Genomic DNA, 47,818 nt, shown 5'->3' with positions numbered 1-47,818 from the left:
CCAGGAAGGGGCGGCCGCCGTGTGTCCACCTCTGGGCGGGGCGCCAACCCGCCGCGTCGGCGACGCACAGCAGGGCGGGTGCGCCCAGGCGGGCCCAGCGGAACGGGTGACCGTGGCGGCCGTCGGCGTCCTCGATGCGGACGGTGAGGCGCTCGTCGACGTCGTACGGGGCGGCCTCGGCCAGCAGCCGTCCGCCGGGGGCCAGCAGGGCGTGCAGGCGGGTGAGCAGGGCGACCGGGTCGCCGCCGATGCCGATGTTGCCGTCCATGAGGAGGACGGTGCGCCAGTGGCCTTCCGCCGGCAGGCGGTCGAAGACGGAGCGCCGTACGGCCCGGCCGCCGAGGCGTCGGGTGCGGGCCACGGCGGCCGGGCTGACGTCCACGCCCAGCGCCGGCAGTCCCTGGGCGGCCAGTGCGGCCACCATCCGTCCGGGGCCGCAGCCGGCGTCGAGGACGGGGCCGGTGCAGCGGCGGAGCACGCTGGTGTCGGCGGCGTCGGGGGCCGCGCACCAGCGCTCGACGTCGAGGGGCAGCAGGTCGTCCTGCCAGTCGGGGGCGGGTGGGGACGGGTGCGGTGCCAGGCGGCGCAGGTGGAGCGGGCCGGTGCCGGTGCGCAGCGCCTGGGCGTAGGGGTGGTCCGTCCAGGGGTCGGCCGGCTCCGCGGCGGGCACGCGTCGGCCGTCGGGCCGGGGCGGTGTGCGGGCGGCCAGTGCCTGGCGGCCGGCGCCCCGCATCGGTCCGAGGTCGGGCAGCCGTTGGTCGAGGCCGGGCAGCACGACGTCGAGCCGTGCGGGGAGGGGAGGTGTCTCGCTCATTCCCCTCACCTTACGAAGACAAAAACGACATAAGGGACTCGGTGACCTTACGGAACACTGACGTCCCGGACCGCCTCGGCCGGCGGATGAAGAGGGGTGCCAGACTCGGTGAGGTGAAACGCGTACTCGTCGTGGACGACGATCCCACCGTCTCCGAGGTCGTGGCCGGCTATCTGCACCGGGCGGGCTTCGCGGTCGAGGTGAGCGCCGACGGCCCGGCCGCCGTGGCCCGCGCCGCGGCACGCCCGCCCGACCTGGTGGTACTGGACCTGATGCTGCCGGGGATGGACGGACTGGAGGTCTGCCGCCGCCTGCGCGAGCAGGGCCCGCTCCCGGTCATCATGCTGACCGCGCGCGGTGACGAGGAGGACCGCATCCTGGGCCTGGAGTTCGGGGCGGACGACTATGTCACCAAGCCCTTCAGCCCGCGGGAGCTGGTCCTGCGGGTGGAGTCCGTACTGCGCCGGGCCGGCGCGCCGACCGCGGCCGGGAGCGCGGCGGCGGAGCCCTGGCTGCGGGCCGGTCCGCTCGCCCTGCACCCGGCTGCCCGGCGCGCCACCCGCCATGGCACCGAACTCGCCCTGACCATCCGGGAGTTCGACCTGTTGGAGTTCTTCCTGCGGAACCCGGGGCGGGCGACGAGCCGGGAGGAACTGATGCGCCGGGTGTGGGGCTGGGAGTTCGGCGACCTGTCCACGGTGACCGTCCATGTGCGGCGGCTGCGCGAGAAGGTCGAGGACGACCCGGCCCGGCCCCGGCTGATCAGCACGGTGTGGGGCGTGGGCTACCGCCTGGACGCTCCCGCACCGCAGGAGAACGACGGAGACGGAGCCGGCGATGCTCGGTGACGCGCTGCTCATCGCGCTGTACGCGGCGGCCGGCGCGGCCGCCGCCGGACTGGTCGGGACGGCCGCCCTGCGGTTGCTGCGGAACCGCTCGGTCACCGTCTCCCTGGCCGTGGTCGCGGCCGTCACGGTGGCGGCGATGCTGGCCGGGACACTGCTGGTGTCCTGGGCGATGCTGCTGTCCGATCACGACCTGTGGGTGGTGACGACGGTGTGCGCCATGGCGGCGCTGGTGTCCCTGGCGGTGGCCCTCGTCCTCGGGCGCGGCGTCGTCCGGGGCAGCCGCGCGCTGACCGAGGCCGCCCGCGCGCTGGGCGACGACGGCCGCTTCACCCCGCCCGCCACCGCGCCGACGGCCGAACTAGCCGAACTGAGCCGGGAGTTGGCCGCCACCAGTGCCAGGCTCACCGCGTCGAGGGAGCGCGAGCGGGCCCTGGAAGCCTCCCGCCGGGAGCTGGTTGCCTGGATCTCCCACGATCTGCGCACTCCCCTGGCCGGGTTGCAGGCGATGGCCGAGGCGCTGGAGGACGGTGTGGTGGCGGAACCGCGCGTCTATCACACCCGGATCCGCACGGAGGTGGCGCGGATGGGCACCATGGTCGGCGACCTGTTCGAACTCTCCCGGATCCAGGCCGGGGTCCTGTGCCTGTCCCCCACCCGTATGTCGGTCTACGACCTCGTGGGCGACGCGATCGCCGGCGCCGACGCGCTGGCCAGGGAACACGGCGTACGGCTCGTCGGGGACGGCGTCGAACGGGTGCCGGTCGAGGTCGACGGCCGTGAGATGTCCCGGGTGCTGGCCAATCTGCTGGTCAACGCCATTCGCCGGACCCCCGCCGACGGCACCGTGGCGGTCTCCGCCCGTCGGCGGGACGCCGGTGTGGTGCTGTCCGTCACCGACGGCTGCGGCGGGATCCCCGCGGAGGACCTGCCCCGGGTCTTCGACACCGGTTGGCGCGGCACCGACGCCCGGACCCCGCCCGCCGGCGCGGGCCTGGGCCTGGCCATCGTCCGCGGCATCGTCGAGGCCCACCAGGGCCGCGCGGCGGTGCGCAACGTGCCTGGCGGGTGCCGCTTCGAGGTCCATCTGCCGGCGGCGGGCTGAACCGCACCGGCCAGGCATCCGCCGGCCGCCCGGATCCGGCTCAATCGGGGTCGGCCAGCTCCTCCCGCAGTCCCGCCAACGCCGTGTGGTCGTCGTCGTTGCCGAGGTGGGGCGCGGCGAACCAGCGGGTGTACGCGGCGATCTCGGACAGCCGCCAGTCGAGGGCGAACAGCTCCAGCAGCGCCGGATCGTGCGGCACCGCGGCGCCGGCGGCGAGGAGATCGCCGTAGTCCCGCTCGCGCGGGGCGAGGGCCAGCGATTCCCAGTCGACCAGCCGCAGCCCGAAGGGGCCGACGAGTTGGTTGGCGTAGTGCGGCTCACCGTGGGTCGGCACCCAACGCTCCCGGTGTGCGAGCGCGCTCCCGGCGAGTCGGTGATAGCGCGCCGTCCAGCGCCGGATGGCGTCGACGCGGGCGGCGACCGCGGTCCGTGCCTCCTCCCCCAGCGGGCCGGTCGTCCATGGCCGGGCGGTGCGGGCCCGCACCTCGTCGGCGAACGCGGGGCCGACCTGCGGGGCCCAGACAGGCAGGCCCGCCGGCGGCTCGGTGCCGTGCAATGCGGCCAGTGCGTCGGTGACTTCACCGAGGTGGGCGGGCTCGCGGGCCTCCGCTTCGGTCGGCGTGCGCCCGTCCAGCCACGGCGTCACACTCAGGGCGCCGCCCGCGACGGCGACGGTGAACCGGCCGGATCGTTGCGGCAACGGTGCGCACACCGCCGCCAGTCCGCCGGCGGCCAGCGCGGCGGCCCCCGCATAGGCCGCTTCCAGCGATGCCGCGGTGTGCCGGGGCGCCAGCTGGTCCAGTGTGACGAACAGCGTCGTGCCGCCGCCGCAGATCCGCCAGTGGTGGGCGCCGAATCCCCAGGGGAGATAGCCGGCCGCGGTGATCCGCGCGTTCTCGGGCAGCCAGTGTTCGGCGACCGTGCCTGCGATGACGTCGTCGCTGAGGGAAGGCGGGCGGGAGCGCATGGGCACCGACCCCATCACAGTGCGGCGTTGCGGGCACCCCATTTTCCGCCGGAGGCTGCCGAGTTCATCCGGATCGTGGACGCGACGCCCCATCGCGCTCCCGCACCCTCTAAGCTGACCGGTGCAGCTGGTTCGCCCCGTCCGCCAGGCGGGAGCGTCGTAAGAGGGAACCCGGTGGGAATCCGGGACTGCCCCGCAGCGGTGAGTGGGAACGACCGCCGTCATACGCACTGGCCCCGAGGTACGGGTCTGGGAAGCGACGGCCAGTAGGTGTCCTTGTAGGTGAGGACGTGCCCGCGAGTCCGAAGACCTGCCATCTGCCCGTGTGCGAACGACTCGTACGCGGACATCCCGGTGACCTCGAGGGCGGGTCGGCGTTCATACCAGGCGGACTCTCGTGCCTTGCCATGCACCCGCACGCCGCCCGGTTCGTCGCCCTTCGCGCACTCGTCCTGTCCCCGGGATCTCAGGGATTCATCTCGCGAAGGAGATCTCCGTGACCACCAAGTCCGCAGTCGCGGCAGCACGGGCCACCGTGTACGGCTACCCCCGGCAGGGCCGCCGCCGGGAACTCAAGAAGGCCATCGAGGGATACTGGAAGGGCCGCGTCACCGCGGACGCCCTGCGCACCACGGCCGCCGAACTGCGCCGCACCAACTGGCAGCAGCTCGCCGAGGCCGGCATCCACGAGGTGCCGACCGGTGACTTCTCGTACTACGACCACGTCCTGGACACCACCGTCATGGTGGGGGCGATCCCCGCGCGGCACCGCGCCGCCGTGGCGGCCGACGCCCTGGACGGCTACTTCGCCATGGCACGGGGCACGCAGGACGTGGCGCCGCTGGAGATGACCAAGTGGTTCGACACGAACTACCACTACCTGGTGCCGGAACTGGGCCCGGACACGGTGTTCACGGCCGACTCGGCCAAGCAGGTCGCGGAGCTGGCCGAGGCGCTCGCGCTCGGCCTCACCGCGCGGCCCGTGCTCGTCGGCCCGGTCACCTACCTCCTGCTCGCCAAGCCCGCGCCGGGCGTACCCGCCGACTTCGACCCGCTGACCCTGCTGGACCGGCTGCTGCCGGTGTACGCCGAGGTCCTCGCCGATCTGCGCGCGGCCGGCGCCGCGTGGGTGCAGCTCGACGAGCCGGCGCTCGTCCAGGACCGCACGCCCGCCGAGCTGAACGCCGCCGAGCGCGCCTACCGCGACCTCGGTGCCCGCACCAACCGCCCGAAGCTGCTGGTCGCCTCGTACTTCGACCGGCTCGGCGCGGCCCTGCCGGTGCTGGCCAAGGCCCCCGTGGACGGGCTCGCGCTGGACTTCACCGGGGCCGCCGCCGCCAACCTGGACGACCTCGCCGCGGTCGGCGGGCTGCCGGGCAAGCGCCTGGTCGCGGGGGTGGTCGACGGCCGCAACATCTGGGTCAACGACCTGGAGAAGTCGCTGTCCACGCTGGGTACCCTGCTCGGGCTGGCCGAGCGGGTCGATGTGTCGGCCTCCTGCTCGCTGCTCCATGTGCCGCTGGACGCGTCGGCCGAGCGGGAGATCGAGCCGCAGATCCTGCGCTGGCTGGCCTTCGCGAAGCAGAAGACCGCGGAGGCGGTCACCCTCGCCAGGGGCCTCGCCCAGGGCACCGACACGATCGCCGCCGAGCTGGCCGCCAACCGGGCCGATCTGGCCTCCCGGGCGGCCTCGCCGATCACCCACGACCCTGCCGTCCGGGCCCGTGCCGCCGCCGTCACGGAGGCCGACGCCCGCCGCTCCCAGCCGTACGGCGAGCGGGCCGCCGCCCAGCGCGCGCACCTGGGTCTGCCGCTGCTGCCGACCACGACCATCGGCTCCTTCCCGCAGACCGACGAACTGCGGGCCGCGCGGGCCGATCTGCGCGCGGGCCGGATCGACACCGCCGGCTACGAGGAACGCATCCGCGCCGAGATCCAGGCGGTGATCTCCTTCCAGGAGAAGGCCGGGCTGGATGTGCTGGTGCACGGCGAGCCCGAGCGCAACGACATGGTCCAGTACTTCGCCGAGCAGCTGACCGGCTACCTCGCCACCCGGCACGGCTGGGTGCAGTCCTACGGCACCCGCTACGTCCGCCCGCCGATCCTGGCCGGTGACATCTCCCGCCCGGAGCCGATGACGGTCCGCTGGACGGCGTACGCCCGGTCCCTGACCGGTCGGCCCGTCAAGGGCATGCTCACCGGCCCGGTGACGATGCTCGCCTGGTCCTTCGTCCGCGACGACCAGCCGCTCGGCGACACCGCCCGCCAGGTGGCCCTCGCCCTGCGCGACGAGGTCAACGACCTGGAGGCGGCGGGCACTTCGGTGATCCAGGTGGACGAGCCGGCGCTGCGGGAGACCCTGCCGCTGCGCGCCGCCGACCACCCGGCCTACCTGGCGTGGGCGACGGAGGCGTTCCGGCTGACCACCGGCGGTGTCCGGCCGGAAACTCAGATCCACACCCATATGTGCTACGCCGAGTTCGGTGACATCGTCCAGGCCATCGGCGACCTCGACGCCGATGTCATCAGCCTGGAGGCCGCCCGCTCCCACATGCAGGTGGCGCGCGAACTGGCCGCGCACGGCTACCCGCGCGAGGCGGGGCCGGGTGTGTACGACATCCACTCGCCGCGCGTCCCCAGCACGCAGGAGGCCGCTTCCCTGCTCCGCAGGGGACTTGAGGCCATCCCCGCCGAGCGGCTGTGGGTCAACCCGGACTGCGGTCTGAAGACCCGTGACTGGCCGGAGACCCGCGCCTCCCTGGAGAGCCTGGTCGCCGCCGCCCGTACGGTCCGCGAGGAGATCGAAGGGGTATCGGCCTCCTGACGCATCGACGACGGGGGCCGGGGAAGGGGCGACCGTGCCCCTCCCCCGGCCCCCGTACTCGCAGGCTCCGGACGCCGAACTTCCCTCGAACGGCGATCAGTTGCTCGTATTCCTCGACAGCGTTCCGTCCGACACAGGGACCGTCCACCGGCCGGGCCTACCCCGACAGCAGCATCGCCACGGCCACCAGCGCGAGCAGGCCGACGTACGCACGGGCGTAGAGGCGGTCCGGAATCCGCGGTGGGCGGCGGCGCAGTACGGCGATGACCGGCAGGGCGCCCACGAGCAGCGCCGCGGCGGCGCCGACGTCGACGAGGCCGACCAGATGCACCTGTGCGGAGCCGGCGGGCGGGAGCGCGGCGGCGCCCAGGGAGACCGCGGTGGCCGGGAGGGCGATGGCCACGGTGAGCGGGTTGGCCAAGGCCGTCGCCACCTGCATGGGGTGTCCGGCCCGCCGCACCGCGGGCACCGTCATGACGCTGCCGCCCACGCCGAGGAAGGCCGCGATCGCCCCGATGGGCACGCCGAGCAGGGACGGTATCGGCCGCGGGGCGGCGACGGTCGTCTCGACGGGTGCGCGCGGGCGCAGGAAGCCGGGCCGCAGCAGCAGATCGACGATGGTGAGCGCCACGTATCCGACGAACGCCCAGCGGACCAGGGCGGCGGGGGCAAGTCGGGTGGCGAGGGCGCCCGTTGCGGCACCGGCCGCCAGCAGGAGGAGCAGTGCGCCGCTGCCACGCAGGGCGACCAGCACCCGGCGTGGGGTGACGGCCGTGGCGAAGCCCGCGTTCACCACCATCACCAGGGCCGAGGTGGCGGTGGCCACCCGCATCGCGTTCGCGCCGAGCACGGCGTCCGCCCACACCACCACCGGGACCGCGACGAACCCGCCGCCGAACCCGAACAACACGGTCGTCACCCCGGTGAGGAGCCCGATCCCGATCAATGCCACAACGTCCATGGACCCACTCCACCAACTCCACCGGCCTGCTCGCATGCGAAGATCGGCATCGTTCCTTCGCGTCTCGGCCAGTACAGTGGCCGGGTGCGGAACATCGCCCTGGACGCCGTCGACCACGTCGACCGGGCGGTGCTGCCGATCGGCACCGACTACCCGTCCGGGCATGTACTGGACTGGCACGAGCACCGGCGTGCCCAGTTCCTCTACGGCGCCACCGGCGTGATGGTCGTCGACACCGCCGAGGGCACCTGGACGGTTCCGCCCGAGCGTGCCGTGCTGATTCCGGCCGCCACCCCCCATCGGGTCCGCATGCTGGGGGTGAGCACCCGGAGCCTGTACCTCGAGCCGGCGGCGGTTCCCTGGTGGCCGGCCACCTGCACCGTCGTGGACGTGCCCGCGCTGCTGCGCGAACTGCTGCTGAGCGCCGTGGAGTTCGAGGCCGACTACAGCCTGTCCGGCCGGGAAGGGTGCATCGCCGCGCTGCTCCTGTACGAGATCGCCGCGCGCACCCCGCTGCCGTTCCATGTCGCGATTCCCTCCTCCGGCGATCTGGCGGCGCTCTGCCGCGCCTACCTGGCCGCCCCGGATGTGGGCGTCACCAATGCCGCGTGGGCCGGCCGGGCGGCCATGAGCGAACGGGCCTTCACCCGCCGGTTCCGGGCGGAGACCGGCGAGAGCCCCGCTGTCTGGCGGTCTCGCGCCCGTCTGCTCGCGGCCGTTCCGCTGCTGCGCACGGCGTCCGTCAGCGAGGTCGCCGGCCGTCTCGGCTACGCCTCCCCCGCCGCGTTCACCGCCGCCTTCACCCGCGCCTTCGGCCTGCCGCCGTCCCGCTTCACCACGTCCCGCTAGAGCGGAGCCCCCGGTGCGGGGCGGCCCGGCCGGGGGGAACCGGTGACCGCGGCGCAGGGCGTTACGGCCCCCCGGTGTCTGCGAGGGTGACCGCGAGAGGTAATAAATACGGAAAATGCTTGGTAATCTTCCTGTTCAGCGACGCGCGTGAAGGATCCGCATGACTACGCCCACCCCACCCGACGGTTCCACGACCGCGGATCGCCAGACACCGGAGCACGACCCGTGGGCCCCGCCGTCGCCCGACGCGGTCGACGTGCCCCGCCCCGCGACACCCCCGGCGGCGTATCCGGCCGCGTACCCGGTGCCGACCGGCCGGCCCAACAACGGCATGGGCATCACCGCCCTGATCCTCGGCCTGGTCGGGGTCGTGCTGAGCGTCTTGATCTTCCTGTTCTGGCTCTCCTGGCTGCCCGCTGTGCTGGCCGTGATCTTCGGCGCGGTGGGGATGAGCCAGGCGCGCAAGGGCCGCGCCACCAACAAGGCCATGGCACTCAGCGGACTCGTCCTGGGCATCGTGGGTCTGCTGATCACCGCCGGCAGCGCGGTGTTCGCCGTGGTGATGGTCAAGCACGTCGTCGACGACGCACGCGCGAAGGTCAAGCAGGAGAAGGCCGCCGAGGCGTCGGCGGCGGCCGAGGAGGAGAAGCGGCACCTCTCCTTCGGTGCGGCGTACACCTTCGGCAACGGACTGAAGGTCACCATCTCCAAGCCGGCCCCGTTCACCCCGGACGCGTACGCCAACGGCCACGCCAAGGGCAACAAGGCCGTTGAGATCACGGTGACCGTGGTGAACACCGGCTCCCGGCCGGCCGACGTCGAGACCGGTATCCCCAACGTCAAGGACGCCGACGGGGACTCGGCGCAGCTGGTGATCGACGGCAGCGGCCGCCAGAAGGTCATCACCGACGCCGTCCCGCCCGGGAAGACGGCCGTCGGCAAGTACGCCTTCTCGCTGCGGCCGGAGGCCGCCGAGCAGGTCGAGGTCGAGTTCAGCCCGGACGCGCTGAAGTGGGACGACGCCTACTGGAGCGGTCCCACCCCCTGAGGCGCGCAAACGCCTGAATCCCGCACCGGCGGAGCGTGGGCCGGACGTCTCCCGGCGTCCGGCCCACCTACAATTTGGCTCCGAACGGTCGCGGACTGTCGGGTGCGCGGCCGGGCCGTACACCGGCGACCGTAGGAGGGCCCGTGCCAGGCCAACGTTCCCTCATCGAGGCCGAGAAGTTGGTGGAGACCAAGCTCGGCGGCGTCCCGATCGGACATGACCAGATGGCGGTGGTGGCCACCATCTACCGGGCGGCCGCGACCGTTCGGCAGCACCTGGAGAACTCCGTGCTGCGCGGGGCGGATCTGACGTGGACGGCGTTCGTCGTGCTGTGGGTGATCTGGATCTGGGGCGAGTCGGAGACCCGTTACGTCGCCGAGGAGGCCGGGATCTCCAAGGGCACCCTGACCGGCGTCGCCCGCACCCTGGAGTCCCGTGGGCTGGTCCGGCGGACCGGCCATCCCGAGGACGGCCGCCTGGTGCTGCTCAGCCTGACCGAGGACGGCGAGGCGCTGATGCACCGTCTGTTCCCGCAGTTCAACGCGGAGGAGGTGTTCGTCACCGAAGCGCTCGACGCGGCGGAGTGCCGGCGGACGGCGGAGCTGCTGCGCCGGATCGTGGTGCAGGTCGAGACGCACGGCGAGGAGCGGCGGACGGAGCTGCTGGACGGCGCGGAGCCGGCGCCCCGCCGCAGCGGACGCCGGCCCAGGACCTGACCCCGGCGCCGCTCCGGGCAACGGCCGGGGTCGGCCTTCATGACCACGGCCAACGGGTCGCGAAGGCCGACCTGCGGGAGGCGGGCTCAGCCCGTCCTTGCCTTGAGGGGTTCGCCGACCGGGGGCGGGCAGTTCTCCTGGATCTTGTACTTGAGCGCCTCGGGGTAGTCGCGCCGCGCGAGGGCCACCCGTACCACGATCGGGCCGCGGTTGATGGGGTCGGTGGGTTCGCCGATCTTCTTGAAGAGGTCGGTGAGTTGCTGGTGCCTGGTGATGCTGACGCCGTGCATCGGGTGCTTGTCGTCGCCGAAGACCTCGGCGAGCTTCTCGTAGCGCCAGGGGTGGAGGTCGTTGTAGAAGTCGGCGCCGTCGGAGGACGGTGTGCCGTCCGCCTTGTAGTAGCAGGGGTGGACCAGCATCTGCTCGATGCCGTAGAAGCCTTCGTTGTCGAGGACGAAGACCACGGGTTTCAGGCCCTGCCGGACGTGGGTGGACAGCTCCTGGCAGGTCTCCTGGAACGAGCCGTCGCCGACGAAGACCATCGGCCGCTTGCCCGCCTGCAGACGCCCCAGGCCGACGCCGGTGGCGAAGCCGACCGAGTAGCCGATGGACAGCCAGCTGTTCTGGGCGACGAACGAGGCACGTTCGGGCATCCGCAGGTTCATCGAGGCGATGAGGGCGAACGCGGCGTCACTGATCACGGTGAACGGCGTGGTGCGCCGCCCGTCCTCCTCACTGACCTGCGACTCCAGGAACGCGTTGACGTGCCGGAAGAGACTGTCGTAGGTGGGACTCTCGGGGTACGAGCCGCCGCTGAGGGTCTCCAGGAAGGCGGTGACGCTGTCGGGGACGTCCAAGCCGGCCTCGTGTGCCTGGGCGTAGTAGTCGGCCGTGAAGTACCCGGGGCCGAACGCCTCGACGAAGGCTTCCCGCAACGCGGGGATGAACTCGCCGAGTTGGACGTCGGGGAAGTACAACGCGCCGACGTGCACGCCCTGGTGGGCGGCGACCGCCCAGTCGGCGCCGATCGAGCGGACGCCGCCGAGGTTCTTCGACGTCGCCCAGGTACCCAGTCCGATGCGGCAGCCGGCGTTCTGGAACATCGACGCCACGTCCGGGTTGCTGGCCTTGCCGTTGTAGACGCCGGAGAAGCCGGGGGTGTCCTCGGAGATGACGGACTTGGCGCCGATGGTGGTGCAGTACGGGATGCCGGTGTCGCGCACCAGCTTCTCGAACTCGTCGGCGAGGTTGAAGCGGTCGATCTCCTCACCCGCCCACAGGATCGGGTTGTAGTCGTGATCCCGTACCAGTTCCACGCATGCCTGGACGGCGGCGTTGAGCATCTTCACGTTGCGCGGGGTCAGCGGGCGCTCGCGGCGTGCCAGGCGGCCCTGCGGTGCCGGGCAGCGGGCCTCCCAGACATCCTCCATGAACTCCAGGTAGACCGGTCTGCGGTGGGTCAGGCACGCGGTGATCGCGCTGTCGATCTGGCTGGGGGCCAGTCCGGGGTTGGAGATCGCCTGGGCGTCGACCGTGACCTGCCGGTAGACGTCGAGGTTGCTCTCCGGGCGCTGCGACATGTGCGAGGTGAGCAGGCCGATCGCCTGTTGGTTGAGCCACTGCTCGTAGGAGGGGGCGCCGTTGATGGCGATCAGCGGGATGTATTCGGTGTAGCCGCCGCCGATGGCGTTGAGCAGGTTGAACGCGCCGACGCCGTAGGTGACGGCGACCGCGCCGATGCCCTGTTCGCCCTGTACGGTCCGGGCGTCGGCGACCTTGACCCGGGTGTAGGCGTCCGCTGCCTGGCCGGCGCCGCCCTCGGTGGGCGTGCCGACCCAGCGGACCTTGGTCTTCTCGTGCAGGGTCGACAGGAACGGCCCCAGATGGTTGCCGGGCACGCCGAACAGGTGGGTGATGCCGAGCTGTTCCAGGCGGACCGCCAGGTATTCGGCGACGGTGCAGGTGTCGTTGCTGGTCATCGGGTCAGCGCTTTCTCTCGGGTGGGCTCCGTTGACGCGGCGGCCGCGGGCCGGCCGGTGGCTGTGGTGATGCCGGCCTCCGGCGCGGGCGCTTCGTTGACGGCGATGGCGGCCCGGACGGCGGTCTCGATCGCGCCCTCGATCCAGGCGTGCTTGAGCGAGACGTGCTCGCCGGCGAAGTGGACCGGTCCCTCGGGCCGGACCACGTCCAGGTGGAAACTGGTCATCTGGTGCGGGGTGTAGACGGCCGCCTCACCGCAGGCGTACGGGTCGCGCAGCCAGCTCTGGGTCTGGCCCGCGCCGGTGAAGAACACCTCGATCCGGCGGCCATGCACCGCCTGGAGGTTCTCCAGGGCGTAGCCGTAGCGCTCGGCGTCGTCGAAGGAGTCCCAGCGGGCGGCGTCGTCGGACCAGGAGTAGGCGGCCAGCACCACGCCTCCGTCGCTGTCCGGCACGGGGTGGGAGGGGAAGTACATGAAGCGGTTGGGGTTGTCCGTGGTGGAGCCGCCGCCGTGGGCGTTGGTGGCCGGCCGCACTCCGCCGCGCAGTCGGGAGTGGTGGTAGTACTCCACCTGCTCCTCGCTGATCCGGGTCTCGTCCACGCTCGGGTGGGCGCCGAGCAGCCCGGTGCGCAGGTTCCGCAGGCCCTGCGGCAGGGCCAGCGCGGCCTCGGCCTCGTCCTCGCCCCACTGCTGGTAGTACTCGTAGAGGCCGGGCGCGATGTCGTCCAGCTCGCGCTTCCAGTCCGCCTCGGTGAACTCCCACCAGCGCCGGGAGAACTCCAGCAGCACCTTGGTCGCCTGGTCGTAGTGGGTCTCGATGACGGCCCGGCGCTTCTTGTAGGAGAACGGCGGGGCGACCTTGACGAACCGCAGGCTGGAGAAGGGGATGGTGACGATGGCCAGGTCGCCGGTCCAGGTCTCGGTGGCCGCGTAGGGCTCGCCCTCGGGGACGGTCTCGATGGCGACGGCGGGGCCGCCGGGTCCGGTGAGACCGCCCTGGTGGCCGTCGCGGCCCGGGTCGTAGTACTCCAGGCGGACCATCCGCTGGCCCATCACGATCTGGTCCTGCAGCTCCTTGGCGAGCGCTTCGGGCAGCCGGCGGCTGCCGCCCTCGATCTCCCAGTACGTGGCGTGGGGATCGATGTCGCTGCGGCCCAGGAGGCTGTGGAAGAAGGCCAGGTGCAGCCGGGAGGTCATGTTCTCGATGGTGCCGATCGCCTCGACGGCCTCGTCGCTGAACTCCGCGTACTCGCGGAGGAAGCGGCCCATCGAATAGCCGTCGAAGTCACGGATGACGTCGGCCCAGCCGGCCAGCCACTCCTCGAAGGGCTTGTTGACCCGTTTTCCGTCGTGCTGCTTGACGGAGTAGTAGTCCCGTACCGGTTCCAGTGCCTGGTTGACCATGTCGGCGACGGTCATCCGGGTTTCGCAGCCGGTGAGGTGGAAGCCCTCGTTGAGCCGGGAGGGGTCGGTGGCGTACTGGACGCGCCGGACCTGCTCGCGGTTGGTGCGGATCCAGGTGTGGTAGCGCTTGTCCGGCTCCTTGAAGGCGGGGTTGGGTTTGCCGTTGGTCCAGGTCGTGTCGCCCTTGAAGGACTTGTAGACGACCGGCGGCACGGGCGGCTGCTGGTTGCCGGTGTCCGGATCGACGTCGACGTTGAAGAACAGCCGCCGTGTGAGGCCCAGCTTGTCGACGAGCGCGAGGGTCAGCGGATGGAAGCTGGGCAGGCGCATCGCCCCGGCCTCCGCGTACTGCGCCGGGTCGGTGAAGGGCGACGGCTGTCCCTTGGCGGTGTGGAAGGTCTTGATCCGCCCGCCGACGCGGTTGGCGTTGGCCTCCAGGATCGTCACGTCGTGTCCGGCGCGGGTCAGCAGGTCCCCGGCGACCAGGCCGGCGATCCCGGCCCCGACGATGAGGATGCGTTTGGGTGGGCCGGGCGGACAGAGTCCGTTGTCGATCAGTACGTCGAGGTAGCGCAGCTTGAGGTCCTCGTTGGCGGGCGCGGGGCCCACCAGCAGCAGTTCGCGGGCCAACTGCTGGTAGGTCAGCTCGTTCGCACGCTCGATCGCGGTGGTGCGGGGTCGTGCGGTGGCGTCTCGGGAGGGGGTGTGCGGGTCGTTCATGGGGAGGTTCAGCCGTTCTCGTGGAGGGGCGGCGCAGCGGTGGCCCGGGGCGGCGCGCACCGGCCCGCCCGGCCCGGTGCGGACAGTTGTGGGACTGGTCGTGGGACTCGGTACGGAGCGGACTTGGCATATTCCGAAGTCAGCTTCCGCACGGCAGCGCCCCCAGCCCATCACCGAACGGGGCGCTGCGCATGTACAGCGGGCCGAACGTGGGCACGGCGGGCACCGGCGGCGGCGTTCCCGGTCGGCGTCGTCCCGGAGCCGGCCCCTGCCCGGTCCTTCGTCCCGACTTCTACGGCGAGGTCAGGGGCATCCGTCCAGTACGAGGGCGTTCTTGGCGCGCTCCACGGACGCCTCGTCGGCCGGTGCGCCGGGGTTCTCGGTGGCCAGTGCCTGGTTGAGCGCGACGAACGGGCGCATCCGCTCCTCGTAGGTGGCGAACGCCGCTCGGTGGTCGCCCCCGGACCGGCGCAGCGCTTCGGCGAGGACGTAGGCGCCCACGAGAGCCAGGCTGGTCCCCTGGCCGGAGAGCGGTGAGGCGCAGTATCCGGCGTCGCCGAGCAGCGCCGTCCGGCCGTGCGACCAGCGGTCCAGGTGTACCTGTGTCATCGCGTCGAAGGAGAAGTCGGGCGCCTCCCACAGCGCCTTCAGCAGCCTGGGGGTCTCCCAGCGCAGCGCCGCCATCCGGTCGGCCACCACCTGCTTCTGCCGTTCGGGGTCACGGTCGGCGGCGCTGCCGGGCTCGGCCGCGAAGCCGAACGAGATCCGCAGCTCGGTGTTGTCCCGCACGGGATAGATCCCGTAGCCGGTCTCGCCGTCCCTGAGCCAGACCTGCCAGTCCGCCAGGCCCAGGAAGTTGTCCGCGCTGAAGATCGCCAGCTGCATGCCCAGCGGACGGGTGAAGCGTTCCTCCGGCCCGAAGCCCAGGCGCCGTACGCACGAGTGCAGTCCGTCGGCCCCCACGACCAGGTCGAACGTCCGCGAGCGACCATGCTCGAAGGCGACCCGCACGCCGTCCGTGTCCTGGTCGAGTGCGGCGATACTGTCCCCGAAGAGGAACTCGACGCCGTTTCCGGCGCGTTGGTGCAGCAGGCGCACCAGGTCCTCGCGCAGCAGCTCGATGTCGTCACTGTCGAGCCGGCCGCTGCTGAACGTCGCCTCGGTGGAGCGGCTGATCTCCCGACCGTCGCCGTCCAGGACGGACATGCCCCGCATCCGGGTGCGATGGGCGCGGGCCGGTCCCAACAGCCCCATCCGGTCGACGACTTCGAGCGCGACGCCCCGGATGTCGACCGCCTGTCCGCCACGGCGTATCCCCGGCGCACTGTCCACCACCGTCACGGCAACGCCCTCCCGACGCAGGAGGGAGGCGAGCGCGGTCCCCGCAACCCCGGCACCGGAAACAAGCACCGACTTCATGACCGCAGACTCCATGCGCGCAGTCTTCATGTGAGCAGTCTTCATGTGAGCAGTCTTCATGTGAGCAAGCCCTTTCATACGCTGTACGCGGCTGAATGTACGGCGTATGCACAGCGCCGCCAACTGCCCTTCCTGGCCTGCTGTTCTAGTCCAGCGGCAGCTTTTCCACCCTTCGCGCTGGTAGGGTCTGCTCTAGTACAGCTGCCAGGAGCGCGAAAAAATACTCAGGGAGCCGACGACATGGCCGCGACCTCCGACCCGCCGTTCCGGCGCATCGCCGACGAGATCGGGCGACGCATCCTCGACGGCACCATCGCCCCGGGCGAGCGCGTGCCGTCGACGCGGCAGATCGCCCGTGAGTGGGGAGTCGCACTGGCCACCGCCACCAAGGCGTTGACCACGCTGCGCCTGGAGGGACTGGTCGAGGCCCGCCCCCGGGTCGGCACCGTGGCGGTGGCCCAGGACCGTACGCCGGCGCCGGAACGGCCTTCCGCACCCAGGCGCCGCTCGCCCTCCCCGGCCGCCGCCGATCACGAACTGTCCCGTGAGCGGATCGTCCGCGCGGCGACGGAGATCGCGGACAGCGAGGGACTGGCGGCGGTGTCCATGCGCAGCGTCGCCGCCCGGCTCGGTGTCGCCGCCATGTCCCCGTACCGGTACGTGACCAGCAAGGACGACCTGGTGCGGCTGATGGCCGATGCGGCGTTCGGCGAGGAGAGCTATCCGGCCACCCCGCCGGAGGACTGGCGCGCCAGGCTGGAACTCGGTGCACACACCCTGTGGCGGATCTACCGCAGACACCCCTGGCTCGCGCAGGTCGACACGCTCACCCGCCCGCTGATGCTGCCGGAGCTGATGGTCCACGCCGAGTGGGCGCTCGCCGCCCTGGACGGCCATGGCCTCGATCCGGCGACCATGTTCGACCTGCACGTCCTCCTCTACAGCTATGTGCAGGGCATCGCCGTGCACCTGGAGCGGGCGGCCCAGGCCGAGGCGGCCACCGGGTTGTCCGCGGACCAGTGGATGGACCGCCAGACCTCCGCCTACGAGGCGATCGTCGCCGCCGACCACTACCCGGTGTTCACCCGCACCGCACGCAGTCTGGACGGCGGCTACGACCTCGACCTGGACGCCCTGTTCACGTTCGGTCTCAAGCCGCTGCTCGACGGTATCGCCGTGGCCGTGCAGGGCGGACCCGCCCACCGCACGAGGAAGTGAGCCGGGCCCTCCGCCCGTTCCGCCCCTCCGCCGCCCGATCACGGCGGGTGGGTGTCCTCGGCCGGCGGGGAGTCCGGCCACGAGCGTGTGGAGTCCGGCGGGTCGGCCGCCGGTGCTTCCTCGTGCGCGGAGTGGCCGAGTCCGCCGAGGCGCAGACCCCGCCCGGTGTGCCGGCCGCGGTGCACGGTGGGTGTGCGGTGCAGCGCGATGAGTGCCGCGTCGTCGGCGAGGCGCCCGCCGACATGGGCGAGGAGATCGCGCCGGATGTGGTGCAGCAGCGCCTCCGGGCTGGCGCCCGTCCACTGGGCGGCCCGTTCGCCGAACGGGTAGAAGCCGCCGGCGGCGTCGCGGGCCTCGATGACGCCGTCGGTGTACAGCAGCAGCGTGTCGCCCGGCTGGAAGGAGACCACGTCCAGGGAGTAACCGGCCGGGCCGATGGCCCCGATGCCCAACGGGGGCGCCGGATGCAGGCTCGGGGCGGTGACGGCGCCTCCGGGGCTGAGCAGCAGGGGCGGGGGGTGGCCGCAGCTGGTCATGCGGGTGATGTGGTCGCCGTCGGGGATCTCCAGCAGGAGCGTGGTGGCGAACCGCTCCCCCGCCTCCTCCGCCGGTTCGAAGTCCGTGAGGTAGCGGGCGACGCTCTCCTCCAGGTTGGCGGCGAGATCGGGCAGGGTGGTGTGCCGGTGGGCGGCCTCGCGGAAGGCCCCCAGCAGCACCGCGGCCTCGCCGATGGCGGACAGGCCCTTGCCGCGTACGTCTCCGATCATCACCCGGACCGCGTTGTCGGTGCGGGTGGCGGCGTAGAGGTCCCCGCCGATCTGGGCCTCGTTCTCGGCGGCCAGGTACAGACAGGCGATCTGCAGCGGCCCGATCCGTTCCGGCAACGGCCACAACAGCACATGCTGGGCGGCCTCGGCCACCGACCGCACCTGGGCCAGCTCCGCGCGGTGCCGTTCCCGCGCCAGGCAGTAGAAGACCACCAGGGCCGACAGCACCGCGATCGCCAGGATCTGCACCAGCACATTGCGAGTGAACAGCGCGTCGAAGTGCCAGCCGATGAAGGCTTGCGCCGCCACGGTCAGCAGCCCGATCACCCCGGTCGTCCACGGTCCGGCGAACGACGCGGTGATGGCCGGCGCGATCACCAGCAACGGCCCCAGATGCACATCGGCCGGCACCAGCAGATCCACGACCGTGATCGTCACGATGAGCACGACCGGAATCAGCAGCAGCGCCTGGCTCGACTTCCACGGCTGCCGCATACCGGCAACGAGCTGCCGGGTGGCCACCCCTCCACCATGCACCGCCCCCTGTCGGCGCACCACGCCACCGGCGAGGCGTCAGCGGGCGAGGCGGGGGAAGAGCGCCTCGGCGTTGCCGCGGTCGATGGCCCGGGCCTGACCGGGAGCGTAGTGGGGGTAGGTCTCCAGGTGGTGGTTGTAGTAGGTGCCGGCTTCCTGGGGTGCGAAGGGCCAGTCACTGCCGTACAGGACGTGGCCCGGTTCGGCGAAGGCGAGCAGGGCGGGCAGGGCGCTGGGGCCGGCGGACAGGGCGGTGTCGAAGTAGAAGCGCTTGAGGTCGCGCAGCACGTCGTCGGCGTCGCGGTCCGGGTCCACGGCGAGGGGGGCCAGGCCGGCGAAGCGGTAGGCGGCGTAGGGCAGGAAACCGCCGCCGTGGGAGAGGATCACACGGAGGCTCGGGTGGCGGCGCAGCACGCCGTTGAGCACGAGGTCGAGGGCGCTGCGGGTGGTGTCGAAGACGAAGTCGGCCAGCGGAGCGGGGGTGCCCGGCAGCAGCGGCAGCGGGGGCTGGGCGGGGTGGACGAAGACGACGGCCGCCCGCCGGTCGAGTTCGTCCCACAGCGGCTCGAAGTCCGGGTCGCCGAGGTAGCGGCCGTGCGCGTTGGACATCAGCACGACGCCGTCGGCGCCCAGGGTGTCCAGCGCGTGGACGGCCTCGGCGAGGGCCGCGTCGACATCGGGCAGGGGAACGCCGGCGAAGTGGCCGAAGCGGTCGGGGCGGTCCTTGACGACCTCGGCGGTGTACTCGTTGACGGCGCGGGCCAGGGTGCGGGCCTCGGCGTCGCCGGCCAGGTGGACGCCGGGCGCGGTGACCGAGAGCACACCGGTGGCGATGCCCTGCCGGTCCATCATCGCGATCGCGCCGTCCGGGCTCCAGGCCGGGACGGGCCAGCCGCCGGACACCAGCAAGGGCGCCGCCGCCCACCACCGGGGTCCCGCCGCCGACCGGGGCGGCGTGGAGGAGCTGGCGCAGGCGGCCGACCAGCTGTTCTACGCCATGCGCCGCTCACGGGCCGCCACCGTCGGCCGCTCCGCGGCCGGACTGTCCATGGCCCAACTGGCCCTGCTCGCCCCGCTCATGGAAGACGCTCGGGGCGACGGCCTACCGGTCGGCAGACTCGCCGCCAACGCCGACATCAGCGTCCCCACCGCCATCCGGATGCTCAAACAACTCGAAGCCAACGGCGTGGTCACCCGACGGCGCTCCGAGCACGACGAACGCCAGGTACTCATCCGCCTCACCGACGACGGCGCCCAGCGGCTGACCACCATGCGCACCGAACTTCGCGCCCGGCAGTCCCAGGCACTGTCGCAGTTCACACCCGACGAACGGCACGCCCTCGCCGCCCAACTGCACCGTCTCGCCGGCATCATCGCCGACACGATGACCGGACCGGAGCCCCGATAGGGGCCCGCCGGGACGTGGGCGGCCCCTCCGACCGGCCTCAGGCACGCCGTACCTCAGAGACGCCGTGCCCAGAAGAGCGCATGACCGCCGTCGCCCTCCGGCACGAACTCCTCCCGCTCGACCGTCAGGCCCGCCTCGGTGATCCACGCGCGGTTGGTGGCGGCATCCGCATGGCTCCACCACATCGGGGCACCGCCGCCGAGCCAGTCCTCCTCCACGCCCGTCCAGGCACCGGACCCCGTGATGGCCACGAACCACCCGCCGGGGCGCAGCCATTCGGCGACCCTGCCCAGCAGGGGCGGTTGCTCGGCCAAGGGCAGATGGATCAGCGTGTAGAAGGAGACGACGGCGTCGAAGGACGCGGCGGCGAACGATGCGGCCGAGGCATCACCGTGGAGGAACTCCGCCTCGGGCACCCGCTCCCGGGCCCGGCGGATCTGCACCTCACTGATGTCGATTCCGGTGACGCGGTGACCGGCGGCGGCCAAGGTCCGTGCGACCGGCACTCCGCTGCCGCAGCCGAGGTCCAGCACCGTGCCACCGGCCGGAAGGCACCGCCGCAGTGCGCGCAGCACGGGCTCGTACTTCCCCTCGCCGCCGTACACCTCGTCGTAGCGCAGGGCGGCGGCGTCGTACCCGCGCCGCACGATGTCCTTGGGATCGTCGTGGGCCACGCTCAGCGCACCGGCCGGTCGTCGCGGGGCAGGTCGCTGCCCATGCTCACCGGACGGCGCCTTCCGCCTTGAGGGCCTCGACCTCCGCCGTCGTGAAGCCGATCTCTTCAAGGATCTCCTGGGTGTGTTCGCCGACGGCGGGCGCGGGACGGACGCGCTCCGGACCGTCGTGGGCGTAGGCGAACGCCGCGACCGGCACCGTCGGGTCACCGTTCGCGCCGTGGTGCAGCAGGGGGCGGTGACGGAGCTGGTCGTCGGCGGTGATCTCGGCCAGGGTACGGAGGCGTTCTCCCGGCAGGCCGTGTGCGTGGACCCAGTCCTCCCATGCGGCCGCGGTGCGGCTCAGGAAGATGCCGGCCAGCACCTGCCGCATGGCCTGACTGTGGCGGTGCAGGCTCTCGAAGTCGGGCAGGTCGCGGAAGCGGGGGTGATCGTGTCCCTCGCTCGCCAGGGCGGTCCACAGTCTGCGGTTCTGGTCGGGGGTCGGGGCGCCCAGGACGAACACCCCGTCCGCGGTGGGGTACGCACCCAACCCGGCCTCCGGTGGCGCCTGCCAGTCCGGTGCGTGCAGTTGAGCCGCCAGGTGCGGGCCCATCAGCATCAGGGCGGTGTCGAGCATCGAGCAGTCGATCCGCTGCCCGCGGCCGTCGCGGTCCCGGCCGTAGAGGGCGGCGGCGATCGCGAAGGCCGCGTTGTAGCCGCTGGCATAGTCGACGAAGGGGAGGTTGGGCTTGTGGCCGCCACAGCGGTCGATGATTCCCGAGGCCGCCTGGATCACGTTGTCGTAGGCGGTCACCCCGGCGCGCGGGCCCCCTTGCCCGTAGCCGGTCATCGAGCAGTGGATCAGGCGCGGATTGAGCCGGGCCAGTTGCCCGGGGCCCAGGCCGAGTTCTTCCAGTGCCCCGGCCCGGTAGTTCTCCACGACGACATCGGCCGTGCGGACCATGCGCCGGAAGACCCGCCGCCCGCCCGGCGTCTTCAGGTCCAGCGCCATGGCTCGCTTGCTGCCGCCCTGGACCTGGTAGTTGACCCCGCGCTGCTGGCGATTGAGTGCGGGGTCCGGGCCCTTGAACCGCACGAAGTCCGGCCGGTCCGGCGGCTCGATCTTGATCACATCGGCACCGAGGACCGCCAACTGGTAGGTGGCGAACGGTCCTGCCAGAACGTGCGTGAGATCGAGTATCCGCACTCCGTCGAACGGTCGGGGCATCCCGTCTTCCTCCGTTGCGTAGGCCGTCGGACGTGGTGCCTGGGCGACGCCGTCCCAGCAGCGGCTGGTATCGTCCGGCAGATTCCGTACGGATCATCCGCCGTGCTGCCGGCGCCGGTTCGGGCCGGGGCGGCCGGTCCGGACCGGGGAACCGTTCTGCGTCGCGGACTGCGTGCGCGCCCTTCCTCTGCGCCCCTTCGCCCATCGGCTGCCTGTCGTCGCCCAGGTGCCCGACGAGCGTCTCAGACCCGGGCCCGGTGGACCAGGGCGCGTACCGGGAGCAAACGCCATCTGGCTCGGAAACACCACCCAGAAGCCCCCGGCCACCCGCCGGCGGCCGGGTTGCCTGGCCCGGCCGCCGCACCTCACCGGCCGGGCCAGGCTCTCCCCCGCTTCCGTCAGGGCATCGGGACGGACCCTACGCAGGACTCCCGTCGGGGTTCCGCCACTGGATCCCGTCGCGGCCGCCCTCGGCGATGGTCCGGGTGCTGTCGTCGTAGCTGGGCGCGTTCAGGTCCAGTACGCCGCCGTGACCGTTCAGCCACGGGCCGGCGCTCGCCGGGTAACAGACCGGAACCCAACTGCCCGGCTGGAGGTGCTGGTTCGCGGCGCGGTAGTTCGTGGTGCACTCGTGATCGTCCGAGGCACCGGTGGTGCCACCGATGGCCTTCGGCACGCCCCCAGCGGCTAGGAGGTGGCGTTCTCCTGGACGATCCAGCCGTTGCCGTCGGGGTCGTCGAAGGACTTCCAACGTCCCCAGGGAGCCTGTTGGATCTCCGCCTCGTGGAAGGCGACACCCCGTTGCTCCAGTTCCCGCAGGGTCCCCTCCAGGTCGTCGCAGGCCAGCACGGAACCCTTGAGGGAGCCGGCGGGCATGGTCGGGAACCACGTGACCAGGGTGATCTTGGTGGCGGCGCCCGGCGGCTGAAGCATCACCCAGCGCATGTTCTCGCCCATCGGATTGTCCATCAGCGTGGTGAAGCCGAGGACGTCGGCGTAGAAGCGCTTGGCGCGGTCCTGGTCGGAGACCGGAACGGAGACGATGTCGAGGTTGGTCAGAGCCATCGGGCAGCTCCTCCTTGGGTGGCAGACACGTCGAATTCTGCTGCACGGGCGGGCACCGTGACGTCGTCGGCACGCCGATCGGCAGGTGCCTGGCAGCGGACGGCGGACAGCGGAGGAAGTCTGCGGCTGGCTCGGGCGGACGTCAGGCCCGACGGGGAGGGCCACCCGGCGAGCCAGGGTGTGAGGTAGCGGCACTCCGCACGCGACGACGCATCGTGCGGGCCGGGATCGTTCCCGGCCCGCACGATGTTGACGAACGGTCTGCGCACGGCACCGCCGAGGCAGCAGGCCGTCGGGTCAGTCCAGCCGGTCAGTTGGTGCAGGTGTCGAGCATCGAGGAGATGGCCTTCTTCTCGTTGTCGGTCGTGGTCAGCTTCCAGACGGACTTGACGTGGGTGTAGTCCTTGGCGTACGTGCACCAGAAGCCGTGGTTGGTCGGCTTCCAGTCGGCCGGGCCGCTGTCGCTCTTGGAGCTGTTGGAGGATTCCGAGGCGATCAGCAGCTGGGGGTCCTTCAGGTCGTTCCCGAAACCCTTGCGCTGTTCGTCGGTCCAGGTGTCGGCACCGGACCGCCAGGCTTCGGCCAGGGGGACCATGTGGTCGATGGTTGCCTGGCCGACATCGGTGACGGTGGTGTCGTCGTAGGCGGAGTACCACGATCCGCTGGACGGCTGGCAGCTGCCCGGATTGTCCTGGACGTCCTTTCCGTCGCGGGCGAGGACCTCCTGGCGGGTGGTGCAACCATCGGGCTGCTTGGCCCATATGGAGAACTTGTCGCGGGAGTAGCCGTCCATGGAGTGCGGGGCGGCCACCTTCAGGGCCGACAGTTCGGCGCGGGCGGTCGATGTCGACGGCGGAGCCGGCGGTTCGGCGAGTGCCGGGGCGGCGCAGAGGCCGACGACGACAACTGCGGCGGCCGACAGGCCGAGGGCAGCGCGAGGCATCAACGTCTCCTGAAATGTGGGGGGTTGGAGAGGCTCCTTTCGAGGAAACCGCACATACCGCACCCCGCGCTACGCGCGTTGAATGGACATGACAATACCTTTCCCTTCCCATTACCCCCCGTTGAACGAGGCCGAGCGGAGCCGGGCCAAGGTCACGGTGGCATGGACGGCGAGTGTGACCGGCACGGCGAGAAGGATCGTCCAAGGCACGAGACCGACCGCGGCCAGGAGGACACAGAGTGGAACGGTCAGGAGGGTGGGGAAGGTTGAAGCCAGGGCGATGCGCAGGCGGGGACGAGGGTGCATGGACGGGTTGGGTCATGGCTCAAACTTGCATCCTCACAGCGCGTGAGGTTCAAGTCATGCCGGCGCCGTCGAGGCAAGGAGGGGTGCGACGAGCTTGTCTTTTCAGGTCATGGCACAGACCGGAGCCGACGGCTCCTCAGCGGGCGCTCGTCCACTCCCCCTCGCCCGCCCGGCTGGACGCGGTAGAGGCGGGCCTGTGCGGTACGGCTCACCGCTTCGGGCAGCAGGCCGTCGGTGAAGAGAGCGGCGACGCCGTCCTCCAGCGCCCACCCAGCTGGCAGTGCACCGCTGGCCACGGCGGCGCGGTAGGAGGCCCGACGCCCCGGTTCGCTGTCGTAGTGCGGGCAGACCGAGCCGGACAGCAGGCCCAACCCGTCCGGCAGGAACGTCAGTGGGCCGAAGGAGTCGGTGTGCGAGCCCTCGGCCCAGCAGTTGGCGCCGGCGCTGATCCCGCACAGCAGGGTGCCGCGTTCGTATGCCTCGCGGAGCAGCCGGTCCATGCCGTGGGCCCGCCAGACCGCCAGGAGGTTGGCGGTGTTGCCGCCGCCCACGTAGACCACGTCCTGTGCCAGCACGAGTGCGCGCAGGGCGTCGTCGTCGAGCTCCCGCCGGAACAGCGGCAGCACGCTGGGCTCGCAGTCACGCGGGCGGAAGCCGGCCAGGAACCGCTCGACGTAGCCGGCCGCGTCGCCACTGGCGGTGGGCAGGAAACACACCTTGGGTCGGGGCGTGCGCGCCTGGCCGAGAACCCAGTCGTCCAACAGCCCATCGGTGTCCGTGGAGAAGCCCCCTCCGAGGAGGGCCAACCGCCGTACGGGAACGCCGGTCACCATTGCGCCTCCTTCGCGGTCGGCCGTCCGCCACGGCCCTGTTGCCTGCTCCCTTGCGGCCAACTGCGGGCGGGAGACGGCGAATCCCCCGAACATGCCCTTTCGTCATCGGACGCCGCAACCGCATATCCGTGTGTCGCCGTGGCAGCGCACCGCTGTGCTTACCGCGCGCTAACCGCTGCGCCAGCCCCCTACGTGGCACACCAGCCGGACCACCGCTCCACGCTCACCTCCACCACGGGCCCGTTCGGTCGGCGGTCGGCGTACTGCGAGCGGTACTTCTCCGTCAGCAGCCGCACATAGCGCGCGGACGTCACCGACCCGTCCGCCGGCGGCAGCACGGTGGCGGTGCCGTCCGCCCGTGCCCACCACAGGCGGTCCCAGTCCTCGCCGTACTCGTCGGCGAGGAGGCAGACGCCAGGATGTCTGCGGATGTTGGCCAGGCGCTTCAACTCGGTGGCCCGTTTGGGCTTGTGGTCCACGGCGAAGACGAGCGTGTCGCCCGTCACGGCGAACACCACCGGCACCAGATGCGGGCGGTCCTCGGCATCGACGGTGGCCAGCCGGGCAACCCGTGCCGCGGCGAAGCACTGCCGGGCCCGCCCCCGGCTCATCACCGGCACTGCTGCCCCGCCCCGTTCACCGGAAGCGCCCGGCGACGTCGGCGAACCGGTCGAGGTGCGGCAGCGTCTCGGCCTCCGGCACCGTCGGCAGAGAGAACAGCACCCGTTCCACGCCGAGCCGTGCGTACCCTTCGAGGACCTCCGGATCCTGCGGCACCGCATAGACGGTCACCGGAACGTCCCGGCCCGCGAGGCTGCGCAGCCGCTCGATCTGCGGCCCCAGTTCATCGGGCGAGGTGCTGTTGGCCAGCCAGGCGTCGCCGAGCGCGGCCACCCGGTGGAAGGCACCCTCGCCCCCGCCCACGTAAATCGGCGGATGCGGCTGCTGGACCGGCTTGGGCCAGGAGTAGACGGGGTCGAAGTCCACGAACTCCCCGTGGAACTCGGCCTTCTCCCGCGTCCACAGTTCCCGGATGGCCTGTAGTCGCTCGTCCACCAGGCGGCCCCGGGTCCGCGGGTCCGTGCCGTGGTTGGCCATCTCCTCCCTGTTCCAGCCGATGCCGACCCCGAAGACCGCCCGCCCGCCGGAGACCAGGTCCAGCGAGGCCACCTCCTTGGCCGTGACGATCGGGTCCCGCTGGGCCACCAGCGCGATGCCGGTGCCCAGCAGGAGCCGTTCGGTGACCGCGGCGACGGCGGCCAGCGCGACGAACGGGTCGAGGGTGCGGTAGTAGATCTCGGGAAGTTCGCCGCCGCGCGGGTACGGCGTGCGGCGGTCCACCGGGATGTGGGTGTGCTCGGCGATGAACAGGGAGTCGAGTCCGCGCTCGTCCACGGCGCGCCCCAGGGCGGCCGGCGCGATCCCCTGGTCGGTGAGGAAGGTCGATACCCCGAACTTCACAGCGGCTCCTTCGCTTCCGGGTTCTCGGGTGCCGCGGTCGGCAACCCCAGGCGAGGTACCCCGGCCGGCCCCGGCCCAACAGTCCGTCCCGCCAAGCGGGCGATCCCCCGCAGGGTCGCCGCGAGGCCCCGCGCGGCGCCGCGTCAGTCGACGGCCACGACCACGGCAACAGCCACAGCCACAGCCACAGCCACCCGGCGCCGTCCCCTCTCCCCAGTGATCGACTCTCCCCAGTAATGGCCCTCCTCAGTGATCGACCGTGACGACGATCTTGCCGACCTGGGCTCCCGCCTCCATGTAACGGTGCGCGTCGGCGATCTCTTCCAGGCCGAAGACTCGGTCCACGCCCGACGACAGCGACGGTTAGGGAAGGCGCTACCGCGACCGTGAACGCGCCTGTGGCCACGATTCCAAGTCCCCTTGGAATCAGGGGTGTTCATGCACCCACCACCATCCCGCCCCACCTCACCCGGCACCCGGCCATGGGACGGTGCGGGTACACATTCACCGGATCCCCTCAGGACGCGCCGGGCGATGCACTGCGTTCACAAGCGCACAACCTCGTAAGCTTGCAGGTAACGCAAGGGAGCCCGTGATCGGGAGTCCGGCCACCGACGCTGCCCGATCGGGGCTCCCCCTGTGGAACCGTCGCTGTTCTCCGCGTTCACGAGAGGGGCTCCCAATGCAGACGATGGAGGGCCGTCAGCCGACAACCACCCGCTTCCGGAACCCATGGCGCCGCTACGGTCGGCTCGTTGCCACCAACTTCCTGCGCGGTGCGTCCTACGCGCTCGGCACCGCGGTCATCGGCCTCGCGGCGTGGTGGGCACAGAACCGCTAGCCGGGCAGAGCCAGTCAACCACCGACACCCCGACAACGGCCCCTTCGGCACCCATGGCCGGAGGGGCCGTCGGCCGCTGACCGGGCGTCAGTACACGGGCTGGCCGATGCCCAGCATGTTCCCCTCGCTGTCGCGGAACCAGGCACCGCGTTCCCCACGAGCGCCCTTGCTCGGGTAGTTGCCCTGCACCTCGGCGATGCCGTCCGTCGTCCGCCCGCCGCCCAGCAGTCCAGGCAGGTCGACGTCCTCGAACACCACACCGCGGCGCCTGAGTTCCGCCACGACCGCCTCGATGTCGTCGACCTCCCAGGACATCTGCGTGAAGGCACCGACCGAGCTGCCCGCCGACCGGAACAGCACAAAGTCCACGCCTCCGCACCGGTACAGCAGCCCGCCGGGGCGTTCGTCGACGGGTTCCAGGCCCAGCCGCTCGGAGTAGAAACGCCGGGCCCGGTCCAGATCCTGGGCCGGCAGTCTGGTCGCCACGCGGGCCCGGGCCAACGGGCCCCTGTCGTCGGTGTCCATGGCCCCACTGTGCCGCACCGGTCGACCGGAGAGCGGGAGGCGCCAGGCAGGTGCCCCGTTCGCCGAGCCCCACCGCCAAGCGGTCGCACCGCGATACGGCATCATCGACCCATGCTGAGAGTCGGATCGGTGGTGTTGGGTGTCGCGGACGTACCCCGTGCGGCGGCGTTCTGGACGGCGGCCCTGGGATACGTCCCGCGCGAGGAGGTGGCGGACGACTGGGTGGTGCTGGTGCCGAAGGAGGGCGCCGGTGTGCAGTTGTCCCTCGGCCTCAGCGAGTCCCCCGTCCAGGAATATCCGCGGATCCATCTCGACCTGTACGCCGGGGACGCGGCCGATCAGGCCGCCGAGGTCGAGCGCCTGGTGTCCCTGGGCGCCCAACATGTCGACTGGGACTGCTATCCGGACGACGCCGACTTCATCGTCCTCGCCGATCCCGACGGCAACCGCTTCTGCGTCATCGACACCGGCCACAGCTGACCGTGCGCGCAACTGCGCCGCGCACCGCTCGAGGTTGAACCGTGCACTTCTTTGTCTCGGTCACCCCGCCCGTTCCATGACGCCATGACGGGTTCCACGCGCGAACAGCCCCCGCTGGGCCGGCACGAGCGCAAGGAGGCCGCCCCCGCAAGGCACTGGCCGATGCCGCCGTCAACCGGGCCGTCGACCTGCTCGAACACGGCTGGTCGGCGACCACCGATGGGATCGACGAGGGCTGAGGGGCCTGGCCCGGCCCCTCAGCCCTGGCAGTAAGGGACGCCCAACCGAGGCGGATGGCCGGCCTCACCTTGGGTCCGGGGGAACCGGCCTCACCTTGGGTCCGGGGGAAAGGGACGGTCCCGTTATGCCGGCCTGTCGAGGGCCGCGGTCACCAGGTCGTGGGCGTAGGCGGCGTCCAGGGGGCCCGGGCGGAAGAGGATGCGGTACATCATGGGCGCCACGATGCGGTCGATGAGGGTTTCGGTGTCGGGGGCCCGTTCGCCGCGGTCGGCGGCGCGGGCGAGGATGACATCGATCTGGTCGGCCGCGTAGGCCGAGCACTGGCCGGCGTTGTTGCCGTCCGGGTCGCCCAGCAGCGCGTCGCGGATATACGCGCGGCCGGGTGGCGAGGCCATCTCGTCGAGGAACTGCTCGGCCCAGGAGGCCAGGTCGGAGGCGAGATCGCCGTGGTCGTCCGGCGGTGCCTCCGGGCGCAGGCGCTCGACCGCGACGTCCGAGAGCAGCTCCCGCAGATCGCCCCAGCGGCGGTAGATCGTCGACGGTGTGACCCCGGCCCGCGCGGCGACCAGCGGCACCGTCAAGCCCTCGCGGCCCACCTCCGCCTCCAGCGCGCGCACGGCAGTGTGCACCGCCTCCTGGACGCGGGCGCTGCGGCCGCCGGGGCGCGCCATCGGTCGGGGACTCATGTCACCACCCTAAGCGCTAACGCAAAGCCGTTGCTTCTGGTTCCAGGCCCGTGCGGGCGGCGGCCGGCGGTGCGAGGGTCCGGGCGGGCGCGGACTGCTCGTAGGCGTGCCCCACGCGCAGGAGATCGGGCTCGCCGAGGGGCCGTCCGATCAGCTGCATCCCGATCGGCAGGCCCGCTCGGTCCTGCCCCACCGGCAGGGACAGCGAGGGCACTCCGGTGATGTTGGCGGGCGCGGAGAGGCGCACATAGGCGTCGGAGACGCTCTCGACCGTGCCGTCGGGCCAGGTGAGCGTGTCCTGGCCGGTCGGCGCGGCGACGGTGGGCACGGTCGGCGCCGCGATCACATCGACCTCGTCGAACAGCCGGGCCCACGCCTGCCGCATCAGCGTCCGGGCACGCTGGGCCCGCAGATAGTCCCCGGCGCCCAGCAGTTCGCCGGCTTCGAGGAGGATACGGACGTCGTCCGCGTAGCGGTCGGGCATCGTCCGCAAGGTCTGCTCGTGGTACGCGGTGGCTTCGGGGACCATCAGTCCCCACTGGGTTGCCTGGATGTAGCGGGTCATGGGGATCTCGACCTCGACGAGCCGTGCGCCGAGGGCCGCCAGCCGTTCGATGGCGCGTCGGACCGCGACGTCGACGTCCGTCGCGATCCGGTCGAAGTAGTAGTTGCGGGGAACGCCGATCCGCAGCCCCGTGAGGTCGGTCCCGCGGGGCGGCAAGTGGTCCGTGGGGTGGGTGATGAGCGAGGCCGGGTCGCACGGGTCGTGGCCGGCCAGCACGGGCAAGACCAGGGCCGCGTCCGCGACGGTGCGGGTGAGCGGGCCGACGTGGTCCAGCGACCAGGACAGCGAGGTGACACCGTGCCGGGGAACGAGCCCGTAGGTCGGCTTCAGACCGACGACGCCGTTGAGTGCGGCCGGTACCCGGATCGATCCTCCGGTGTCGGTGCCGAGGGCGAAGCCGGCGGCGCCCGCGGCCACGGCGACGGCCGACCCGCCACTGGAGCCGCCCGCGATGCGGCCCTCGTCCCAGGCGTTGCGGGTCTGCGGGGTGATCAGCCCGTAGGCGAACTCATGGGTGTGGGTCTTGCCGACGAGCACCGCGCCGGCCGCCGCCAGCCGCCCGGCCACCGTGCTGTCGGCGGCCGCGCGATGTCCGTCCCGGACCCGGGAACTGGCCGTGGTCGCCGTGCCGGCGGCGTCGATCAGGTCCTTCAGTCCCATAGGTATCCCGTGCAGCGGCCCACGGAGGCGACCGGCGACGGCCTCCCGTTCGGCGGCGCGCGCGGCCCGGCGGGCCTGCTCGGCCGTCACCGCCACGTACGCACCCAGGCGTGGCTCCTCCTGCTCGATGCGGTCGAGCACCGAGTCGACCAGTTCGACGGGCGACAGTCGCCGGGCCCGGATCGCGTCGGCTGCGGCGGCCACGGACAGCTCATACGGCTGCATCGGGCATCTTCCCTGCGCGGTAGGAGGCGGCGGGCGGGATCTCCCCGAAGTCCAGTTCCCGCAGGACCGAGACGACGGAGTGGATGTGCTGGGCGGTGGCTGCGACGGCATCATGGCGATCGGCCGGCAGCGGCAGTCCGGAACGCTCGGCCCAGCGGGCCGCCTCCCGGGGTGTGAGGTCGGTGCAGGGGTGGGGCATGGGGTCGTCTCCCGGTCGAGTGGTGTCTGTTTGCGTCGAGTTGGGGCCGGCCCGGCCCGGGGCGCGCTGGGTCGGGACGGGGTGCGCGGCGGGCCGAGTGGGACAGGGTCGGGTCGGACTGAGGCTGACGGGGAATGGCTGGGAATGGCTGGGGCTGACTGAGGGGGAACGCAATCTCAAACGCTAATTGTTTGCGTTAGCTGACGATAGGCCCTACGGTCGACCTAACGCAAACGGATTGCTTTTAGCTGGTTGCCCCTGACCCACCGAGCCCAACCGACCCCACCCAACCAGGAGGACGAACCATGACCACCACCCCACCCGCCGAATCAACTGCCCAGCCCGCCGCGCCCACTTGGACCGTGGGCGACCTCACGGTCCACCGCATCGACGAGGTCGTCCTGCCGCCGGAGACCGGCCCCTGGCTGCTGCCCGGCGCCACCCCCGACGTGGTCGCCCGGCATGACTGGCTGCGCCCCGACTTCGTCGACCGGAGCGGGACGCTGCGCCTGGCCAGTCACACTTTCGCCCTCTCGGTGGGCGGCCTGCGCGTGCTGGTCGACACCGGGATCGGCAACGGCAAGACCCGGGCCAACCCTGCCTGGCACGACCTGCGGACCGACTACGTACCGCGCCTCACGGCCGCGGGCTTCGCCCCGGACCTCGTCGACCTGGTCGTTCTGACGCACCTCCATGCCGACCACGTCGGCTGGAACACCCGGGCGCAGGGCGGCGGCTGGGTCCCCACCTTCCCGAACGCCCGTTACGTCGTCTCCCGTACCGAGCGGGAGTTCTGGGCCGGATACGACATGGACGAGCCGCGTCGGCAGATGTTCCGCGACTCGGTGCACCCGGTCGAGGACGCCGGGCTGCTGGACCTCGTGGACGTCCCGCCCCGGGGCGCCGAGATCGCCCCCGGTCTGCGGCTCGTCCCGACGCCCGGCCACACCCCGGGTCACGTCGCGGTGGAGATCAGCAGCGGTGGCGCCACGGCACTGATCACCGGCGACTGCCTGCACCACCCGGTCCAGTTCGCCGACCCGGCCCTCGGCAGCTGCGTCGACATCGACCCCGAACGTGCCCGGACCACCCGGCGTTCACTGCTCTCCGAACTGGCCGACAGCGAAACGCTCCTCCTGGGCACGCACTTCCCGCCGCCCACCGGCGGCCGGGTGCGCGCCGAAGGGAACACCTACCGGCTCGCGCCCGTTCCCGCAGACACCGAGGCGCACGCGCACGAAGCGCCGTAATCAGCATCAGCAAGGCAGGGCCGACCGGGACAGTCGCGCCGCGGGCGGGCCAAGGCGATCAAGGGTGCTCGGATGCACTCGTGAGTCGGCTCGCGCCGGCCGAGGCCAGGGCCACCGCCGCGACGCCCCCCCACTGCGGCAGGGCGAGGCGCTGGCCGAGGAACAACAGGCCGAGGAGTGCCCCGACGGCCGGTTCCAGGCTGGTGAGGACGCCGAAGACACCGGGCGGCAGGCGACGCAGGGCCTCCAGCTGGACGGTGTAGGGCAGCACGGTCGACAGGACCGCGACCGCCGCGGCGAGGGCGAGGGTGCCCGGATCGAGCAGCCGGATGCCTGCCTGGGAAATGCCGTACGGGAGGCTGAGCAGCGCGCCCCAGCTGACCGCGAGGGCCAGACCGCGCCCGTCCGGGACACGTTCCGCCAGGCGCTTGCCGACCAGGATGTACCCGCCCCAGCAGCCACCCGCGAGCACACCGAACAGCAGCCCCGCGGCGTCCAGTTGGAGTCCGGAGCAGCTCAGCAGGACCACGCCCGCCGCGGCGAGGGCGGCCCACAGCAGGTCGGCGACCCGGCGCGAACCGATCAGCGCGATCGCGAACGGGCCGAGGAACTCCATGGTCGTCGCAGCGCCCAGCGGCACCCGGTCCACTGCCTCGTAGTAGCTGAGGTGGTGAACGGCGATCAGCGTGCCTGCGGCCGCCGCGAGCGTCCAGGTCGTGCGGCTCCATCGCCAGCCCGGCCGCCATACGGCCAGCAGCACGATCGCGGCGATCAGCAGCCGCAGCGTCACCACGCCCGCCGGACCCACCAGGGGGTAGAGGCCCGTGGCCAAGGCAGCGCCGCCTTGGAGGCCCAGCACGCCGGCGAGGACGAGGGCGGGCGCGGATGCCTTGGCCAGGCCGAAGCTGCTCGCAGGCGCGGCCGGCAGCATGTTTGCCCTCCCATGACGGGGATGGCAGCTCTTCGCCACAACCCGGGCCGCCGCGGCGGCGCGGTCCGGCCGTTGTGTGGCCGGTTGTCGCTGATCGGCGTGTGGGTCGTACCGGGTCGTGGTTCCAGGCGTTACTCTCGCGGCATGGTCACGGCCCGGTCGCCCTTCGGTATGCGGCGGGCTCGCTTCTCGGCGGGCCCCGTGGGGCTGCTGTGCCTGTTCGCGGCGCTGCTTGCGCTGGTGTTCAGTCATGGGTTGAGCGCGGAGAGCGGCGACGTTCATCTGCCTGCCGCAGTCGCCGACGCCGGTGCCGGTCCCGGTGCCGGTCTCCATCCGTCCGCCGCCGAGCCCGCCGTCGCTGCGGGACCGGCCGTATCCGTGGCGGAGCCCGGGCAGCCGCACCATGAGCACCCGGACGGCCATCCGACGGGGGCGTGCCTGTCCGGCCAGCCCCCGCAGGGAGCGGCGCTGCAGGCTCCGGACCAGTCCCCACTGGACCGCTGCGCCGCCACCTCAACCCGCCTGGTACGCACCGTCGTTGACGCATCGAGTTCCCACGCCATGCCGTCGGCACAGACGTCCGTGGCTCGCTCCGCAGTGCTGTTGATCTAGACCAGGCACATCACCCGAAACCGGTAGGTACCCCGCCAGCCCGCGACGGTGCACCCAGCTCCGCGGCATGGCGCGGCCAGGCATGTCCGCCCCCTTCCCCTCGCCTACCGGTGGCGCATCCAGCGACCTGACCTGCGGGATATCAGACGACGTTCACCCAACCAGCCGCTCTGGCCTGTGAATTGGGCACATGTCGCACACCGTCCGCGAACGGGTCGCACCCCGGCGAACGTGTCGCAACGCCGAACACCATGACGCACTCCGACGAACGAACGAACGAGAAGACGCCATGACCTCAATGCTCAGTACCAACCCGCCCCTCGCCCTCCCGTCCCTGCCCGGGCTGGTCGGCAACACCCCGCTGCTGTACGTCTCCGAGCCGCTCTGCCCGTCCGGCACCGGTTTCTGGGCCAAGTTGGAGGGTTTCAACCCCGGCGGCATCAAAGACCGGCCGGCCCTGTACATGGTGGAACGGGCCAAGGCACGCGGCGATCTGCGGCCCGGTGGCCGGATCATCGAGTCGACCAGCGGCACGCTGGGCCTGGGGCTCGCCCTGGCGGGCCTGGTGCACGGCCATCCCGTCACCGTGGTCACCGATCCGGGCCTGGAGCCGTCGATGGCACGGCTGTTGGCGGCACACGGGGCCCGGGTGGACCTCGTCACCGAGCCGCATCCGGCGGGCGGCTGGCAGCAGGCCCGCCGCGACCGGGTCCGCGCCCTGCTCGCCGAACACCCCGGTGCCTGGTGCCCCGACCAGTACCACAACCCCGACAACGTCGCCGCCTACACCCCGCTCGCCCTGGAACTCGCCGCCGGGCTCGGCCATATCGACGTGCTGGTGTGCAGCGTCGGCACGGGCGGGCACTCCGCCGGCCTGTCCGGGGTGCTGCGCAGTCTCTACCCGGCGCTGAAGGTGGTCGGTGTCGACACCGTGGGTTCGACCATCTTCGGGCAGCCGGCCCGCCCACGGCTGATGCGCGGCCTGGGGTCGAGCATCTTCCCCCGCAACGTCGCCTACGAGCGCTTCGACGAGGTCCACTGGGTGGCACCGGCCGAGGCCGTGTGGACCTGCCGGCGACTGGCCGCCTCGCACTACGCCACCGGCGGGTGGAGCGTGGGAGCGGTCGCACTGGCGGCGGGGTGGCTGGCCCGCACCAGCGCCCCCGGCACCCGTATCGTCGCGGTCTTCCCCGACGGGCCCCAGCGGTATCTCCACACCGTCTACGACGACGAGTACTGCGCGGCACACGGCCTGTCGGACGCCCCGCCCGCGGCCGGGCCGGAGGCGATCGGGCGGCCGGACGAGAAGGAGGTCACCCGCTGGACGCGCTGCACGAACGTCGTGGATCCGTTGTCGCGCCGGGCCGGCACGGTGGCCACGGCCGACCTGCCCGGCGTGGTGGGCACGGCCGGCGCGGGTGCCGCGTCGGGAGCCGCGGAAGGCGGTGCGGTCCGATGAAGACGGTGCTGCGCCAGGCACGCTCGTACGAGCGCAGCGTGCAGTTGCTCCTGCTCAACCAGTTCACCATCAACCTCGGCTTCTACATGCTGATGCCCTATCTGGCACAGCATCTGTCGGGGGCACTGGGCCTGGCCGGGTGGACGGTCGGACTGGTGCTAGGCGTCCGCAACTTCAGTCAGCAGGGGATGTTCCTGCTCGGCGGCACCCTCGCCGACCGGCTGGGGTACAAGCCGCTGATCGTCGCCGGCTGCCTGCTGCGCACCGTGGGGTTCGCCGCGCTCGGACTGGTGGACTCGGTGCCGGCGCTGCTCGCGGCGTCCGCGGCGACCGGTCTGGCCGGTGCGCTGTTCAACCCGGCCGTGCGGGCCTACCTGGCCGCCGACGCGGGTGAGCGCAGGGTCGAGGCGTTCGCCCTGTTCAACGTCTTCTACCAGGCCGGCATCCTGCTCGGCCCACTGGTCGGCATGGTGCTCACCGGAGTGGACTTCACGGTGACCTGCCTGGTCTCGGCGGGCGTCTTCGCGGTGTTGAGCGCGGTGCAGATCCGGGCACTGCCGGCGCGCCGGGGCGAGGCGGCCGGGCGTTCGCCCGAGGAGCGCGAGGGCGTGCTGCGCCAGTGGCGCGGTGTACTGGCCAACCGTCCGTTCCTGCTGTTCTCCGGCGCCATGATCGGGTCCTATGTGCTGTCGTTCCAGGTGTATCTGGCCTTGCCGCTGGAGGTCCGACGGCTGGGCGGGGACGGGGGGTTCGGGACGGTGGCGGTCGCGTTGCTGTTCGCGGCGTCCGGACTGGGCACGCTCTTCGGCCAGACGCGGGTCACCGCCTGGTGCGCGGCCCGTCTCGCCCCGGGCCAGGCACTGGCCTGGGGGCTGACGGTGCTGGGTGCCGCGTTCGTACCGCTGGTGGTGGCGAGCGCGGTGCCGGTGCCGGGCGGGGGGCCGGGGCGGTGGGCGCTGGCGGTCGGGCCGCCGGTGCTGACCGCGCTGCTGCTGGCGCTGGGCACGATGGTCACCTATCCGTTCGAGATGGACACCATCGTCCGGCTCTCCGGTGACCGGCTCGTCGCCACGCACTACGGGCTCTACAACACCCTGTGCGGGGTCGGCATCACGGTGGGGAATCTGCTGACCGGAGCGGCGCTCGACACCGCTCGCGCGGCCGGGCTGTCGGCCCTCCCCTGGCTCGTCCTGACGGCGCTGGGACTGGCCTGCGGCGCGGCGCTGTACGGCCTGCACCGCACCGGCCGGATGGCGGCGCCCGGCACGGCGGTGCAGCCCGCGACGGCCTGACCGGCGGCCGCGGGCCTGAGGCCGCGAGGGGCGGGTGGCACCATCCACCCGCCCCGTTCGGCCGTGCGGGCACCCTGCCCGGCTCCGCGCCCGGCCGTCACCGGCGCGGCACGCGACCGCCACGTCAAATCTGATATAGCGTCATTAAATCGTAGAAACTCGCATTTGCCCAGATGACCGGGCGGGACGGGGCTCCCGCCCCTGATGATCTGCGAGGTGCCACACGCATGTCGGACGTTGCCTATGTCGGCCTGACGGCCGTGGTGTTCGCCCTGATCAGCCTGGCCGCCAAGGGGGTGGGACGCCGGTGAGCGCGGAGAACATCATCGGCCTGATCGTCGCCGCCGGCCTGGTGATCTACCTCGTCCTCTGCCTGATCTTTCCGGAGAAGTTCTAGGCGAGGACCCCCATGGGCGACGCCGCGGCGTCGTTCGTCACCAACACCAACTGGCAGGCGTACTCGGGCGAGTCGACGAGGGGGCGCCTGGTCCAGAGGGCGGGACCGACGGTGCACAACTTCGTCTCCGTGACGGTGGGCATCGCCGTGGCCGCCGCGCTGATCCGCGGCTTCACCCGCAAACGCACCTGCCAGGTGGGGAACTTCGCCGTCATGGCGGTCCTCTGGGCCGCCTCGGTCGCCCTGGTGACCGCCAACGAGCCGTACCGCAGCAGCAGTCCGGCCGGGGCGATGACTGACGACGGTGTTCCTCCCGGCGAACGCGCGACGATGCTCGGTCCCGGCCCGCGCAGATTCTCGGCGGTGCGGTACGCGCTGACGTCGGCCGACGCGGTCCATCCCGGCGGCCGCGGGCTCAGGCGCGCACCGGGCTGACGGACTCGAAGGCCGCACCGACCTGGTTGGCCAGGGTCACCGCGACCAGCCGGGCGGCAAGCGGCGGCGCGGCGCCCGGCGCGGCACGCAGCATGAAGCGGCCGTGGAAGCGCCCACCCCGGCTGACCCGCAGTTCGATCTCCTCGCCCGGCAGTCCGTCCCGGTCGGCGTCCCAGTGGCGGCGCCCCCAGGACAGCGAGCCGTCCTCCAGCAGCCGGGGCGGACGGCCGATGAGCGTGCCGTACTCGAAGCGGCACGAGGTCAGCCCCAGCAGCCCTACCAACTGCCGCCGCACATGGCCGACCACCGCGTCCGGACCGGCTGCGCTCTCGACGAGGCGGGCGGTGTGGTGGATCTGCGCCAGGTAGTCGTCGTCGGTGATGGCGATGACCTTCAGTTCCCGGGTGCGGGCGGCGAGCTGGGAGACCGCGACGCCGACGACGAGCAGCAGCACGGCGGTGGCGAGGTCGGCGGACTTGACGATGGCGAACCGCTCGTAGGGCCGGGTGAGGAAGAAGTCGAACCACACCGCGGCGGAGAGCGCCGCCAGCGCCCCGGCCAGGCGGTGCCCCAGCACGGCGACGGCCACCACCACGACGACGAGCACCAGCGCCGCGTGGGTGTTGGACATCCCGCCACGGAAGGGCAGCAGCAGCGCGCAGACCGCCGGCGGCAGCACGAGCGCGGCGACGAGCGCGACCTGGTCGCGGGTGAGGTAGCGCAGCATGGAAGCTCACCTCCAACTCCGGTGTAATCGGCAGTACCCGTTTTCGGAGCATTGCGCTCCTGCTTTGACGGAGCCTTGACGACGGCGGAGCCCGGGTGTTCGGTCCATGGAGGCCGGAGACGCGCCACGCGGGGTGGCCGGACCACTGGGGCGGACGGCCGGTGTCCGGCATCCTGGGCTGGCACCGTCCTGTGGGAGGAGGCGCCTGGATGGGCGCGACATACGGACTGGTGGCGGCGGTCTTCCTCGCCTCGGTGGTGGAGGCGGTGGAGGCGCTGACCATCGTCATGGCGATGGGCGTGACCCGGGGCTGGCGGTCCGCCTGGGCCGGCACCGTGGCGGCCGCCACGGCCCTGGCGGCCTTCACCGCCGCGGCGGGCTACGCGCTGGCCACCTGGCTGCCCAGGGCCGCCCTCCAGTTGACCGTCGGCACCCTGCTGCTGGTCTTCGGCCTGCAGTGGCTGCGCAAGGCGGTGCTGCGCGGCGCCGGTCTACGGTCGCGGCGCGACGAGGACGCGGCCTTCGCCGCGCAGACCTCCGCGGCCCGCCGCGCGGACGGGACCACCCGCCTCGGCCTGGACTGGTTCGCGTTCACCGTCACGCTCAAGGGCGTCTTCCTGGAGGGCGTGGAGATCGTCTTCATCGTGATCACCTTCGGGACCAGTGCCCACGACCTCCCGGTGGCCGCCGCCACCGCGGCCGCCGCGGCGATCTGTGTGGCGGTCGCCGGGTTCCTCGCCCACCGCCCCCTCTCCCGCGTCCCCGAGCACACCCTCAAGTACGGCGTCGGACTGCTGCTGACCGGCTTCGGCACGTACTGGGCGGTGGCCGGCCTCGGCGTCTTCGCACCCGGCGGGCAGAGCATCGCGTGGTACGGCGGCGACTGGGCGATCCCGGTGCTGATCGCGGCCTGGTTCGCCGTCAGCCGCCTGCTGGTCCGGGCCGCGCCCGCGGTCGCCGCCCGCACCCGTCCGCACCCCGCCGCACGCGTCCGGAGGGCCCCGTGAACATCCCCGCCCTCGCCAGGGCCTTCGCCCGCTTCTGGTACGCGTTCCTCATCGGCGACGACTGGAAGATCGCCGCCTCCGTGGTGGCGGCGCTGCTGATCGGCCTGGCCGTGCTGCTGGCCGGTGCCGTGTCCGGTGGGGCGCTGGCCGCGCTGCTGGGAGTGCTGCTGATGACCGGATTCGCCGGCGCGCTGCTGCTCGACGTACGCCGCCGCGGTCCGCACTGACGCCACGTCAGATTTCCACGGTCGGCGGGCGCTCTGAGCTGCCCGGATCAGGAAAACGTCAACATCGCCGCGTTCCGCCGCGCGACGGCCGAGGCGGTGTGACCATGGCACGCAACCCATGTCCGCTCGGCCGCCCGAGGTCCCCTCGCCGAACCAGGCGCCGTGGGGTCGTACCGCAATGGCGAGGGAGGGGCTGTCGGTGGCGCCGAAAGGGGTCGCGGCCGAGGCACCGGACGCACGCCCGGGGAAGCTCAAGGTGTTCCTCGGCGCGGCGCCCGGCGTCGGCAAGACGTACCGGATGCTGGACGAGGGGCGCCGGCGGCTGCGGCGCGGCACGGACGTGGTCGTGGCGTATGCCGAGTGCCACGGCCGGCGGCACACCGAGGAACAGCTCGCGGGGCTGGAGGTCGTCCCGCGGCTGCACCGCTCCTACCGCGGCACGACCTTCACCGAGCTGGACCTGGACGCCGTCCTCGCCCGCCGCCCCGCGGTCGCCCTCGTCGACGAACTGCCGCACACCAATGTGCCCGGCGGCCGCAACGCCAAGCGCTGGCAGGACATCGACGAGCTGCTGGCCGCCGGCATCGACGTGGTCACCACCGTCAACGTCCAGCACCTGGAGTCGCTCAACGACGTGGTGGAGAAGATCACCGGGGTCCCGCAGCGGGAGACCGTACCGGACGAGGTGGTCCGCCGCGCCGACCAGATCGAGCTGGTGGACATGCCCGCCGAGGCGCTGCGCCGACGCATGGCGCACGGCAACATCTACCGGCCCGAGAAGGTCGACGCCGCGCTCGCGCACTACTTCCGCATCGGGAATCTGACGGCCCTTCGGGAGCTGGCACTGCTGTGGGTCGCAGGCCGGGTGGACGAGGCCCTCCAGAGGTACCGGTCCGAGCACGGCATCGGCACCGTCTGGGAGACCCGCGAACGCGTGGTGGTGGCCCTCACCGGCGGCCCGGAGGGCGAGACGCTGATCCGCCGCGCGGAGCGGATCGCGGGCCGCTCTTCCGGTGGCGACCTGCTGGCCGTCCACGTCGCCCGCAGCGACGGTCTCGCCTACGCCTCCCCCGCCGCGCTCGCCAAGCAGCGCGCCCTGGTGGAGAAGCTGGGCGGCAGCTACCACTCCGTTGTCGGCGACCATGTGCCCGCCGCGCTGCTGGACTTCGCCCGCGCCGAGAACGCCACCCAGCTCGTCCTGGGCACCAGCCGCCGCAGCTGGCTGTCCCGTCTGGTGGCGCCGCGCGGCATCGGCGAGGACACCGTCGAGCTGTCCGGCGACATCGACGTCCACATGGTCACCCACGAACGGGCGGGCCGCGGGCGCCGGTTGGCGATGCCCGGCCGGCAGCTGCCGCACTCCCGGCGCGTCGCGGGCCCGATGGCCGGCCTCGTCCTCCCCTTCCTCCTGACCACCGTCCTCACCCATACCCGGGGCGCCCTCAACCTGACGAGCGAGGCCCTGCTCTTCCTCGTGACCGTCGTCGGCGTGGCCTGCCTCGGCGGCGTGGTCTCCGCACTGCTCGCCTCGCTCACCGCCTCGCTGCTGCTCAACTACTATTTCATCCCGCCCAGCGGCGAGTTCACCATCACCGAGCCCAACAACGCGCTGGCGCTCGCCGTCTTCGCACTGGTCGCGGTGACCGTCGCGGCCCTGGTGGACCGCTCCCTGCGGCTGTCCCGGCGGGCCGCCAGCGCCACCGCGGAGGCCGAGACGCTGTCGTCCATGGCCGGCACCATCCTGCGTGGCGAGCAGGGGGTGTCGGTGCTGCTGGAGCGGACCCGCGAGACGTTCGGCATGACGTCCGCCGAACTCGTCCCGCGTACCGACCTCGACTCCGACGCCGATGAAGAGAGCGACGGCCTGGTGAAGGTGCCGGCCGGACCGGACCGCGTCCTGGTCCTCCGCGGCCGCCGGCTGCCCGCCTCCGAACACCGGGTGCTGACCGCATTCGCCGCCCACCTGGCCGCCGCCCTCGACCACGCCCGGCTGACGGAGGCCGCCGCCGAGGTCGAACCCGTCAAGGCGGCGGACCGGCTGCGCACCGCGCTGCTGGCCGCGGTCAGCCACGACCTGCGGACGCCCCTGGCCGGCGGACGCGCCGCGATCAGCTCCCTGCGCAGCGCGGACGTGAACTTCACCCCGGCCGAACGCGAGGAACTGCTGGCCACCGCAGAGGACTCGCTCATCCAGCTCAACCGCCTGGTCGACAACCTCCTGGACATGAGCCGGCTCCGCGCCGGCGCGCTCGCCCTGAACCTCCAGCCCACCGCCTTCGCCGACGTCCTGCCGATGGCCCTGTCCACCCTGGCCGCGTCCCCGGTACGGATCGAGTCCCAGGGCCTGGCGGAGGTCAGCGACGTCCTCGCCGACCCACCGCTCCTGGAACGGGTCGTCGCCAACCTCGTCACCAACGCGGTGCGCCACTCCGACGCGGGGCAGCGGGTGCTGATCACCGCCAGTTCCCTGGGCCGACGCGTCGAACTGCGGGTCGTCGACGAGGGCCCCGGACTGCCGCCGGAGGACCGGGAGCGGATCTTCGTGCCGTTCCAGCGGCTGGGCGACCGCGACAACACCAGCGGCCTGGGACTGGGCCTCGCGCTCTCCCGGGGCCTGGCCGAGGCAATGGGCGGCACCCTCGACCCCGAGGACACCCCGGGCGGCGGGCTGACCATGGTCCTCTCCCTGCCCGCCACGGCGGCACCGGACGCGGCGGTGGAAGCCGTGGGACTCGGCTGATCCACGCGAGACCGGGCACAGCGCATCCCGAGCAGCGCATCCGAAGCAGCACGTCCGGAGGAAGGAGCGTCGATGGATACGGGCGCGGTGGCCGTGCTGGCGGGGATCGCCGCGTTCGGCGGGCTGCTCGGCATGCTGGCCGGGGTGTTCGGGCTCCGGCAGGTGCGACGGGTGCAGCGGACCGGAGTGTGCGTGGCGGCCCTGGTCAAGCAGCCCCCGGGCCGGGCCTCCGACGGGGCGGGCCGGCCTCGTCCGCTGCTCCAGTTCGTGACCGACGACGAGCGCGTGCTGGAGATCGTCTGCCCCGTGGCGCCGACCCGCCGGCGTCCACTCGCCGACGGCGACCGCGTGCTCCTGCGCTACGACCCGGCCGATCCGCGGACCGTCGTCGTCCAGGGCCGGGAACACCTGGGCCTGGAACGGGCCTTCGTCGTCGGCGGCGCGATCGTCCTGCTGCTGTCGCTGCTCCTGATGACGGTTGCGTAGCCGCGCCTTGGGCGAGGGCCACGCAACGGCCGCGCCCCCGCCTTCGGGCACCGCGGGGCGTGGAAACTGTGGCAGCAACGCGCTAAGAGTCGGTAAGACGCGGTAAGTTTTGAGCCGGAGTGCCGGGAAGTCTGGTCGGCGGCGGTTCAACAACAGCCGGAGCCATCGAGAGACGAGCGCGTGACCGACCTTACTGCCATTCTCCTCCTCGTCGTGTTCGCCACGTTGGTGGCCACCGGCGCCCGCCACTGGCGCATTCCCGCCCCCTCCCTGCTGGTCGTCGGCGGGCTGCTCGTCGGGCTGTTGCCCTGGCTCCGGGACGTCCAGGTGGCGCCCGAAGTGATCAGCGTGGTGGTGCTGCCGCCGCTGCTGTACGCCTCCGCCGAGGAGATCCCCTGGCGCGAACTGCGCGTGGTGTGGCAGCCGGTGACGGTGCTCGCCTTCGGTCTGGTGCTGGCCACCGCGGCCGCCGTCGGGGCCGTGGCGGCCGCGGTCACCCCGCTCTCCCCCACCATGGCGTTCGTGCTGGGCGCCGTGCTGGCCAGCACCGATCCGGTCGCCGTGACGGCACTCGGCCGCAAGATCGCGCTGCCGCCGCGGATACAGGTCCTGGTCCAGTCCGAGAGCCTGTTCAACGACGCCACCAGCCTGGTGCTCTTCAAGGTGGCGGTGGGCACCGCGATCGCCGCCCATGCGGTCACCCTGCCGTCGGCCGGCGGCCAGTTCCTGGTCCTGGGCGGCGGTGGGGCGCTGGTCGGCGGCGCCGTCGCGGCCCTGGTGGCGCTGATCCGGCGGCGTACCGAGGACCCGATCCTGGAAACGGTGATCGCCCTCGTCACCCCGTACGCCTCGTACGTCCTGGCCGAGGATCTGCACGCCTCCGGCGTCACCGCGGTGGTGGTCGCGGGGGTGGTGCTGGGCAGCACCGGACACCGGCTCACCAACGCCACCATCCGGCTCCAGGTGCACGCCGTCTACGGCACGGTGGTGTTCCTGCTGGAGAGCGTCGTCTTCGCCCTGATAGGGCTGGAACTCCCGGCACTCGTCCACCAGTTGAACTCCTACGACCACGCCTGGCCACTGGGCGTCCTCGCGGTGGCCGGCACCGTGATCGCCGTGCGGATGCTGGGGGTGCTACCGCTCTCCGCCGTCATGCAACGCCGCCGCGGCAACGGCACGGTCACCTGGCGCATCCCGGCGGTGGTCTCCTGGGCCGGCACCCGCGGGGTGATGCCGCTGGCCGCCGCGCTGTCCATCCCGCTGGCCGCCGGCGACGGCAGCCCGCTGCCGCACCGCCCGCTGGTCCTGGTGCTGACCACCGGTGTGGTCGTCTTCACCCTCGTCCTACAGGGCTTCACCCTCGCGCCGGTCGTCCGCTGGTCCGGGATCGCGCTGGAGCCGGAGCACACCGCCCGCGAAGAGGCCCGCGCCCGCGCCGGACTCGCCAAGGCGGGCCTGGCCTGCCTGGACGAGTTGGAGGGGGCCGAGGCCGCACCCACCGCGCTGCTCGACCAGCTGCGCCGCGGTCTGCTGGCCCGCCTGGACCAGGCCGACGCCGACCAGGACGACGACACCACGCCGTCCACCTGGGCCTCGGCCGCCACCTACCGGGAACTGCGCCGCACCGTGATAGCCGCCGAATCCACCCAGCTCCAACGGCTGTACGCGGAACACCACATCAGCGACACCACCCGGCGCCGGCTGCAGCGCGGCCTCGACCTCGAAGAGGCCGGACTGGGCGAGGACTGACCACCCGCCCGGTGGTCACCGCGGCCCGCGCCCCAACCACGATCCGGCCGCCACACCCCGACGGCCTGCCGCAAACTCAGAACCGGTCCGGGAACTTGACGCCGGCCACCAGCAGCCCCACCAGTGCCACCGCCACCAGCACCCCCACGATGTGCTCCGCGCTCACCACGGACCTCCCCTTCTGCACCCCGTCGATCGGGGCCCGCCGCTCCACGGTGGCGCCCGGCCCGGCAGCGTGTGCGCACCGGGGCCGGTTCCCTAACGGAATCCGAACGGCCCGGCGCGGCGCGGACCCGCGCCTCGGGCGGACAGTGGTGGATGCCCTTCTCCAGCATCGGCCGGCCGTGGGCGACCGAAGCGCCGCGGGTCGCACAACGTCGGCCCGGGGAAGCGGTGTTGGGGCAGGACGACCGGACCGTGCACGGATCAGATCAGGGATATCGGATCAGAGATGCTGCACCCGCTCGGCGGCGCTGCGTTCGACGCAGAACTCGTTGCCCTCGGGGTCGGCCAGGGTCACCCAGCCCGTGCCGTCGAGCCTGCGGTGATCGGCCACCAGCGTGGCCCCCAGGGCGAGGACGCGGGCCACCTCCTCGTCCCGGGACCGGTCCTGGGGTTGCAGGTCCACATGCAGCCGGTTCTTCACGGCCTTGTCCTCCGGCACCGCGAGGAAGAGCAGCGCCGAGCCCGGGGCGGTGACCAGGGCCTCGGGGTCGCCGGGGGCGTCGTCGTCGGCGAGCGAGCCGTCCAGGACGGCGGCCCAGAACTGTCCCAGGCGGTAGGCGTCGGAGCAGTCGAAGGTGAGGTGCCGCACGCGAGAAGCCATGCGGCGCACTATCCGGCAGACCCGCGGCGATTGTCCAGTGGGATTTCCCGTCACAGCCAGTGGATTTCCCCGTCACAAGGGGCCGGACAAGAAGTTGAATCGGGCACGGACAAGCGGGAATCCAGTGGGGGTTCGTCCCCCGAGCCGGCCATCCCTATCGCTTCTATAGTGAGAAGAGGGAGCCACTTGTACATGCACAAAATTGGAGCTTGACGTGGCTCGCATCACTATCAATGGCGTGACGATCGACCCCCTGGTCCAGTCCGCAGAGCTGGCCAGTGAAGAGTTGGTCTCGGAGGATGCTTCGGCATCAAACTATCTGCTTGTGCAGACCACGCACGTGCCGTCCGCGGAGGAGAAGAACCAGCTGACGGCACTCGGCGTGGTCATCCACGAGTACGTACCGGACAGTACCTACCTATGCGGATACCGGCCGTCCGATCTGGCGGCCGTTCGCGCCCTGCCGTTCGTGGCCTGGGCGGATGTCTATCTCAAGGGCTTCAAGCTCGCCCCGTCGCTGCGCTCGGGCCGACTGCGGCCGGGCGTCGCGGTGCTCGCCGAACCGCTGGAGATGGCGGAGCCCCGCACCCGTACCGTCGATGTCGTCCTCCACCAGGACGTCGATGCCGACTCCGCCGAGGTGCGGGAGCGGATCGCACAGGCCGGCGGAGTCGGCATCGGCGACGTCCAAGCCGGACACCGGAAGGTGCGGATGACGGTGCCGGAGGAGAACCTCGCCGCGCTGACCTCCCTGGACGACATCCGGCACGTCGAGGAAGTCCCGACCATGGTGCTCTACAACTCCGTCGCGGGGACACTGCTGCACGCCCGGGTCTCCCACAACGGCGCGCCGTTCCGGGGCGCGGGACAGGTGGTGGCCATCGCCGACACCGGCCTCGACAAGGGTTCCACCCAGGACGTGCACCCGGCGTTCCACGGCCGGGTCAAGCGCCTGGTCGCCCTCGGCCGCACCGACCCGGACCAGACCGACGATCCGGAAGGCCACGGCACGCATGTGGCCGGTTCGGTCCTCGGCAGCGGCCAGTCCGCGTCGATGGGCGGCGCCATCGACGGCACCGCGCCCGAGGCGACGCTCGTGCTGCAGTCCCTTCTGGACGACAACGGCGGACTGGGCGGCATCCCGACCGATCTGCAGGACCTGTTCGGGCCGCCGTACACCGAGGACGAGGCACGGGTCCACACCAACTCATGGGGGCCGACCCAGCCGGGGCTGCCCTACAACCAGCAGTCGGCCGAGATCGACCAGATGGTCTGGGACCACAAGAACCTCGTCATCTGCTTCGCCGCGGGCAACGCCGGACGCGATCTGGGCCGGACCGGCCGGATCAGCCCCGCCTCCGTCAGCGGACCGGCCGCCGCCAAGAACTGCATCACCGTCGGCGCCAGTGAAAGCCGGCGCCCGGACATCGCGCTGACCTACGGCCAGTTGAGCTCGTTCTCCTTCCCGGTCAACCCGATCCACGACGACCGGCAGGCGGACAACCCGGCCGGGATGGCGGCGTTCAGCAGCCGGGGGCCCACGCAGGAGGGCCGCTTCGCACCCGACGTCGTCGCCCCCGGCACGTCGATCCTGTCGACCCACTCGCGTGCGGCCAAGTTCAGCACGGTGTTCGGAGTCTCCGACGATCCGGCGTTCTTCTTCGACAGCGGTACGAGCATGGCCACGCCGCTGGTCGCGGGCTGCGTGGCGGTACTGCGGGAAGCCCTGGTGAAGAACGGCACCCCCGATCCGAGCGCGGCACTGATGAAGGCTCTGTTGATCAACGGGGCGGACGACCTGCCGGGCCAGTACAACCCCTCCGAGGCCGGCCCTTCCCCGAACAACAACTCCGGCTTCGGGCTGGTCAATCTGGCACAGGCCGTCGTGCTGCCCGACGCCGGTGACCATGCTGGCTTCACCGAGGGGGACGCGCTGGACCAGGACGAGGAGCGCACCTTCGCCCTCACCGTCCCGCAAGACGACGGCCACGAGCTGAAGATCACGCTGGTCTGGACGGATCCGCCCGGCCCCGCCCTGCAGAACGACCTCGACCTGATCGTCCGCGCGGGCGGACAGGAACGCCACGGGAACATGGGCACGGACTCCGGCTTCGACCGGATCAACAACATCGAGCAGGTCCGCTGGCCCGGCATCCCGAGCGGGGATGCCGAGGTCGTCGTCCGCGCGCATCGCATCACACAGTTCGCCCAGCCGTACGCCGTCGCCTGGCGCCTCGTCTGAGGCGGCCGCCCACGGGGCCGGACCGCCCGCTGCGCCGCCCGTGCGGCCACCGGGCGGTCATATCCCCTGGGGCATAGGGGCGTTGGCCGTCGCCAGGAGTTCGGGGAGAGTCCCCACGAAAGTCGGCAGCAGTTGGAGGCAGCGGCCCCAGGCATCGATGTCTGTCCCCAGATGCTCTCGGGTGAGCAGCTCTGCCTGGACGCACACCGGCTGCGGGCCGGCGTCGTGACGCTCGTCGCCGTGGGACGCGTCTTCGTGGGGCGCGGCGCCGGGCCGCTCGTCGGGGTACTGCTGGAGGGTGTGCAGGGCGGCGCGGGCGGGAGCCGCATGCATGAGGACGTCGGTGTGGGTGAGCCGGCCGCCGACGAGCGCGGCACGTATCCAGTCCGCTCCGCACACCGGCGTCTTCTCCAACGCGGCCAGCAACAGCGCCCGGGGGCAGTCGGGAAGCTCCACCAGGGCGTCGAGCAGTTCGTCGGGGAGCGTCCCGGCGTCGCGCGCCGCGCCGAGCGCCTGCCAGGGTGGCATGACCCCCTCACCGCGGAGCTGCTGCAAACGCTCCCGGGGCCGGCCGGCCGGCTCGGTGAGATACGCCAGCAGCGCCGCCGGCGACTCCGCCTCGGCGAGCTGGGAGCGCAGCTCCGCCAGGCCGTGTGGCGACGCCAACTGCCGCTCCGTGCGGTCCCGGAGGGCGGTCGGGAGGTGGTCCGTCGCCAGGATCTCGCGGACCGCGTCGGGCCCGCCGCGCTCCCAGACGGCGACCAGCAGCCGCAGCCGCGAGGCCGGCAGATGGAGCGGCCGCAGCCGCGCCAGGACCCTGTGGGCCACCCCGAGATCCCCTGACCCCAGACCGGCCGCCAACTGGGCGCGGTCGTAGACGGCGTCGGGGTCGTCCAGGGCCGCGAGCAGTTCCCCGGAGACCGTTTCCCGACTGCCGCCGGCCCG

47 protein-coding genes, 1 pseudogene and 1 riboswitch (1 of these 49 only partly in view) are annotated in these 47,818 nt (G+C 72.1%); of the genes and pseudogenes, 22 read left to right on the top strand and 26 right to left on the bottom strand.

Annotated features, from left to right (window positions below):
* The coding region (locus B073_RS40325; protein ID WP_078508064.1) for a class I SAM-dependent methyltransferase at positions 1–733 on the bottom strand (733 nt) is incomplete at its 3' end.
* A 194-nt stretch (positions 734–927) separates the two neighbouring features.
* Between B073_RS40325 and B073_RS0118405 the strand changes: the two genes are divergently transcribed.
* A complete protein-coding gene (locus tag B073_RS0118405; RefSeq protein WP_018539554.1) occupies positions 928–1,662 on the top strand; it encodes a response regulator transcription factor in 735 nt (244 codons plus the stop codon).
* Positions 1,652–2,764: a sensor histidine kinase gene (locus B073_RS0118400; RefSeq protein ID WP_018539553.1), complete on the top strand. Its 1,113-nt coding sequence runs from the start codon at positions 1,652–1,654 to the stop codon at positions 2,762–2,764. The genes B073_RS0118405 and B073_RS0118400 overlap by 11 nt, the downstream gene beginning before the upstream one ends.
* Before the next feature lie 40 nt (positions 2,765–2,804).
* Here the strand turns inward: B073_RS0118400 and B073_RS0118395 are convergent, their stop codons facing one another.
* A complete protein-coding gene (locus B073_RS0118395; protein WP_051094062.1) occupies positions 2,805–3,731 on the bottom strand; it encodes a phosphotransferase family protein in 927 nt (308 codons plus the stop codon).
* Between the two features lie 111 nt (positions 3,732–3,842).
* A riboswitch (cobalamin riboswitch) is annotated at positions 3,843–4,064 on the top strand.
* Between the two features lie 163 nt (positions 4,065–4,227).
* Between B073_RS0118395 and metE the strand changes: the two genes are divergently transcribed.
* Positions 4,228–6,555, top strand: coding sequence for a 5-methyltetrahydropteroyltriglutamate--homocysteine S-methyltransferase (gene metE / locus B073_RS0118390; RefSeq protein WP_018539551.1), 2,328 nt, complete (start codon positions 4,228–4,230; stop codon positions 6,553–6,555).
* A gap of 157 nt (positions 6,556–6,712) precedes the next feature.
* Here the strand turns inward: metE and B073_RS0118385 are convergent, their stop codons facing one another.
* Positions 6,713–7,516: a sulfite exporter TauE/SafE family protein gene (locus B073_RS0118385; RefSeq protein ID WP_018539550.1), complete on the bottom strand. Its 804-nt coding sequence runs from the start codon at positions 7,514–7,516 to the stop codon at positions 6,713–6,715.
* 84 nt (positions 7,517–7,600) lie between these two features.
* Between B073_RS0118385 and B073_RS0118380 the strand changes: the two genes are divergently transcribed.
* From B073_RS0118380 to B073_RS0118370, 3 genes are all read left to right on the top strand, one after another.
* Complete coding sequence (locus tag B073_RS0118380) at positions 7,601–8,365, top strand: AraC family transcriptional regulator (RefSeq protein WP_018539549.1); 765 nt, start codon at positions 7,601–7,603, stop codon at positions 8,363–8,365.
* Positions 8,366–8,525: 160 nt separating this feature from the next.
* Positions 8,526–9,413, top strand: a complete 888-nt coding sequence (locus B073_RS0118375) for a DUF4190 domain-containing protein (RefSeq protein ID WP_018539548.1) — start codon at positions 8,526–8,528, stop codon at positions 9,411–9,413.
* Positions 9,414–9,556: 143 nt separating this feature from the next.
* Positions 9,557–10,129, top strand: coding sequence for a MarR family winged helix-turn-helix transcriptional regulator (locus B073_RS0118370; protein WP_018539547.1), 573 nt, complete (start codon positions 9,557–9,559; stop codon positions 10,127–10,129).
* 86 nt (positions 10,130–10,215) lie between these two features.
* On the opposite strand, the gene B073_RS0118365 is transcribed toward B073_RS0118370, so the two are convergent.
* From B073_RS0118365 to B073_RS0118355, 3 genes are all read right to left on the bottom strand, one after another.
* Positions 10,216–12,108, bottom strand: coding sequence for an alpha-keto acid decarboxylase family protein (locus B073_RS0118365; protein WP_018539546.1), 1,893 nt, complete (start codon positions 12,106–12,108; stop codon positions 10,216–10,218).
* Positions 12,105–14,234 carry a flavin monoamine oxidase family protein gene (locus tag B073_RS0118360; protein ID WP_018539545.1) on the bottom strand — a complete coding sequence of 710 codons (2,130 nt, stop codon included), beginning with the start codon at positions 14,232–14,234 and terminating at the stop codon, positions 12,105–12,107. Before B073_RS0118360 ends, B073_RS0118365 begins: the two co-directional genes overlap by 4 nt.
* A gap of 303 nt (positions 14,235–14,537) precedes the next feature.
* Positions 14,538–15,653 (bottom strand): FAD-dependent monooxygenase, encoded by a 1,116-nt coding sequence (locus tag B073_RS0118355; RefSeq protein WP_026247508.1) that lies wholly within the window; start codon positions 15,651–15,653, stop codon positions 14,538–14,540.
* A gap of 240 nt (positions 15,654–15,893) precedes the next feature.
* On the opposite strand from B073_RS0118355, the gene B073_RS0118350 reads away from it, so the two are divergent.
* Entirely contained in the window at positions 15,894–16,871 is a 978-nt protein-coding gene (locus B073_RS0118350) for a TetR/AcrR family transcriptional regulator C-terminal domain-containing protein (protein WP_018539543.1), read from the top strand.
* A gap of 38 nt (positions 16,872–16,909) precedes the next feature.
* Here the strand turns inward: B073_RS0118350 and B073_RS40320 are convergent, their stop codons facing one another.
* On the bottom strand, positions 16,910–18,133 hold the full coding sequence (locus tag B073_RS40320; RefSeq protein WP_018539542.1) for a PP2C family protein-serine/threonine phosphatase: 1,224 nt from the start codon (positions 18,131–18,133) through the stop codon (positions 16,910–16,912).
* A 78-nt stretch (positions 18,134–18,211) separates the two neighbouring features.
* Positions 18,212–19,081, bottom strand: coding sequence for an amidohydrolase family protein (locus B073_RS0118340; protein WP_037812020.1), 870 nt, complete (start codon positions 19,079–19,081; stop codon positions 18,212–18,214).
* Between B073_RS0118340 and B073_RS40315 the strand changes: the two genes are divergently transcribed.
* On the top strand, positions 19,005–19,580 hold the full coding sequence (locus tag B073_RS40315; RefSeq protein WP_018539540.1) for a MarR family winged helix-turn-helix transcriptional regulator: 576 nt from the start codon (positions 19,005–19,007) through the stop codon (positions 19,578–19,580). The two genes, B073_RS0118340 and B073_RS40315, sit on opposite strands and share 77 nt — an antisense overlap.
* 53 nt (positions 19,581–19,633) lie before the next feature.
* Here the strand turns inward: B073_RS40315 and B073_RS0118330 are convergent, their stop codons facing one another.
* From B073_RS0118330 to B073_RS0118285, 9 genes are all read right to left on the bottom strand, one after another.
* A complete protein-coding gene (locus B073_RS0118330) occupies positions 19,634–20,254 on the bottom strand; it encodes a class I SAM-dependent methyltransferase (RefSeq protein ID WP_018539539.1) in 621 nt (206 codons plus the stop codon).
* Between the two features lie 46 nt (positions 20,255–20,300).
* Positions 20,301–21,464 carry a CaiB/BaiF CoA transferase family protein gene (locus B073_RS0118325; RefSeq protein WP_018539538.1) on the bottom strand — a complete coding sequence of 388 codons (1,164 nt, stop codon included), beginning with the start codon at positions 21,462–21,464 and terminating at the stop codon, positions 20,301–20,303.
* Between the two features lie 418 nt (positions 21,465–21,882).
* Positions 21,883–22,140 carry a hypothetical protein gene (locus B073_RS0118320; RefSeq protein ID WP_018539537.1) on the bottom strand — a complete coding sequence of 86 codons (258 nt, stop codon included), beginning with the start codon at positions 22,138–22,140 and terminating at the stop codon, positions 21,883–21,885.
* A gap of 11 nt (positions 22,141–22,151) precedes the next feature.
* Positions 22,152–22,529 carry a VOC family protein gene (locus B073_RS0118315; RefSeq protein ID WP_018539536.1) on the bottom strand — a complete coding sequence of 126 codons (378 nt, stop codon included), beginning with the start codon at positions 22,527–22,529 and terminating at the stop codon, positions 22,152–22,154.
* 310 nt (positions 22,530–22,839) lie between these two features.
* Positions 22,840–23,472 carry a GmrSD restriction endonuclease domain-containing protein gene (locus B073_RS0118310; RefSeq protein WP_018539535.1) on the bottom strand — a complete coding sequence of 211 codons (633 nt, stop codon included), beginning with the start codon at positions 23,470–23,472 and terminating at the stop codon, positions 22,840–22,842.
* Positions 23,473–23,885: 413 nt separating this feature from the next.
* A complete protein-coding gene (locus B073_RS40310) occupies positions 23,886–24,611 on the bottom strand; it encodes a peptidase E (protein WP_018539533.1) in 726 nt (241 codons plus the stop codon).
* Between the two features lie 188 nt (positions 24,612–24,799).
* Complete coding sequence (locus B073_RS0118295; protein ID WP_018539532.1) at positions 24,800–25,231, bottom strand: TIGR03668 family PPOX class F420-dependent oxidoreductase; 432 nt, start codon at positions 25,229–25,231, stop codon at positions 24,800–24,802.
* A gap of 16 nt (positions 25,232–25,247) precedes the next feature.
* Positions 25,248–26,072: an LLM class F420-dependent oxidoreductase gene (locus tag B073_RS0118290; RefSeq protein WP_018539531.1), complete on the bottom strand. Its 825-nt coding sequence runs from the start codon at positions 26,070–26,072 to the stop codon at positions 25,248–25,250.
* Positions 26,073–26,318: 246 nt separating this feature from the next.
* Positions 26,319–26,417, bottom strand: coding sequence for a zinc-binding dehydrogenase (locus B073_RS0118285; protein ID WP_018539530.1), 99 nt, complete (start codon positions 26,415–26,417; stop codon positions 26,319–26,321).
* 337 nt (positions 26,418–26,754) lie between these two features.
* Between B073_RS0118285 and B073_RS47200 the strand changes: the two genes are divergently transcribed.
* Entirely contained in the window at positions 26,755–26,913 is a 159-nt protein-coding gene (locus B073_RS47200) for a hypothetical protein (protein WP_018539529.1), read from the top strand.
* Between the two features lie 87 nt (positions 26,914–27,000).
* Here the strand turns inward: B073_RS47200 and B073_RS0118275 are convergent, their stop codons facing one another.
* The gene (locus tag B073_RS0118275) at positions 27,001–27,438 is read right to left on the bottom strand and encodes a VOC family protein (protein ID WP_018539528.1); all 438 of its coding nucleotides are present in this window, start codon (positions 27,436–27,438) and stop codon (positions 27,001–27,003) included.
* Positions 27,439–27,549: 111 nt separating this feature from the next.
* Between B073_RS0118275 and B073_RS0118270 the strand changes: the two genes are divergently transcribed.
* Positions 27,550–27,918 carry a VOC family protein gene (locus B073_RS0118270; RefSeq protein WP_026247506.1) on the top strand — a complete coding sequence of 123 codons (369 nt, stop codon included), beginning with the start codon at positions 27,550–27,552 and terminating at the stop codon, positions 27,916–27,918.
* A 362-nt stretch (positions 27,919–28,280) separates the two neighbouring features.
* Here B073_RS0118270 and B073_RS0118265 read toward each other — a convergent pair whose 3' ends face one another.
* From B073_RS0118265 to B073_RS0118255, 3 genes are read right to left on the bottom strand one after another with little or no spacing between them, the layout of a single operon-like run.
* Positions 28,281–28,844 carry a TetR/AcrR family transcriptional regulator gene (locus B073_RS0118265; protein ID WP_026247505.1) on the bottom strand — a complete coding sequence of 188 codons (564 nt, stop codon included), beginning with the start codon at positions 28,842–28,844 and terminating at the stop codon, positions 28,281–28,283.
* A gap of 16 nt (positions 28,845–28,860) precedes the next feature.
* Positions 28,861–30,294: an amidase gene (locus B073_RS0118260; RefSeq protein WP_018539525.1), complete on the bottom strand. Its 1,434-nt coding sequence runs from the start codon at positions 30,292–30,294 to the stop codon at positions 28,861–28,863.
* Positions 30,281–30,493 (bottom strand): hypothetical protein, encoded by a 213-nt coding sequence (locus B073_RS0118255; RefSeq protein ID WP_018539524.1) that lies wholly within the window; start codon positions 30,491–30,493, stop codon positions 30,281–30,283. Before B073_RS0118255 ends, B073_RS0118260 begins: the two co-directional genes overlap by 14 nt.
* 305 nt (positions 30,494–30,798) lie before the next feature.
* On the opposite strand from B073_RS0118255, the gene B073_RS0118250 reads away from it, so the two are divergent.
* The gene (locus B073_RS0118250; RefSeq protein ID WP_018539523.1) at positions 30,799–31,743 is read left to right on the top strand and encodes an MBL fold metallo-hydrolase; all 945 of its coding nucleotides are present in this window, start codon (positions 30,799–30,801) and stop codon (positions 31,741–31,743) included.
* A 58-nt stretch (positions 31,744–31,801) separates the two neighbouring features.
* Here the strand turns inward: B073_RS0118250 and B073_RS0118245 are convergent, their stop codons facing one another.
* Positions 31,802–32,674, bottom strand: coding sequence for an EamA family transporter (locus tag B073_RS0118245; RefSeq protein WP_018539522.1), 873 nt, complete (start codon positions 32,672–32,674; stop codon positions 31,802–31,804).
* A 144-nt stretch (positions 32,675–32,818) separates the two neighbouring features.
* On the opposite strand from B073_RS0118245, the gene B073_RS0118240 reads away from it, so the two are divergent.
* From B073_RS0118240 to B073_RS47970, 5 genes and pseudogenes are all read left to right on the top strand, one after another.
* Positions 32,819–33,286, top strand: a complete 468-nt coding sequence (locus B073_RS0118240; protein ID WP_018539521.1) for a hypothetical protein — start codon at positions 32,819–32,821, stop codon at positions 33,284–33,286.
* Between the two features lie 298 nt (positions 33,287–33,584).
* The gene (locus tag B073_RS0118235) at positions 33,585–34,745 is read left to right on the top strand and encodes a PLP-dependent cysteine synthase family protein (protein WP_018539520.1); all 1,161 of its coding nucleotides are present in this window, start codon (positions 33,585–33,587) and stop codon (positions 34,743–34,745) included.
* On the top strand, positions 34,742–36,037 hold the full coding sequence (locus B073_RS0118230; protein WP_018539519.1) for an MFS transporter: 1,296 nt from the start codon (positions 34,742–34,744) through the stop codon (positions 36,035–36,037). Before B073_RS0118235 ends, B073_RS0118230 begins: the two co-directional genes overlap by 4 nt.
* Before the next feature lie 307 nt (positions 36,038–36,344).
* The gene (gene kdpF, locus B073_RS43295; protein WP_018539518.1) at positions 36,345–36,434 is read left to right on the top strand and encodes a K(+)-transporting ATPase subunit F; all 90 of its coding nucleotides are present in this window, start codon (positions 36,345–36,347) and stop codon (positions 36,432–36,434) included.
* A gap of 18 nt (positions 36,435–36,452) precedes the next feature.
* A pseudogene (locus tag B073_RS47970) lies at positions 36,453–36,647 on the top strand (potassium-transporting ATPase subunit KdpA); the annotation flags it as partial.
* Positions 36,648–36,849: 202 nt separating this feature from the next.
* Here the strand turns inward: B073_RS47970 and B073_RS0118210 are convergent.
* Positions 36,850–37,596 carry a DUF4118 domain-containing protein gene (locus B073_RS0118210; RefSeq protein ID WP_018539516.1) on the bottom strand — a complete coding sequence of 249 codons (747 nt, stop codon included), beginning with the start codon at positions 37,594–37,596 and terminating at the stop codon, positions 36,850–36,852.
* A 209-nt stretch (positions 37,597–37,805) separates the two neighbouring features.
* Here B073_RS0118210 and B073_RS47965 point away from each other — a divergent pair, with 209 nt between their 5' ends.
* The 5 genes from B073_RS47965 to B073_RS0118185 all read left to right on the top strand — a co-directional run bounded on the left by B073_RS47965 (position 37,806) and on the right by B073_RS0118185 (position 43,805).
* Positions 37,806–38,603, top strand: coding sequence for a hypothetical protein (locus B073_RS47965; RefSeq protein ID WP_018539515.1), 798 nt, complete (start codon positions 37,806–37,808; stop codon positions 38,601–38,603).
* Entirely contained in the window at positions 38,600–38,830 is a 231-nt protein-coding gene (locus B073_RS0118200) for a hypothetical protein (protein WP_018539514.1), read from the top strand. The genes B073_RS47965 and B073_RS0118200 overlap by 4 nt, the downstream gene beginning before the upstream one ends.
* Before the next feature lie 199 nt (positions 38,831–39,029).
* Positions 39,030–41,570 (top strand): sensor histidine kinase, encoded by a 2,541-nt coding sequence (locus B073_RS0118195; protein ID WP_018539513.1) that lies wholly within the window; start codon positions 39,030–39,032, stop codon positions 41,568–41,570.
* Between the two features lie 72 nt (positions 41,571–41,642).
* Positions 41,643–42,056, top strand: a complete 414-nt coding sequence (locus B073_RS0118190) for a DUF3592 domain-containing protein (protein ID WP_018539512.1) — start codon at positions 41,643–41,645, stop codon at positions 42,054–42,056.
* Positions 42,057–42,236: 180 nt separating this feature from the next.
* Positions 42,237–43,805 carry a Na+/H+ antiporter gene (locus B073_RS0118185; RefSeq protein ID WP_018539511.1) on the top strand — a complete coding sequence of 523 codons (1,569 nt, stop codon included), beginning with the start codon at positions 42,237–42,239 and terminating at the stop codon, positions 43,803–43,805.
* Between the two features lie 76 nt (positions 43,806–43,881).
* Here the strand turns inward: B073_RS0118185 and B073_RS45235 are convergent, their stop codons facing one another.
* Both B073_RS45235 and B073_RS0118175 read right to left on the bottom strand, forming a co-directional pair.
* On the bottom strand, positions 43,882–43,971 hold the full coding sequence (locus tag B073_RS45235; RefSeq protein ID WP_018539510.1) for a hypothetical protein: 90 nt from the start codon (positions 43,969–43,971) through the stop codon (positions 43,882–43,884).
* Positions 43,972–44,250: 279 nt separating this feature from the next.
* Positions 44,251–44,631 carry a VOC family protein gene (locus B073_RS0118175; RefSeq protein WP_026247502.1) on the bottom strand — a complete coding sequence of 127 codons (381 nt, stop codon included), beginning with the start codon at positions 44,629–44,631 and terminating at the stop codon, positions 44,251–44,253.
* A gap of 238 nt (positions 44,632–44,869) precedes the next feature.
* Here B073_RS0118175 and B073_RS0118170 point away from each other — a divergent pair, with 238 nt between their 5' ends.
* Positions 44,870–46,873, top strand: a complete 2,004-nt coding sequence (locus B073_RS0118170) for a S8 family serine peptidase (RefSeq protein ID WP_199788165.1) — start codon at positions 44,870–44,872, stop codon at positions 46,871–46,873.
* 57 nt (positions 46,874–46,930) lie between these two features.
* Here B073_RS0118170 and B073_RS46465 read toward each other — a convergent pair whose 3' ends face one another.
* Positions 46,931–47,818, bottom strand: the final stretch of a protein-coding gene (locus B073_RS46465; RefSeq protein ID WP_026247500.1) for a hypothetical protein. The gene runs 1,722 nt beyond the window's last position; the window shows 888 of its 2,610 coding nt (coding positions 1,723–2,610); its start codon lies beyond the right edge, outside the window — the gene reads right to left on this strand; its stop codon occupies positions 46,931–46,933.

The organism is Streptomyces sp. MspMP-M5 (genome assembly GCF_000373585.1).
In the GTDB taxonomy this organism is placed as follows: domain Bacteria; phylum Actinomycetota; class Actinomycetes; order Streptomycetales; family Streptomycetaceae; genus Streptomyces.
This window is presented reverse-complemented; position numbering and strand designations above follow the sequence as displayed.

Bases quoted from the DNA above. Each gene is read 5' to 3' on its own strand.
- B073_RS0118400 (WP_018539553.1), top strand. From the start codon at position 1,652: ATGCTCGGTGACGCGCTGCTCATCGCGCTGTACGCGGCGGCCGGCGCG.
- B073_RS0118395 (WP_051094062.1), bottom strand. From the start codon at position 3,731: ATGCGCTCCCGCCCGCCTTCCCTCAGCGACGACGTCATCGCAGGCACG.
- B073_RS0118385 (WP_018539550.1), bottom strand. From the start codon at position 7,516: ATGGACGTTGTGGCATTGATCGGGATCGGGCTCCTCACCGGGGTGACG.
- B073_RS0118375 (WP_018539548.1), top strand. From the start codon at position 8,526: ATGACTACGCCCACCCCACCCGACGGTTCCACGACCGCGGATCGCCAG.
- B073_RS0118365 (WP_018539546.1), bottom strand. From the start codon at position 12,108: ATGACCAGCAACGACACCTGCACCGTCGCCGAATACCTGGCGGTCCGC.
- B073_RS0118360 (WP_018539545.1), bottom strand. From the start codon at position 14,234: ATGAACGACCCGCACACCCCCTCCCGAGACGCCACCGCACGACCCCGC.
- B073_RS0118355 (WP_026247508.1), bottom strand. From the start codon at position 15,653: ATGAAGTCGGTGCTTGTTTCCGGTGCCGGGGTTGCGGGGACCGCGCTC.
- B073_RS0118350 (WP_018539543.1), top strand. From the start codon at position 15,894: ATGGCCGCGACCTCCGACCCGCCGTTCCGGCGCATCGCCGACGAGATC.
- B073_RS40320 (WP_018539542.1), bottom strand. From the start codon at position 18,133: ATGCGGCAGCCGTGGAAGTCGAGCCAGGCGCTGCTGCTGATTCCGGTC.
- B073_RS40315 (WP_018539540.1), top strand. From the start codon at position 19,005: ATGCCCTGCCGGTCCATCATCGCGATCGCGCCGTCCGGGCTCCAGGCC.
- B073_RS0118325 (WP_018539538.1), bottom strand. From the start codon at position 21,464: ATGCCCCGACCGTTCGACGGAGTGCGGATACTCGATCTCACGCACGTT.
- B073_RS0118315 (WP_018539536.1), bottom strand. From the start codon at position 22,529: ATGGCTCTGACCAACCTCGACATCGTCTCCGTTCCGGTCTCCGACCAG.
- B073_RS0118310 (WP_018539535.1), bottom strand. From the start codon at position 23,472: ATGCCTCGCGCTGCCCTCGGCCTGTCGGCCGCCGCAGTTGTCGTCGTC.
- B073_RS40310 (WP_018539533.1), bottom strand. From the start codon at position 24,611: ATGGTGACCGGCGTTCCCGTACGGCGGTTGGCCCTCCTCGGAGGGGGC.
- B073_RS47200 (WP_018539529.1), top strand. From the start codon at position 26,755: ATGCAGACGATGGAGGGCCGTCAGCCGACAACCACCCGCTTCCGGAAC.
- B073_RS0118275 (WP_018539528.1), bottom strand. From the start codon at position 27,438: ATGGACACCGACGACAGGGGCCCGTTGGCCCGGGCCCGCGTGGCGACC.
- B073_RS0118270 (WP_026247506.1), top strand. From the start codon at position 27,550: ATGCTGAGAGTCGGATCGGTGGTGTTGGGTGTCGCGGACGTACCCCGT.
- B073_RS0118265 (WP_026247505.1), bottom strand. From the start codon at position 28,844: ATGAGTCCCCGACCGATGGCGCGCCCCGGCGGCCGCAGCGCCCGCGTC.
- B073_RS0118260 (WP_018539525.1), bottom strand. From the start codon at position 30,294: ATGCAGCCGTATGAGCTGTCCGTGGCCGCCGCAGCCGACGCGATCCGG.
- B073_RS0118255 (WP_018539524.1), bottom strand. From the start codon at position 30,493: ATGCCCCACCCCTGCACCGACCTCACACCCCGGGAGGCGGCCCGCTGG.
- B073_RS0118250 (WP_018539523.1), top strand. From the start codon at position 30,799: ATGACCACCACCCCACCCGCCGAATCAACTGCCCAGCCCGCCGCGCCC.
- B073_RS0118245 (WP_018539522.1), bottom strand. From the start codon at position 32,674: ATGCTGCCGGCCGCGCCTGCGAGCAGCTTCGGCCTGGCCAAGGCATCC.
- B073_RS0118240 (WP_018539521.1), top strand. From the start codon at position 32,819: ATGGTCACGGCCCGGTCGCCCTTCGGTATGCGGCGGGCTCGCTTCTCG.
- B073_RS0118235 (WP_018539520.1), top strand. From the start codon at position 33,585: ATGCTCAGTACCAACCCGCCCCTCGCCCTCCCGTCCCTGCCCGGGCTG.
- B073_RS0118230 (WP_018539519.1), top strand. From the start codon at position 34,742: ATGAAGACGGTGCTGCGCCAGGCACGCTCGTACGAGCGCAGCGTGCAG.
- B073_RS0118210 (WP_018539516.1), bottom strand. From the start codon at position 37,596: ATGCTGCGCTACCTCACCCGCGACCAGGTCGCGCTCGTCGCCGCGCTC.
- B073_RS47965 (WP_018539515.1), top strand. From the start codon at position 37,806: ATGGGCGCGACATACGGACTGGTGGCGGCGGTCTTCCTCGCCTCGGTG.
- B073_RS0118190 (WP_018539512.1), top strand. From the start codon at position 41,643: ATGGATACGGGCGCGGTGGCCGTGCTGGCGGGGATCGCCGCGTTCGGC.
- B073_RS0118175 (WP_026247502.1), bottom strand. From the start codon at position 44,631: ATGGCTTCTCGCGTGCGGCACCTCACCTTCGACTGCTCCGACGCCTAC.